General features: G+C 37.6%; 45 protein-coding genes and 1 tRNA gene. 27 read left to right on the top strand and 19 right to left on the bottom strand.

Features of this window, described 5'->3' with window-relative positions; all coding sequences use genetic code 11:
• Positions 1-111 precede the first annotated feature (111 nt).
• The 4 genes from F6K40_RS00220 to F6K40_RS00205 all read right to left on the bottom strand — a co-directional run bounded on the left by F6K40_RS00220 (position 112) and on the right by F6K40_RS00205 (position 3,028).
• Positions 112-1,005 (bottom strand): alpha/beta fold hydrolase, encoded by an 894-nt coding sequence (locus F6K40_RS00220; RefSeq protein WP_293129684.1) that lies wholly within the window; start codon positions 1,003-1,005, stop codon positions 112-114.
• Positions 1,006-1,551: 546 nt separating this feature from the next.
• Positions 1,552-1,800 (bottom strand): phosphoribosylanthranilate isomerase, encoded by a 249-nt coding sequence (gene trpF, locus F6K40_RS00215; RefSeq protein ID WP_293129682.1) that lies wholly within the window; start codon positions 1,798-1,800, stop codon positions 1,552-1,554.
• Between the two features lie 61 nt (positions 1,801-1,861).
• Positions 1,862-2,341, bottom strand: coding sequence for a phosphoribosylanthranilate isomerase (locus F6K40_RS00210; protein WP_293129680.1), 480 nt, complete (start codon positions 2,339-2,341; stop codon positions 1,862-1,864).
• A 129-nt stretch (positions 2,342-2,470) separates the two neighbouring features.
• Entirely contained in the window at positions 2,471-3,028 is a 558-nt protein-coding gene (locus F6K40_RS00205; RefSeq protein ID WP_293129678.1) for a hypothetical protein, read from the bottom strand.
• Positions 3,029-3,358: 330 nt separating this feature from the next.
• Here F6K40_RS00205 and F6K40_RS00200 point away from each other — a divergent pair, with 330 nt between their 5' ends.
• The 6 genes from F6K40_RS00200 (at position 3,359) to F6K40_RS00175 (ending at position 11,395) form a co-directional block, all read left to right on the top strand.
• Positions 3,359-3,694, top strand: coding sequence for a hypothetical protein (locus tag F6K40_RS00200; protein WP_293129676.1), 336 nt, complete (start codon positions 3,359-3,361; stop codon positions 3,692-3,694).
• A 654-nt stretch (positions 3,695-4,348) separates the two neighbouring features.
• Positions 4,349-5,545, top strand: coding sequence for a ferrochelatase (locus F6K40_RS00195; RefSeq protein ID WP_293129674.1), 1,197 nt, complete (start codon positions 4,349-4,351; stop codon positions 5,543-5,545).
• Positions 5,546-6,222: 677 nt separating this feature from the next.
• On the top strand, positions 6,223-7,713 hold the full coding sequence (locus F6K40_RS00190) for a xylulokinase (protein WP_293129672.1): 1,491 nt from the start codon (positions 6,223-6,225) through the stop codon (positions 7,711-7,713).
• A gap of 967 nt (positions 7,714-8,680) precedes the next feature.
• The gene (locus F6K40_RS00185) at positions 8,681-8,926 is read left to right on the top strand and encodes a hypothetical protein (protein ID WP_293129670.1); all 246 of its coding nucleotides are present in this window, start codon (positions 8,681-8,683) and stop codon (positions 8,924-8,926) included.
• Positions 8,927-9,546: 620 nt separating this feature from the next.
• Positions 9,547-9,888, top strand: coding sequence for a hypothetical protein (locus F6K40_RS00180; protein WP_293129668.1), 342 nt, complete (start codon positions 9,547-9,549; stop codon positions 9,886-9,888).
• An 856-nt stretch (positions 9,889-10,744) separates the two neighbouring features.
• Positions 10,745-11,395 (top strand): PEP-CTERM sorting domain-containing protein, encoded by a 651-nt coding sequence (locus tag F6K40_RS00175; protein WP_293129666.1) that lies wholly within the window; start codon positions 10,745-10,747, stop codon positions 11,393-11,395.
• Here the strand turns inward: F6K40_RS00175 and F6K40_RS00170 are convergent.
• The 6 genes from F6K40_RS00170 to F6K40_RS00145 all read right to left on the bottom strand — a co-directional run bounded on the left by F6K40_RS00170 (position 11,385) and on the right by F6K40_RS00145 (position 19,888).
• Complete coding sequence (locus tag F6K40_RS00170; RefSeq protein WP_293129662.1) at positions 11,385-11,627, bottom strand: hypothetical protein; 243 nt, start codon at positions 11,625-11,627, stop codon at positions 11,385-11,387. The two genes, F6K40_RS00175 and F6K40_RS00170, sit on opposite strands and share 11 nt — an antisense overlap.
• Before the next feature lie 1,137 nt (positions 11,628-12,764).
• Entirely contained in the window at positions 12,765-14,312 is a 1,548-nt protein-coding gene (gene guaA / locus F6K40_RS00165; protein ID WP_293129974.1) for a glutamine-hydrolyzing GMP synthase, read from the bottom strand.
• A 650-nt stretch (positions 14,313-14,962) separates the two neighbouring features.
• Positions 14,963-16,114 carry a cobalt-precorrin-5B (C(1))-methyltransferase CbiD gene (cbiD, locus tag F6K40_RS00160; protein WP_293129659.1) on the bottom strand — a complete coding sequence of 384 codons (1,152 nt, stop codon included), beginning with the start codon at positions 16,112-16,114 and terminating at the stop codon, positions 14,963-14,965.
• Between the two features lie 555 nt (positions 16,115-16,669).
• The gene (locus F6K40_RS00155; protein ID WP_293129656.1) at positions 16,670-17,095 is read right to left on the bottom strand and encodes a hypothetical protein; all 426 of its coding nucleotides are present in this window, start codon (positions 17,093-17,095) and stop codon (positions 16,670-16,672) included.
• Positions 17,096-17,769: 674 nt separating this feature from the next.
• A complete protein-coding gene (locus tag F6K40_RS00150; RefSeq protein ID WP_293129653.1) occupies positions 17,770-19,290 on the bottom strand; it encodes a SagB/ThcOx family dehydrogenase in 1,521 nt (506 codons plus the stop codon).
• Positions 19,291-19,738: 448 nt separating this feature from the next.
• Positions 19,739-19,888, bottom strand: a complete 150-nt coding sequence (locus tag F6K40_RS00145) for a hypothetical protein (RefSeq protein ID WP_293129650.1) — start codon at positions 19,886-19,888, stop codon at positions 19,739-19,741.
• 198 nt (positions 19,889-20,086) lie between these two features.
• On the opposite strand from F6K40_RS00145, the gene F6K40_RS00140 reads away from it, so the two are divergent.
• A complete protein-coding gene (locus tag F6K40_RS00140; protein WP_293129647.1) occupies positions 20,087-20,608 on the top strand; it encodes a pentapeptide repeat-containing protein in 522 nt (173 codons plus the stop codon).
• Between the two features lie 468 nt (positions 20,609-21,076).
• A complete protein-coding gene (gene ilvC / locus F6K40_RS00135) occupies positions 21,077-22,072 on the top strand; it encodes a ketol-acid reductoisomerase (protein ID WP_293129644.1) in 996 nt (331 codons plus the stop codon).
• 483 nt (positions 22,073-22,555) lie between these two features.
• Here the strand turns inward: ilvC and F6K40_RS00130 are convergent, their stop codons facing one another.
• Entirely contained in the window at positions 22,556-22,774 is a 219-nt protein-coding gene (locus F6K40_RS00130) for a hypothetical protein (RefSeq protein ID WP_293129641.1), read from the bottom strand.
• Between the two features lie 1,572 nt (positions 22,775-24,346).
• Between F6K40_RS00130 and F6K40_RS00125 the strand changes: the two genes are divergently transcribed.
• From F6K40_RS00125 to F6K40_RS00115, 4 genes are all read left to right on the top strand, one after another.
• Positions 24,347-24,880, top strand: coding sequence for a type IV pilin-like G/H family protein (locus F6K40_RS00125; RefSeq protein WP_293129638.1), 534 nt, complete (start codon positions 24,347-24,349; stop codon positions 24,878-24,880).
• Positions 24,881-25,142: 262 nt separating this feature from the next.
• Positions 25,143-27,368 (top strand): O-linked N-acetylglucosamine transferase, SPINDLY family protein, encoded by a 2,226-nt coding sequence (locus tag F6K40_RS00120; protein WP_293129635.1) that lies wholly within the window; start codon positions 25,143-25,145, stop codon positions 27,366-27,368.
• A 237-nt stretch (positions 27,369-27,605) separates the two neighbouring features.
• Positions 27,606-27,779, top strand: coding sequence for an element excision factor XisI family protein (locus F6K40_RS40575; RefSeq protein WP_365669653.1), 174 nt, complete (start codon positions 27,606-27,608; stop codon positions 27,777-27,779).
• A gap of 18 nt (positions 27,780-27,797) precedes the next feature.
• Entirely contained in the window at positions 27,798-28,352 is a 555-nt protein-coding gene (locus F6K40_RS00115; protein WP_293129632.1) for a hypothetical protein, read from the top strand.
• A 159-nt stretch (positions 28,353-28,511) separates the two neighbouring features.
• Here the strand turns inward: F6K40_RS00115 and F6K40_RS00110 are convergent, their stop codons facing one another.
• Positions 28,512-29,174 (bottom strand): Uma2 family endonuclease, encoded by a 663-nt coding sequence (locus F6K40_RS00110; protein ID WP_293129629.1) that lies wholly within the window; start codon positions 29,172-29,174, stop codon positions 28,512-28,514.
• A gap of 472 nt (positions 29,175-29,646) precedes the next feature.
• The gene (locus F6K40_RS00105) at positions 29,647-30,339 is read right to left on the bottom strand and encodes a GDSL-type esterase/lipase family protein (RefSeq protein ID WP_293129627.1); all 693 of its coding nucleotides are present in this window, start codon (positions 30,337-30,339) and stop codon (positions 29,647-29,649) included.
• Positions 30,340-30,630: 291 nt separating this feature from the next.
• Between F6K40_RS00105 and F6K40_RS00100 the strand changes: the two genes are divergently transcribed.
• The 5 genes from F6K40_RS00100 (at position 30,631) to F6K40_RS00080 (ending at position 33,079) form a co-directional block, all read left to right on the top strand.
• Positions 30,631-30,879: a DNA-directed RNA polymerase subunit omega gene (locus F6K40_RS00100; protein WP_293129625.1), complete on the top strand. Its 249-nt coding sequence runs from the start codon at positions 30,631-30,633 to the stop codon at positions 30,877-30,879.
• A gap of 32 nt (positions 30,880-30,911) precedes the next feature.
• Complete coding sequence (locus F6K40_RS00095; protein ID WP_293129623.1) at positions 30,912-31,568, top strand: hypothetical protein; 657 nt, start codon at positions 30,912-30,914, stop codon at positions 31,566-31,568.
• A gap of 253 nt (positions 31,569-31,821) precedes the next feature.
• Positions 31,822-32,040: a hypothetical protein gene (locus F6K40_RS00090; protein WP_293129620.1), complete on the top strand. Its 219-nt coding sequence runs from the start codon at positions 31,822-31,824 to the stop codon at positions 32,038-32,040.
• Positions 32,041-32,199: 159 nt separating this feature from the next.
• Positions 32,200-32,565 (top strand): DUF1818 family protein, encoded by a 366-nt coding sequence (locus tag F6K40_RS00085; protein ID WP_293129618.1) that lies wholly within the window; start codon positions 32,200-32,202, stop codon positions 32,563-32,565.
• A gap of 440 nt (positions 32,566-33,005) precedes the next feature.
• Positions 33,006-33,079 (top strand) — tRNA-Pro (locus F6K40_RS00080).
• Positions 33,080-33,679: 600 nt separating this feature from the next.
• Here F6K40_RS00080 and F6K40_RS00075 read toward each other — a convergent pair.
• The 4 genes from F6K40_RS00075 to F6K40_RS00060 form a co-directional block, all read right to left on the bottom strand.
• Entirely contained in the window at positions 33,680-35,353 is a 1,674-nt protein-coding gene (locus F6K40_RS00075; protein ID WP_293129616.1) for a mechanosensitive ion channel family protein, read from the bottom strand.
• A gap of 850 nt (positions 35,354-36,203) precedes the next feature.
• A complete protein-coding gene (locus F6K40_RS00070; protein WP_293129614.1) occupies positions 36,204-36,935 on the bottom strand; it encodes a hypothetical protein in 732 nt (243 codons plus the stop codon).
• Positions 36,936-37,171: 236 nt separating this feature from the next.
• Complete coding sequence (locus tag F6K40_RS00065; RefSeq protein ID WP_293129611.1) at positions 37,172-37,954, bottom strand: ABC transporter permease; 783 nt, start codon at positions 37,952-37,954, stop codon at positions 37,172-37,174.
• Positions 37,955-39,028: 1,074 nt separating this feature from the next.
• Positions 39,029-39,610: a hypothetical protein gene (locus F6K40_RS00060; RefSeq protein WP_293129608.1), complete on the bottom strand. Its 582-nt coding sequence runs from the start codon at positions 39,608-39,610 to the stop codon at positions 39,029-39,031.
• 1,378 nt (positions 39,611-40,988) lie between these two features.
• Between F6K40_RS00060 and F6K40_RS00055 the strand changes: the two genes are divergently transcribed.
• A complete protein-coding gene (locus F6K40_RS00055) occupies positions 40,989-41,417 on the top strand; it encodes a DUF1622 domain-containing protein (RefSeq protein ID WP_293129605.1) in 429 nt (142 codons plus the stop codon).
• 696 nt (positions 41,418-42,113) lie between these two features.
• The gene (locus tag F6K40_RS00050) at positions 42,114-44,783 is read left to right on the top strand and encodes an MGH1-like glycoside hydrolase domain-containing protein (protein ID WP_293129602.1); all 2,670 of its coding nucleotides are present in this window, start codon (positions 42,114-42,116) and stop codon (positions 44,781-44,783) included.
• Positions 44,784-45,406: 623 nt separating this feature from the next.
• On the opposite strand, the gene F6K40_RS00045 is transcribed toward F6K40_RS00050, so the two are convergent.
• On the bottom strand, positions 45,407-45,718 hold the full coding sequence (locus tag F6K40_RS00045; RefSeq protein ID WP_293129599.1) for a hypothetical protein: 312 nt from the start codon (positions 45,716-45,718) through the stop codon (positions 45,407-45,409).
• Positions 45,719-46,004: 286 nt separating this feature from the next.
• Between F6K40_RS00045 and F6K40_RS00040 the strand changes: the two genes are divergently transcribed.
• Together F6K40_RS00040 and F6K40_RS00035 are read left to right on the top strand one after the other, a co-directional pair.
• A complete protein-coding gene (locus F6K40_RS00040; protein ID WP_293129596.1) occupies positions 46,005-48,215 on the top strand; it encodes a WD40 repeat domain-containing protein in 2,211 nt (736 codons plus the stop codon).
• A 114-nt stretch (positions 48,216-48,329) separates the two neighbouring features.
• A complete protein-coding gene (locus tag F6K40_RS00035) occupies positions 48,330-49,067 on the top strand; it encodes a hypothetical protein (RefSeq protein WP_293129594.1) in 738 nt (245 codons plus the stop codon).
• A 235-nt stretch (positions 49,068-49,302) separates the two neighbouring features.
• Here the strand turns inward: F6K40_RS00035 and F6K40_RS00030 are convergent, their stop codons facing one another.
• The gene (locus F6K40_RS00030) at positions 49,303-50,349 is read right to left on the bottom strand and encodes a TauD/TfdA family dioxygenase (RefSeq protein ID WP_293129591.1); all 1,047 of its coding nucleotides are present in this window, start codon (positions 50,347-50,349) and stop codon (positions 49,303-49,305) included.
• A 125-nt stretch (positions 50,350-50,474) separates the two neighbouring features.
• Here F6K40_RS00030 and F6K40_RS00025 point away from each other — a divergent pair, with 125 nt between their 5' ends.
• The 6 genes from F6K40_RS00025 to F6K40_RS00005 all read left to right on the top strand — a co-directional run bounded on the left by F6K40_RS00025 (position 50,475) and on the right by F6K40_RS00005 (position 57,196).
• Positions 50,475-50,633 carry a hypothetical protein gene (locus F6K40_RS00025; RefSeq protein WP_293129588.1) on the top strand — a complete coding sequence of 53 codons (159 nt, stop codon included), beginning with the start codon at positions 50,475-50,477 and terminating at the stop codon, positions 50,631-50,633.
• A gap of 199 nt (positions 50,634-50,832) precedes the next feature.
• Entirely contained in the window at positions 50,833-51,750 is a 918-nt protein-coding gene (locus tag F6K40_RS00020) for a hypothetical protein (protein WP_293129585.1), read from the top strand.
• Positions 51,751-51,787: 37 nt separating this feature from the next.
• Entirely contained in the window at positions 51,788-52,003 is a 216-nt protein-coding gene (locus tag F6K40_RS00015; RefSeq protein ID WP_293129582.1) for a hypothetical protein, read from the top strand.
• Positions 51,997-52,245 (top strand): PIN domain-containing protein, encoded by a 249-nt coding sequence (locus F6K40_RS00010; protein ID WP_293129579.1) that lies wholly within the window; start codon positions 51,997-51,999, stop codon positions 52,243-52,245. The genes F6K40_RS00015 and F6K40_RS00010 overlap by 7 nt, the downstream gene beginning before the upstream one ends.
• A 21-nt stretch (positions 52,246-52,266) precedes the next feature.
• Positions 52,267-52,371, top strand: a complete 105-nt coding sequence (locus tag F6K40_RS40570) for a hypothetical protein (RefSeq protein WP_365669650.1) — start codon at positions 52,267-52,269, stop codon at positions 52,369-52,371.
• A gap of 31 nt (positions 52,372-52,402) precedes the next feature.
• Entirely contained in the window at positions 52,403-57,196 is a 4,794-nt protein-coding gene (locus tag F6K40_RS00005) for a CHAT domain-containing protein (RefSeq protein ID WP_293129576.1), read from the top strand.
• Positions 57,197-57,671 lie beyond the last annotated feature (475 nt).

The raw sequence follows: 57,671 nt of genomic DNA, 5'->3' as shown, positions 1-57,671 counted from the left end.
TTGAAAAAGATACCTTGATTTGTTATAAGCTTTAGTACCAGAAAACAAATAATTTTTAACTTCCGTGAACTTGAGCCTATAAAATCTTACTTTTAACCTTTAACTTTTAACTTATGCCACAAAATTCAGCACTCTTTCTAGATATTTTTCCCGATCTTCTAGCATGGGAAAATGAGCCGTATTTTCCATCACAATAAATTCTATATTTTCATTCAATTTTGCTGCTTGCCTACCCATCTCTGCCGGAATAATTTTGTCATATTCACCAGCTACTAATAAAGTAGGCACTGTTAATCTTTGAAATTGTTCTGGTAACCATTCTGTTGCTTCCTTACTTACAGAAGTTAAAACTGTACCATAAGCAGCATCAAAATCTGCTAATAAAAAATCCTCTAAAAAATCATTACATATACGATCTGGCAGAGATTTATATAAAAATCTTGCCATAAAAATACGACCCATAAAAGGAATTTTTATCAGCCATTTAGGGCGAAACATCACTACATAACGGCTAAATTTATGAAAAGTAGAAAAGCTTTTTTCATCATATTCAAAAATACCACTACAAGTTAGAATTGCTTTTTCTAATCTCTCTGGATACATATTCAAAAATAGAGCAGCAATAGATGCTCCCGTTGAATGAGCATTAATATAAACCTTGTCTAAATTCAAAGCATCTAACAAAACTTTTAAATCTTCTGCATAAGTTACTAATTCATAATCATCAGTAAGATTTTTTGAAGTTTGAGAAATACTTTTTTCTCCTTTAGGTTGAGATTTAGGTAAAGAGGTACGACCAAATCCTCTTAAGTCGTAAATTAAACAATCAAATTCTTCGGAAAGTTCTTTAGCAGTGCTTTCCCAATATCTGCCAGAACCTCCCCATCCATGCAGAAATACCATAACTGGTTTGGATTTTTCTGTAGAGTTTGATGTTTTTATCCACTCATAATAATGTTCAACACCATTAACATTTATATAGGATGTTTTTTCTGTTGTTTTCACTCTAATTAGCTCCTGGTTTCTTCCTTAAAACTTTGATTTACTTATAGATTATATCAAACTCTGTCATAAGCATTCAGCAGTCAGCTAACAGCTATCAGCTTCCAAGACACATCTACATTTCCTGCCATAGAATTGTATAGGTTCACAACTCAAATTCGTTGTTTTTGTGCTTCAATAATAATCTGGTTAAAAATGTAATAGAAGTTAAAATAACCCTGGTTTCATTCATTTTTATTGCTGATAGCTGACTGCTAATAGCTAAATGCTTAGATTCTGTCTAATTAATAGACCTCTTGCAAAACCTTGTCTTAAATCAATTCAAGATATGAAATAAACAATTTTTACCGAAATAATTAATAATTAAGCAATTAAATAATTAGATAATTCAGGTTTAAACCCTCCCCAATAAAGGGGAAATAAATAAATCTTTTCCTTTTAGTCAATCCTCTCCCTAAAAAGGAGAGGTAATTATTCATTATCCATTATCCATTATCCATTATCCATTATCCATTAATAAATCCCTATTCCCTGACTTCTGCAAAAAGTCTAATAAATCTGACTAAAAAATTTAGATAATTTCATCTCATCTAATTTACCATTTGTTCTGATTCCAGTACAAATATCTAAACCAAAAGGAGAAACTTGTTTAATTGCTGCTGCGACATTTTCAGGATTTAAACCACCTGCTAAATATATAGGCACATCTACTAACTCCCGGATTTTCTTACTAATATTCCAATTATGAACTTTACCGAAAAATTTTGGTTTAAAGCCTCCCCTTGGATAGGGGATCATAAATAAAAACTTTCATGATTAGTCAATCCTATCACTTTCAAGGAGAGGTAATTATTAATTATTAATTATTCATTATTAATTGTTGAACAGTACCTCCCAATTCTTTAATTGCTAGAGATTTATTGCCAGAATCTAATAATATTGCATCTACTAATGGATAAATTTCTATAGCTTCTTTTACTGATTCTTCTCCTGTGACATGAATAACTTGTACAAGAGAAATTCCAGGCATAGAATTTCGTAAGTCTTGATATGTTTCTAATCTGAGATAATCGCAGATTTGAATTGTATTTACTCGACATCTACGCTGTTGTTCAATAATTGATTTTACATCCTGTTTACTGGTTAATAAAAAAGTAGATACACCAGGTGGAACTACGGCAGAAATTTCTGCTATTAATTCCTCATAAATTACCCCTGCTCCAGAAGGCATCGCAGAAACTAAACCTAAAGCTGCTGCTCCATAAATAATTGCCATTTTTGCTTCTTCAATACTGCTAATACAGCAAATTTTTACTCGTGGTTTTCTTGTTGGTTGCATCTGATAATACTATTGATTTTGACTATACTTGATCATCTTTATCTGTCTCAATTTCTCAATTGCTTTTACCGAAAAATTAAGATTTAAAGCCTCGCTTTTCAGGGAGAAAAAGCTGAATGCTTACCTTAATTATCTATGGTTTTCTAATATTTTGATGATAAATTCTTTGGCTGTTACAGGTGTTGCTGTTTTGACTTCAACACTGTTTTGATGTAGCCACCAACCTGTAGTAATGTCGGGCGATCGCCATATTTCTAAATGTTCTACAGATGGATAGGCATAAAAGCTTTCATCACCACTTCCCAAAATTCCCCAACTCCAATAGGTAAAATAGTCGTGACTAACTTTATATATCGGAAAATTCCCAGTTAAAGGCATTCCCCATCCATCGATAGCTATAAAAGCTTTTACTTGTCCACCTTGGAGTTGCCAAGTCCAAGCTGCTCCTATTGCTCCTACCACTCCGGCACTAAAAGCAATAAATAGTAATGGCATATCTATAGTTATAGATTTTGAGCACCATAAGAATTTTGATATGTCAATGGCAGAATAGGGAGCATAGTCTTGAGTTCGGCACACCAAGAGGTCGCCGGAATCAGAGAGACTCCGCCAATTAATAAATAATCTCTCCAAGAATTGCTCGGTTAACTTTTGATCGTGTATTCCGGGGCAAATTACTATAGTCATTTTAGTTATCAGTTACAGTCGAGTAGGTCTAGTAGTAGACTGACACAGCTAAAACTGTGCGGAGTGCTTTTTTGTATAGTTCCTGTTATAGCAAGGTTTGAGCATTTTTTTCTAATGCAAAATTTTAAGGTGTGTCGGTCTAGTAGGAAAATTTGACGACCCATCTCCACGCCCTGGTGCTTCAGAAAATGCAGAGACTATTGCTCTATACGCAATAAAAGAGAAATTTGACGACTCATCCCCCCGCGCCGGGTCTGGTGCTTCAGAAAATGCGAAAACTATATAGAAGAGAAATTTGACTACCCATCCCCGGGTGCTTCAGAAAATGTAATGACTATTGCTCTATACGCAATAAAAGCAAAATTTGACGACTCATCGCCACGCCCGGGTGCTTCAGAAAATGTAGCGACTATTGCTCTATACGCAATAAAAGAGAAATTTGACTACCCATCCCCCCGCGCCGGGTCGGGTGCTTCAGAAAATGTAATGACTATTGCTCTATACGCAATAAAAGCAAAATTTGACTACTCATCGCCACGCTCGAGTGCTTCAGAAAATGCAACGACTATTGCTCTATACGCAATAAAAGAGAAATTTGACTACCCATCCCCCCGCGCCGGGTGGGTGCTTCAGAAAATGCGAAAACTATATAGAAGAGAAATTTGACTACCCATCCCCACCGCGCTGGGTGCTTCAGAAAATGTAATGACTATTGCTCTATACGCAATAAAAGCAAAATTTGACTACTCATCGCCACGGGTGCTTCAGAAAATGCAACGACTATTGCTCTATACGCAATAAAAGAGAAATTTGACTACTCATCGCCACGCTCGAGTGCTTCAGAAAATGCAACGACTATTGCTCTATACGCAATAAAAGAGAAATTTGACTACCCATCCCCACCGCGCCGGGTGCTTCAGAAAATGAAACGACTATTGCTCCATACGCAATAAAAGAGAAATTTGACTACCCATCCCCACCGCGCCGGGTGCTTCAGAAAATGAAACGACTATTGCTCCATACGCAATAAAAGCAAAATTTGACGACTCATCTCCACGCTCGGGTGCTTCAGAAAATGAAACGACTATTGCTCCATACGCAATAAAAGCAAAATTTGACGACTCATCTCCACGCTCGGGTGCTTCAGAAAATGTATTTACTTCAAAGATTACTTTTGACTTTCAACTTTCAAATCTTCATACAATCTCAATCATTCTAATACCCATCCCCCCAGTGGGCAATGCTAAACTAACGCAAGAGTCGAATTACTCATTTTCTTTAATCGAGTTAATTAATAAAAACAACTAGAGGAGCAAGCGCGTGGTTACAACTCCAGAAAAAATTCAAAACCCAACAAATTCTGCATCTCCCAGTCAAGACAGAGTAGCAGTATTATTAATGGGATATGGCGAAGTAGAAAGCTATGAAGATTTTGCCAATTATAACGAACAAGCATTAAACTTACTCACAGCAAAATTTGCTCCTGTTCCTACCTGGATATATCCTCCTTTAGCAAAATTATTAGCTATTTTTGACCTGCATGAATGGAGTCATCAACATGGAAACTTCATCTCACCTCATAACGCTATATTTGAAAATCAAAGAGCAGGAATAGAAAAAAATCTCCAAGCAAAATGGGGCGATCGCGTCAAAGTATTCAAAGCATTTAACTTTTGCGCTCCCCACTTACCAGAACAAGTATTAACGCAAATAAAATCAGAAGGATTTGATAAATTATTGATATATCCCTTGCTAGTAGTTGACTCAATTTTTACCAGTGGAATAGCCGTCGAACAAGCTAATAAAGCATTAGTAAAACTAGCAGATAAAACCGAACATTGGGTCAAAGGTCAACGTTATATTCCTTCCTTTTATAACGAACCAGATTATATTGAATTAATGGCAAAAATGGTAGAAGAACAAATTCTTAATGACTTAGCAATTGCTCATTTACCATCTCAAATTGGCATTGTTTTAACAAATCATGGTTGCCCCCACAAAGCAAAAGGTTTTACTTCTGGAATTGATGAAAGTCAAGCACTTTATGAATTAGTAAGAGAACGTTTAATCAATCGTTTTCCCTTAATTTCTGTAGGTTGGTTAAACCACGATACTCCACTAATTGAATGGACTCAACCAGATGCTAAAACTGCCGCAAAAAACCTCATAGAATTAGGTGCAACAGCTATTGTATTTATGCCCATTGGTTTTGCCACAGAAAACCACGAAACATTATTAGATGTAGAGCATATTATTGAAAGTTTGCGTCGGAAAAATCCAGAAGTAACTTATCGGCAAATGCCTTGTGTAAATGACCGCCCAGAATTTTTGCAAATGGCTGCCGAGTGGGCTAACCTTTATATTGAGGAATTGTTAAGTGAAAATGCTTTAGCTGTTAATCCTTCATTAGCAGTAGCACAGGCAAAGTCAACTCATAGTCATAGTCATCATGGTGAGCATGGACATTCTCACCACCATCATCATCATCACGACCACCACCATCATCATCATCATTAGGCCTCTCCGGAAAAGAGGAAGTAAGTCGCAGGTAGGGATGTTGTATGCAACGTCCATAGGGAGTAGGGGAAAATAATCAATTATTGTATATAATATCATGTTCGGCTGAACAGTGATAAATAAACTACTCAGGAGTCAGGAGTCAGAATTCAGAATTCAGGAGGGAAGAAAGAAGAAGAAAGTTTTTTTATCACTAATTATCCGGACATGATATAAATTATCAATTATTTCCCCTTCCATACCTATTCTCTATTCCCTATTCCCTATTCCCTCCTTTCTGGAAATGTCTATTATATCAAATCCGCTCGGGTTCGGTATAAAAAAAAATTTTCATCTTCAGCTATTAGTAAATCTTTCACAATTGCTCTTCCCTCCTGACCAAAAAATAAGGTCTCAAGCCTTCCCTTTTAAGGGGATGGAAAAATAGGGATTATGAGCGTCTGGGAAACCCTAACCGCTGCGCATGACAAAGGTAATGTCCTCCCCCTGTGTTGACATTGATAATAACAAAATGCTTCTAGCTTGTGTCTTGGGCATATGAACGTTTAGCTTATGAAGGTGTCCGAATCCTCGCCCTGGCTTTCATCCCGACGCTCCCCTCCCCCCTATGCACGGGGGGTTAGGGGGGATGGAGAGCGCGGGACTTCCCGCCAGGAAAGTTAAAAAAAAATTGGAAAATGATCTTACTGGGTTACGACATTGGAAGTTCCTTCATCAAAGTTGCATTAGTCAATAGCTTAACCAAGCAAACTATTGGGGTAGAAAAATATCCAGAAAAGGAAATGGAGATTATTGCTCAGTATCCCGACTGGGCTGAACAGAATCCTGAATATTGGTGGGAATGTGTGGTAGCATCAACTAAAAAACTGTTGAATAAGACTCATGTTAACCCTAATGAGATAGCAGGAATTGGTATTAGTTATCAAATGCATGGATTAGTATTGCTCGACAAAGACCAGCAAATATTAAGACCATCAATTATATGGTGTGACAGCCGTGCAGTTGAAATTGGTAATCAGGCATTTACTGAATTAGGAAAGGAAAAATGTCTATCGCACTTATTAAATTCTCCCGGCAATTTCACAGCGTCAAAATTAAAATGGGTCCAGGATAACGAGCCAGAATTATACGGGAAAATCGATAAATTTATGCTACCCGGTGACTTTATTGCCATGAAACTTACAGGAGAATCCACAACAACCATTTCAGGATTGTCCGAAGGTATTTTCTGGGACTTTCTCCGTGAAGAACCTGCTGGATTTCTTTTTGATCATTTTGGCATTTCAGTCGATCTGATTCCAGATATCCGGGAATCACTCGGACATCACGGTAAGCTGACTAAAACTGCAGCAGAAAAATTAGGCATACCAAAAGAAACACCTGTTACTTACAGAGCTGGCGATCAACTTAACAATGCACTCAGCTTGAACGTACTTCAACCAGGAGATATAGCAGCTACAGGAGGTACTTCCGGTGTGGTCTATGGTGTAAGTAATCAAGTAATTTTTGATCAATATTCTCGTGTAAACAGTTTCGCCCATGTCAACCATCAATCTGAACAAAAAAGGATCGGTGTTCTACTGTGCATCAATGGTGCAGGAATTCAACATAGCTGGATGCAAAGCATTTCAGGTAAAAAATATAGTTATCCTCAGATGGAATATCAAGCTTCAAAGACCTCTATCGGATCTGATGGAGTCATTATACTTCCGTTTGGCAACGGTGTGGAGCGTATGCTTAACAATCAGAATATTGGCGCCAGTATAAATTCGATCAATTTCAACCGACATCAAATTAATCATTTAATCAGAGGAGGATTAGAGGGAGTAGCATTTTCATTTATTTATGGCATAGAGATTATGAAAGAGATGGGAATGTCAATTTCTCGATTGCGTGTAGGGAATGACAATCTTTTTCAATCAGACATTTTTTCCCATACTATTTCTGCATTGGCAAATTGTGAAGTAGAGATCATTGATACCACTGGTGCAGTGGGTGCAGCAAAAGCTGCAGGTGTCACAGTTGGCGCTTTTAAATCATTAGATGAAGCTATGTCAGGGGGCGAGGTAATAAAAACTGTTGCAGAAACCAAGCATTTAGATCAATATAATGAAGCTTATCAGCGTTGGAAAAATTATTTACTCAAAAAATTAAATAACAATAGCTAATATCATGTCCGGATAACAAGATTTGGTATCATATAAATGATTATTAATTAGGCATAATAAAAATTTTCCGTAGTGGTGTACAAGTAGTGATATTCTGAAAAAATTTAAGTTGGGTAGCAAATACTATTTCTGTAAAACCATCGAATTATATCATGTCCGCTGGTATCGTTTGTGTAAATCTAACGGTGAATATCTACAGGAAATTTAAGTTTTTTTTCTAGCTCTTAAGTATTCCTCCCTGTTCCCTGCTCCCTGTTCCCTGTTCCCTGTTCCCTGTTCCCTACCTTTGCTATATAATACCGATGCTACCGGACATGATATTAGATATATTTTCTGTTGCTTATTGCCTATCACTTTAGATATATTCCAAAATCAATCATTACATCTACAAGAACTACCAAATTTTCTTTTTTTTGCAGCGATAATATTTTTTCCTGCACAATGGTATCCAAACAGATTCTCCCTTGTTCCCTACTCCCTATTAGTATAATAAAAAGAAGTAACATTCAGAAACTTAGAAAAAAACTATGCCATATAGTAAATTCACTTGAGAACAAGTTTTAACTAAGTTCAATTTAACCTTAGTCGAACACTTAGTACCCTCACCCATAAAACTTTTTCAGCAAACCCTAATTAAGATTATTTGTATAGACAATTTTTTACTATTTAGCCCCATCAGTCCAGTTATATCATGTCCGTTTATATTGGAGCGTGTAAAAGTTGGGGAAATATCTACCGCCCATATATATAACGTTTTTCTCTTAAAACTTCTTACTTCTTCCTTACCTTATCTATACAATACCAATGCTACCGGACATGATATTACTAGGTAGTAAAGTTAAAAAAACGTCAAACTTGACTATATACAAGTTAAGGTTATAGGATAATTGATATATTTACTTACTAGGTAAATTGTAGATTATTAGACTAAAAAAATAAACCTAAATAATTGTAGGAACTACCAATAATGACAGATTTTATCATAAATGAGGCTCAAAAATTTGGATTTTTTTGTAACCATGATTTACTTGGTTATTGGCAAATAATATCCCACCCGATAAAACCGAAATGGAAACTACATCAACAGGAAGAATACTGGTTACTATTCATCTCTAATGAACCTCATCTGATTTTGTTGCCAGAAGAAGTTATTGCTTTTTTAAAGTGGCGTTGGTTAACCCAGAAACAAAAGTCAGAATCTAAAAGTTATTGATAACTTCTATTACTAAATATTAGTTGCTTTATTGATTTTAAGTGCAAAACCAAGATATTTAGCAATACATATTGTTATAAATTATTCGGTAAAACAATTTTATCATCTACTCCTGACCATCAATCTAACAATATAAACCCAACAACTAATACTTCACTTCAACCATCAATAGATCGGTTTTTAGTATGTGGTTTAGGTAGTTTAAGACAACATTGCGTCACAACATTAAAACACTTTGGTGTAATTGCTAATGCTATCGACCTAATACAACCTCAATATTGGCAAGTTTCCGATTTATTTTCACAGTTAAATAAATTAATTATTGGAGATGTAAGAGAGCCTAATAGACATCTCCAAAAATAAAAAGTAAAATCAATTCTTATCCAGAAATTATCAATTGTTCTTCCCTGTTCCCTGTTCCCTGTTCCCTGTTCCCTCTTTTCTGGAGATGTCTAATATATTAACACAAGCTGAACTTAAAAAATGTCGAGCCATACTTAATTAGTAACTGAATATAATATTGAAACAGGAGAGCTTTCTGATTAATTTTAGCCGCAATAGCTTATGGTTATAGGGTAGTACCAATTTTATATCATAAATCACTGGATAACTCAAAATTAATGCCTTCAGATGATATTAGACTTGCAGTGGGCGATCGCTTAATTGTTTTGGCAACAATTAGTGGTTTAAAACGAATTGAAAATGGTGAAATTAAGGAACCTACTTGGCAAGTTATGGTTGAAACTGCTCAATCACAATATGCCATATTTCAAGGAGCAAATGAAATTTCTGGTATTGCTGGATGCAGTATGCTTACCGCAAGAGAATTAATGAATAATTTGCCAGGAAAATTACCGAAAAAACTTTATAAACATCAAGCTCAAAGATTAGTTAGAACTTTTAAAAAAGCTTTGGTTAAAGCAAGATTAATAATTAGTCCAGTAGTGGATTGTTTCACCTAAAATAGTGCATTAGCTTTTTTGATAATCGCCTTATCACACCGTCATTTCAATCCCCCACACCCCCATATTCTATTGCACCATTTAAGATGAAACAATCCACTACTAGACTACTCCCCTACTCCCCTACTCCCTAATGATGCGATCGCTATGGAACTTCCGGGAGTAATCAATTTTCACTTAAATGCTAATGGAAAAGTTATTATTAGTTAGACAAAAGTAATAACTAATATTCTTGGTTGTTGAAAAAGTAAAGTTTTCCACAATTAAAACATAGTTTTCCACAGATTTTTCCACAAAGATTAAGGTTAAGTTAAAAAGGTATTATCAACAGATTTATCTATACAAATTTATTTTAAGTTTAAATCGGCAAAAAAAGTGAGACAAGTCTGGTTAATGAGTGAAAATACCATAAATAATGTAATGTTCGATCGCTGATCACAATACATAAAGCCAGACTTTTATCTATAGGATCTACGGGAGCGATCGCTACGCCATGACAAAGCGCAAAGCCAAAAATCAGAGAATTTACAACAAAGTTTTATGAAGATTCAATTTGTTTTATGAATATTTCATTTGTTTTATAACAGGTTGATAAATGTTTGCTACAAATATCTAGGTTTTTTGAGGAGTCAGGAGTCAGGAATCAGGAGTCAGAACAAATAGCTTCGATGCCATTTTTAGTTCATAAATTCTTGAACTCGTCAAAGGAACATCTCCTGTAAAGTATTTGTATTCCCCTTATTATTCGTAACATTCTTTTTTCAAGTTGGTATTATGAACTTGGTATTATGCTCTTGACACGGGGGGCGCATTATGATTTTATTTATGAATAAATTTTTGTACTATCACATTAGAGGTGATCAAAACTCAACTTTTTGGACACCTGAAGAAGAAATGCCAACAGGGTTTAGGAATACTCTGTGGCGCTGCTAGCTTTTGTGGATTGATGCAACTGCCTGTAACTGCAGCTTCTTTCCAGACTACTTTTACCTTCTTATCCGATCCAGACTTTTCTAAAATGCTTTTGGATTGGTCAGGTTATGACTCCTCCGGGAACGGGTTAATCTCAAGTTCAGAGGGGGAGTTGGAGAGTTGGAATATTTCTTTGTTTGATAAAAATAATGTACTTAAATGGAGCGATCACGTCGTTCAGGAAGGTACAGTCCTTGATACTGCTGACGGCCTAGATCGTTCAAGCAGTGGTATACAATTTGAGTATGAGCTCGCGAATAGTAGCTTTGTAGAGTTTCAAAATGATAATAGTGGTTTGCTGGGTAACTTCACGGATGCTTTTTTGGAGGTTTATTATGAATCAGATCCGGAACCGATGATTATTATAGATAATGTTGACTTCGATCCTGCGACTCAGGTTGGAGATTCGCGAGCGATTAGATGGCCGCGTGCGAGTACGAACCCCCAGGTTGCCACGCCCGAACCTAGCCTAATATTAGGTTTGATCGGAATAGGCGGTTTAATCCTAGGCAGCAAAAGAAAAACTAAAGGCTAAAAAGTTGTAGGTTGGGTTGAGGTACGTTTGCGGAGCATTTCCAACGGAAAAACCCAACATCCCCCAAGTTGCCAGGTTGATTTGATGAAGGTAGCTTGAGAGCAAAAGTTAACCATGGTTGTGTTGGGTTGCGCTGCCGCTTAACCCAACCTACAGTACAACAAAAGCAAGATTTTAGTTGTAGGTTGGGTTGAGTGCGACTCGTTGGGTCAAAGAAGCTAAATTGCAACATGACCCTTTAACCAATGGTTAAAAACTCATAACTCATGGAGGTTCAATTCCTTCCCTCTCAGCTAGGGAGTGACTTTGTAGCTCAGGTTTAATGGGTTAACAACCATTGCTCTCCGTGCATGGGCTAAAAGCGGATAAGCCTTAAGGACTAAGTACGACGCCGCCAGAGAAGTTAGCCAAGGTGAAGAACATGAATCCTGTTAAACGTTCGTCAACCTAAATCAGGGTAATTGTCCTTGTATTCCCTGTGACCAAAACGGTATAGATGACGCCCCTTTGAGTCTTCAACCGCTCAAAGGACTAGCTGGCCAATCTCGGACGACTCAGGACACTATCAAGCTAACATGAAATGAGTTATGGGAACGAAGTAACCCCTATTAGACTCTCAATCAATGAGTAGGGAAAGTTTAACCAATGTCTATTAGGGATAAGGATTCCTCAAGAAGCAAGCCTGAAGTAATTTTCAGGATATGCAGACGTGGTCCGGTAGTTAAGGTAGGCGGTAAAAGCAGAAACTAATATAGCCGAAAACGTGATATTAGAGCCACTTCAAGAGTAGGAGACTCTGAGTGCCAAAATAAACCTCCCGGCAAAGCGCCAAAGGTAATAATATTAACGTGGCCTGACCCGACTATATATAGATATAGGCGGTAAAAGGAAGTATGTGAACCTAACCTCGAAGTCACCTTAATTATCAGGAGCCGTGTGAGCAGGAAACTCTCATGCACGGTTTTGAAGCAGAGGTGAGGGATAGCAATATCCCCATCGACTGTATCGGTACGTTTGCGGAGCATTTCCAACGGAAAAACCCAACATCCCCCAAGTTGCCAGGTTGATTTGATGAAGGTAGCTTGAGAGCAAAATTTAACCTTGGTTGTGCTGGGTTGCGCTGCCGCTTAACCCAACCTACAGTACAACAAAAGCAAGATTTTAGTTGTAGGTTGGGTTGAGGTACGTTTGCGGAGCATTTCCAACGGAAAAACCCAACATCCCCCAAGTTGCCAGTTTGGTTTGATGAAGGTAGCTTGAAAGCCAAAAATCCTGGTTGTGTTGGGTTGCGCTGCCGCTTAACCCAACCTACAGTAAACTTCAGATAGAAATTACTTCTGACTTCTGACTTCAAACTTCTGACTTCTTATCACTCCCACTCAATAGTACCAGGAGGTTTAGAAGTAATATCATACACCACCCGGTTAACACCCTTCACCTCATTCACAATCCGATTAGAAATACTTTCCAACAAATCATAAGGCGCACGAGACCAATCTGCAGTCATCCCATCCTCACTAGAAACAAACCGCAAAACAATAGGATAAGCATAAGTACGTTTGTCTCCCATTACCCCCACACTCCGAATAGGCAACAACACCGCAAACGCTTGCCAAAAATCGTGATACATTCCCTGTTGCTTAATTTCATCCCGCACCACAAAATCAGCATCCCGTAATATTTTCAACCGTTCGTCTGTAACTTCCCCTAAAATCCGAATTGCTAATCCCGGACCAGGAAAAGGATGTCGTCGCACAATTTCTTCTGGTAAACCAATGGAACGCGCTACCTTTCTGACTTCATCCTTAAAAAGTTTGCGCAGAGGTTCGACTAACTTAAATCTCAAATCTTTCGGCAAACCGCCAACATTGTGATGACTCTTAATTTTTACCGCCACCCGCTCCCCAGTTTTGGGGTCAACATTAGTGTTAGCAGATTCAATCACGTCTGGATAAAGAGTACCTTGAGCGAGATAATCAAAAGGTCCTAAACGTTTTGACTCTTCCTCAAATACCTGGATAAATTCATGTCCGATTAATTTGCGTTTCTGTTCTGGATCGGTGACTCCTTTGAGTTTATCTAAGAAGCGTTCCCGCGCATTCACATATTCAACTGAGATATGAAAAGATTCGTGAAATATTCTTACCAAGTTCTCCGGTTCATACTTCCGCATAAATCCTTGATCGATAAACATACAAGTTAATTTATCCCCGATCGCCTCATGGAGCAAAAACGCTAAGGTTGAAGAATCAACCCCTCCAGACAGAGCTAATAATACTCGTTTATCCCCTACTTTAGCTCTAATTTCTCGAATCGCTTCTTCCACAAAAGCTTCTGTCGTCCAAGTTGGTTCGCACTGACAGATATGGTAGACAAAATTCCGAATCAAAGCTTGACCCCCAATAGAATGAACTACCTCTGGGTGAAACTGAGTACCATAGAGCTTTTTGTCATGGTTAGCGATCGCTGCACAGGGAGTATTATCGGTATGAGCTAATACTTCAAAACCAGAAGGCATTTTTGTCACAGAATCTCCATGACTCATCCACATAGTTGTACCTTCTTCTACATTCGTCAGCAAATCTGTAGGATCGTCTATTGATAGAAATGCTTTACCATATTCGGCAAGTTCAGCGCGTTTGACTTCTCCACCAAGTTGTTGTACCATCAACTGCATACCGTAGCAGACTCCCAAAATGGGTATACCCAAATTCCAAATTTCCGGATCGCAATGAGGCGCCCCTTCATCGTAAACAGAATTAGGTCCGCCAGAAAGAATGATTCCCTTGGGATTAAGAGCTGCCAATTTTTCAGCAGTTGTACAATAGGAAACAACCTCTGAATATACTTGAGTTTCGCGAATTCGCCGGGCAATTAGTTCAGAATATTGAGAACCAAAGTCCATAATCACGATCATTTGACGGTTAAACTGAGTGAGAGAATCTGAACTTTCTTCTGTCTGTGTTGTTAGAGTCACGATTAATATGCTACTAGACTAGAGTAATGAGTGAATTTAGAATTTAGAATTTAGAATAATGCAGAATTAATTTTTAACTCTAACAGGACTTACACAAATTGACTTTTAAACCACCATCTGTAGGGGCGAATGGCATTCGCCCTCGCTATATTTAGAGTCTTTGCGTAAGTCCTGTCTAAGTTTTTTTATTTTGGAATTTCTAAACTTATCTTTTTATGAATTAAAATTAAGAATTGAAAACTTTAGCTATAGCAGGGAATAGGGAATAGGGAATACGAGTGAAAAACACTTCCTAGTCTAAGATTCATCATCAGTCTATGTCCTAACCAATTCTGTCTTAGCTATATTCATTAATCCATTAATTTAACTAGCTATCAGCAAGTAGGGACGAATGGCCATTCGTCCCTACTTGGGTTGAAATCGCCGGTTTCTATAAACCGGAAGGTGCGCAGAGGGTTAACAAAATCCCTTCTAAACCTTTAGTGCTGAGTGCTGATTGCTTTTTTAATAATTCTGCATTCTCAATTCTGCATTCTTAATTTAAAAAAGATTCATTAATTTAATAATTCTGCATTCTCAATTCTGCATTCTCAATTCAAAAGGGTATTCTTAATAGAATAACAAATTTGTGAAAAAACTGTATCAGCAACTTCAGTTTTACAGAAAATTTGGCGATCGCGGTTAAACAACATGGAACCTACTTGGACCTGCTTTTGACTATGATTAAAAATATAAGCTTGGCAACGTTGGTCAATTTTTGAGGCGATCGCCCCATACACCCTACCCACCCAGTCATTTTCCCCATTCATATCTAAGTTCCGCAGCAGTTTCAAAGCATTCTCGGCAGTAGTACAAGTAAAAATCTCTTGTAGCACAGAGGTAGGCAAACCTATATTTGCACAGTGAGCAGTCAAAATTTCTAATCGTCCGTCAGCTAGATGATGATGAGTATGAAAAATCCCGCCAGCTAATTTAATTAATTTGCCGTGATAACCTAATAATAAAATAGACTCTACTCCGGCAATAGCAGCAGCAACCAACATTGGGCCTAACCAGTTAGCTGTTTTGACAGTCTGTTGTGCAGGTATTCCCATTTTCTTGGCTATATCTAAACCATTTTCCCCTACACAAAACACCAAACTATTAAACTGTACTGCCTTTTGTTGTAGTTCTTCCTGGTAAACTTCAAGTTGTCCAGGCACACTCAAAGGTTGAGAAACCCCCGTAGTGCCTAATAAAGAAAGACCTTCAACTATACCAAAAGCAGAATTAGAAGTCCGAGTCGCTAATTGACGACCTTCTGGTAAAATGATACTGACTTTAACTTGTTCATTTTGGTTGAGCAAAGGTCGAAGATTTTCTTGCAACAGTCGTCGCGCATAACTATATATAGCTGTTTCCCCAGAATGAATATTATGTCCAATTCCTGCTCCACCTATAACTACAATTTGTTCGGAAGCATCAGTTGGGGAAACCGTGGCCAGTTCTACCATTGCCCAAACAGGAGTATTGCGAGTTAGATCGAGATTATTACCAGGATCGGAACGAGTAATAGCTAAAGCAGTATTACTTTTGAGCAAAGCAATCTGTTCGATAGGGATATCAACAATTTCTGCTGGTTCTAGTAAATTAATTGATACGGTAGACAAAGACGAGGTATTTTGACGTATCCAATGGAGCGCAGCTACAGCAGCAGCACAAGCAAATACAGGTAAAGTATATCCAGGGCGAGGTTCAGTCATCAGTTATCAGTTATTAGTTATCAGGAAGTTATGAAGGTAAATTACGGCATTGGTAAATTAGGGTATGATTTGTATTTTTTGGTAATTCCTAAACTATTGAATAACAAATATTTGAGATTGTTCAATTTTTATTTTCATACCTTTATTTACCAACACCCAAATTACTATAGCAATCCTAAATAGGTTGTAATATCATGTCCGGTTGAATAGTTATAAATAAGGAAGGAGGAGTCAGGAGGTAGGGACGTATTGCTGACGCTTTCGCTCCGCTAACGCTGCGCGACATGTAACGCATTAATGTTCAAGCAACGTCCGTAGGTCCTCAGGAGGGAAGAGAAGAGAGTTTGAATGTATAAGGAGGAAAAAGTTTTTTTATGACTAATTATCCGGACATGATATAACAATTCAAAAACTAGAAATAAACTCTGCAACTCTTCCCTATTGCCCATTGCTTATTCCCTATTCCCGAAAAGCGGTAAGATTTTTATACACAAATATATTAGAGGATTGCTATATTAGACATCTCCAAAAATCAAAAATAGAATCAATTCTTATCTATAAAATCATCGGTAGTCCTGCATTGTAATGGTGAAAATATATATTTTTTAATTTCTTCCCACACCTCCCACACGAACCAACCTCCCACACGAACCAACCTCCCACACTCTCTCTACCATTCCTCAGCACCACCACCAAATCATCAATTACTTCTCCCTGTTCCCAGTTCCCAGTTAAGTGTTCCCTGTTCCCTCCTTTCTGGAGATATCTATTAATTCCTAGAGATAAAATTCCTAAAATTTTCTCTAAGTTATTAACAACATATTCTGTCGCGGTTGGTAGAAATATTTGCCCGTATGGAGCTTGACTTTTTGAGATCACAGGAATTCCTTGAATTTTAATTATTTTACCTGATATTTTTTCAGACTCATTCCCACTTAATTCTCCTATCTTTTTATATTTTTCACTCGCGACCAGTATCATCTACGTGCGCGATTTATTTTTAAAGGACAGTAATAAATTTTTCCTATATTATCTATTAATCCCATTAACCTTTGTGTTGCATACCAACTATCCATTACAGCGCTTTTCAAATCAATGAACCACATCGTCACAAGTATAACCCTAGGCGAAGCGTGAACACTTAACACTTAACACTTAACAGCAGACTTTTAAAGGCTTTTTCTAGGTCATGCTGCGCAAACAGGATTTAGAAATGTCCGCGCCCTTATAGCAGTTTTCATGCTCTCTTGACCACAGTTGTAATCATCCGGGGTTTTTATGGAAGATTTGTATTCTTTTGTTACTAACCTTTGACTCATTACTCCTTACTCATTACTCCTTACTCATTACTCCTTACTCCTACAACAGTTTTGTGGTCTACTCAACTGAAAAGCGCTGTAATACAGTCTTCAATGGTAATTTTTTCTTATTTACCACACATAAAATCATTCGGACATGATATTATCTGCATAATAGAGATTAGCTGGTAAAAATTTAGAATCATTAACCAGTATGCACCATTCTCTAACTTTTGCCGGGGAATGGTTTTTTTCACTTAGAACTTTGTACTCTCCAGAATTCTATAATTACTTCAGTATTCAATCTCCCCTACTCCCCTACTCCCCTACTCCCCTATTCCCACACTTCCCCACTCCTTAAGGACTACCTAAAGTTGTAATATAAACAACTGCCTCATCGACAGGAATACCTAAAACTTCATTCACGCGATCGTCAAAGAAACCAGCAATACCACTAACACCTAAACCCAGATGAATAGCTGCTAAATTCAGTCTTTGCCCTAAATGCCCTGCATCTGCATGGAGGTAACGGTAAACCCGATCGCCATATTTGCCTACAGCTTTTTTCAGATCGGCAGTATGAAACAAGACAACAGCAGCATCCCTACCTAAGTCTTGCCCTAAGCACAAAAAATGTAACTCTTCTCGGAAATTTTTAAACCTAATTTGTCGCAACTCTTGAGCCATTGGGGCATAATAATAACAACCATCTTCTAAACCATCTACTTCAGAAACTGCAATAAACGTTTCAATCAAACTTAGGTCAAAATAATCAGGATTACCATCTAATTCTTGATTAAAGTAATGCTGGGATTGATAAGTAAAATCTAATACAGCTAATAATTCCTTTAAAGGAATAGCTTCTCCAGTATAGGCGCGAGTGGAACGTCGTTTGAGAATTGTATTTCTGAGACCTTCTAAGTCTTTACCCCAGGAAATGGAAGGAGTAACAGTGGAAACTTTTGTACAAAATGGAAAGTTATATTTATCTTCTGAATATTCTGGAGTTTCTCTTGTTTTCCAAGCAGGTACTTTTGGAGAATTTGAGTTAATGTGAGTCGCTTCATGTAAATATTTTAGCAGTTCACCATCTGGAATCATTGGATAATCTGTTTGAGTACCAGAAGGTAAAGCAGTTTGCCACTGAGGCAAATTTTGTTCGATATCTAGTAAGTCTGCTAAAGCAACAATAGCGATCGCCTGTTCTTCTGTTGTATCTAAATAAAGCATTTGATTTATTGCTTCATCATTAAACCCCCCAATTAGATGCGGTCGGTAGTTACTCAAAGCAGAAGCTAGTTCAATGTTACCTAATAAGTGACCTGTATCTAAAAATATTCGTCTATAGGCGCGGTCTTCGTAACGCCAAGCAGAACGATAAAAGATGGCAGTAATGGCGATCGCTAATTTTGTATTTTCTAGAGCTGGATGCCAAAAACAAGCATCCTGCAATTCTGGCCATACTCTATTGTCCCAAAATCTCAGTAATGAATGAGTTTTGGCCTGATAGTTATATAATCCCGCAGGTAATAGGGTTGTGCCACGGGAAATTAAATAAACCTCTGCTGGATACAACCCCCCAGCAGAAGGAGCTGCTCTTAAGTAATGATTTCCCATCATTGTTGCTATCTTAGCAGTCAAGCCATAGCTACACATAAGTAAGTTGGATAGGTTTTCTCCTTCTTTGGAGTCTTTTTCTGGATTAATTTTTTCTTGCAGATAGGGTTTCAGGTCAACAGTTGTGCCAATTTTATACTCTTTGAATGGTATTGGTTGATTTTCCCAGTCTAGTTGATGACTTTTACTCCCAATCGTTTCTGGGTCGTATTTTGTCCGCTCATGGTAATGTTGGGCAATAGATTGTCTAATTTCTGGCATTATTTTATTAGGATTCGTCTGACAATGATTCTAATAGACATTTCCAATAATAAAAAATCCAACCAATACTTCCCCCTACTCCTTACTCCCTACTCCCTACTCCCTACTCCCTCTTCCTGACAATGATTCTAATAGACATTTCCAATAATAAAAAATCGGCCTTCCTGAATGATTGTATGATTTTTAGTAGGGGCGATTCGCTTGCTCGCCCCTAAAGTAGTCAGTAGTCAAAACAGCTTTTTTCCTTACTATCAACCTTACTCTGATCCGAATTTCATACCTTATTTCACCAATGCCAAAAAATCAAACTAATTATTGCTCTGCTGATTAAATATCAAAGCATTTACAGATAAAGGTTTTAGCCATTTTAAGTCGTGAAAAAGTATCAGTTTTTCGGTAAAAAGAGCTGCATAAAGTGAGGACTTTGGGGCAGGGCGAGGCAGAAAAATCAAGGAAAAATTATTTCTCCCACACTTCCCACACCTCCCACACTTCCCACACCTCCCACACTTCCCACACCTCCCACACCTCCCACACTTCCCACACCTCCCACACCTCCCACACTTCCCACACCTCCCACACTTCCCACACCTCCCACCCTCCCACACTCCCTACTCCCTCTTTTAAGAATTATGAATGAAAATTTTACAAATCTTAAAAAAGGATTAGAATCCCAGTAATTTTTATCAGGCCATCTTAGTATAAATCTTGATAAATACAATAAGTATAAATACTCATTATTTATTTAATAAATGATGATTATCAACTGCTAACCAGTAGCTCTAAAAATATTGAAATGGAGAAGATGAGTGCAGAAGAATTACTATGGAGATATGCTGAGGGTCAAAGAGAATTTTCTGGCATTGATTTAAGTAATATTGAATTATTTGAAGCTAATTTAGAAGGAATTAATTTAGAAGGTTCTAATTTACAAAGAGCTTATATGCCTTATGCAAATTTGAATCAAGCTAACCTCCAAAGATGTAATTTGCTGGAAGTAGAAATGGGAGATATTAAACTTTATCAAGCTAACTTATCTGATAGTAATATTCAACAGGGAAATCTATCGAGAGCTAATTTACGTCATGCTAATTTTCGTGGTGCAAATTTGAGTAGAATTAATTTGCAAGGTGCAAACTTATATAAAGCAAATTTAATAGATACAGATTTAAGGTATGGAGATTTGAGAGGAGCTAACCTAGAAAAAGCAAAGTTAGATAATGCTAAATTGGGATGGTGTAATTTATTTCGAGCTAGACAAATTGATTTATCAATGGCAGAATACGATCATACTACTATCAGCCCTGATGGATATTGAATTTAGAATTTAGAATTGATTTAAGAATTTAGAATTCAGAATTCTCAATTCAGAATTGAAAGACAAAGTTTAAGAATTTAGAATTCATGGAATAGGGAATAGGTATGGAGGGAATCAGGGGGATAAAATAGTTTATTTAATGTCTTAAAATTGATTTAATTAAAACTTTTGCAAGAGGTATTCTCTATATTTAGAATTGAACTACAAAATTTAATAATTTTCAATCAGGACTTACGCAGAACCACCATCTCTTGGTGCGCGTTCCCTTGCGACTTTCGTCGTCGCGGGGTCGCACCGCTATCTAGTAGTGGCGAGTCGCGACTCGCCACTACAGATGGTGTATAATTTGATATGCATGGCTTTAGTCCTCTCAGTTCTAAATTCTAAATTCTCAAAACCTTCTGACTTCATTTGATATAATAAAAGTTTTGCATAAATAATAATAATTGCTGGCAGGAGACAAAAATAATGGCCAAAATGTACTATGATACCGATGCTAACCTGGACATCTTAAACGATAAAACGATCGCCATCATTGGCTATGGTTCTCAAGGTCATGCTCATGCCCTTAATCTCAAAGATAGTGGCTCAAAAGTAATTGTCGGTCTCTATCCAGGCAGTAAATCTACTACCAAAGCAAAAGCAGAAGGTCTAGATGTTTACCCAGTAAATGAAGCTGCCGAAAAAGCAGACCTAATAATGATTCTATTACCAGACGAAGTACAGAAAACAGTCTATAAAAATGAAATAGAACCCCATCTCAAAGAAGGAAAAATCCTAGCTTTTGCCCACGGTTTCAATATTCACTTTGGTCAAATTCTGCCCCCATCAAATGTGGACGTAGTAATGGTAGCACCAAAAGGCCCTGGACATTTAGTTAGACGGACTTATGAACAAGGAGAAGGTGTCCCCTGTCTATTTGCCATTTTCCAAGATGCTTCGGGTCTTGCCCGCGATCGCGCCATGGCTTATGCTAAAGGTATTGGTGGTACCCGCGCCGGTATTCTAGAAACTACCTTCCGGGAAGAAACCGAAACCGACCTATTTGGCGAACAAGCAGTTCTCTGTGGCGGTATCAGTGGGTTAATTAAAGCTGGATTTCAAACCCTAGTAGAAGCTGGATATCAACCAGAACTAGCTTATTTTGAATGTCTCCACGAAGTTAAACTTATAGTCGATCTAGTTGTCGAAGGTGGTCTAGCAAATATGCGCGACAGTATCTCTAATACTGCTGAGTTTGGCGACTACACTCGCGGACCTCGCATCGTTACCGATGAAACTCGCGCCGAGATGCGGAAAATCTTAAGTGAGATTCAGTCTGGTCAGTTTGCCCGCGAATTTGTCATGGAAAACCAAACAGGCAAATCTGTATTTACTGCTATACGTCGCCAAGAAGCGGAACATCCTATTGAAGAAGTTGGCAAAGATTTACGCGCCATGTTTAGCTGGTTAAAGAAACGCTAAAAATTTCCTCGTTGAAGGGGTGACAATTAATTGTAGGGGTTTGGTCTCCAAACCCCCTACTGGTGAGCGTGAGTGCGGGAAGTTTTTCTCCAAGACTCAAGCCTCAATTTAGGTCATTTGACATACTGCTGGATCACTCTTTAATTATTAATTACAGCAGATTCAGCGCGTCATGAGGTACAAATATATTATAAAATTGTAGCACAGCCTTCTAGACTGTTACAGTCGTACCTCACAGATCAAAAATACGCTGTATTAACTATTAATTAATAATCAGAAAACTATTTAATTATTAATTATTAATTATTAATTATTCAACTAGCTTTTCAAATCTCTTTGCCTGTTTAATACCGAACACTCTTAGGTCGGAACTGGCCTCGCCAATAGGACGTATTGTCACCAAAATAACATTTACTTGAAAAAAGTGGGCTGGATTAACCATTTAAACACACATAAGTGTTTTGATAATTATTTGTGGTTAGTCTATTCTGTTTTACCAGGAGTTTCCAATTTTTCTAAAGCTTCTTCTGTACGTTGATTAGTATTTTTAGGTTTTAACCACCTAGGCCATAACCCAACCACAAATTTACGACTTTCTAAACTGGCATTTTGGACAGGTTCGGGCATGAATTCCAAACTGTCTCCAATAGTTACAAAAACTATAGCCACAATGACGAATAACCATATTAAATTTTTATTCATAAGCTGATATTAATTAGATGTATTTGTTTAACTCTAGTATTCCTATTATACCAATTTTAAAAAATAATGTTACAAATAATAAGGGCAATAAAAAGACTTGACAGGAGATGTTCCTTTGACGAATTCAATAATTTATGAACTAAGAATGACTAAGAAGCTATTTATTCTGACTCCTGACTCCTTAAAAAAAACTAGATATTTGTAGCCAACATTTATCAAATTGGTATTACTGACAAAAATATCATAATTTATCTCAACGTTGGTTGAAGATCCGCGCTCTCCCTTTGGCGGAGCAAGTGCGGTAGCTATAAGGGGAGCGAAGAGATGGGAAAACCAATCAATAAGAGCGCTTTTACAGATAAGTATGTTAAAATACAAAAACTCAACTAAAAACCAAGGTTGAGATATTAATTGTTTTTTTTCAAGTCCCGTCGCCGTTCGCGTAGCGTCCCGGAGGGAAGGGGCACTGGTCGATTACTTATCGGACACGCAGGAAACGTAACCCACTCCCGCTAGAGGGATGGGTGCATTTTTCAGTGAGGTGTCAACTGGCCCCTACTGGAGACAGAATTTTAGAAGATAACCATAGCTGCCGTAATTGAGTAATCAATCAAGCAAGTATTTATGCTTAATTATTGACTCGGAATTTGATCAACGAAAAAAGTAATTGAGATGATTTGCATAGTATAAATACTTACCAAATCAAGAATTTTGATGCTACTTTTAATAATACAAATTGAAGTGCGGAATGTGGGTTAGAAGATTACGGCCAATGCTGACAAAGGCCATTTGTGCTTAAAGAGCGATCGCTACAATTTACCCAAACAAATTATAAGGTTAACTTTCCTGGCTGTTGTCCCGCGCTCTCCATCCCCCCTAACCCCCCGTGCATAGGGGGGAGGGGGAGCGTCGGGATGAAAGCCTGGGCCCGGATTCGGATACCTTCATAAGCTAAACGTTTATATGCCCAAGACACAAGCTAAGAGCATTTTGTTATTGTAAAAGTCAAAACAGGGGGAGGACATCACCTCTGTCATGCGCAGCGGTCAGGGTTTCCCAGACGCTCAGAATCCCGCTTTGTCCATCCCCCCTAACCCCCCTTTGAAAGGGGGGAATAGAAGGGCAACGTCGGGAGTATGTCAATGGCTTGTTTGTCCATTGTGAGACCTAAAAAAAGCTATAACCTTGATCTGTAAATACTTTGAGATTTAATCAGCAAGCCGTAAGTAACAATTTATCTCCTTTTTTTTTCAGAGTGAATTGAGGGGCTGAAGCCGTACTACGAAGCTAATTATTATTGCTTTGGAGCGTCATATCAAATCCTTTAACCCCTAATCTATTATCCCTGAGCTGAAGCGCAACTACAAACAAAGGCTTGTAGTTGCGCTTCAGCCCCTCATATATTTTCCTTGGGTTCAAGCCTAACTACGAGCTTAGAATTTGTTGGGTTTCTTCCCTCAACCCAACCTACTGAAAAAAAAATTTCTTGGGAGGTGATATGAAATTTTGGCAAGGTGGGTAAGTTAGATTCAGGAGAAAAAATTTATTTGTCCAATTGTTATAGGAGAAAAAATGAAAACTGAATTTAAGGCTAAGTTCTTACAGCACGTTGCTAAGAAGAGAAAAGAAGAGGGTTTCACTCTGATTGAACTGTTGGTGGTTATCATCATTATTGGAATTTTGTCTGCTATTGCCTTGCCTTCTTTCTTAAACCAAGCTAATAAAGCAAAGCAGTCTGAAGCAAAGCAGTATTTGGCTTCTATTAATAAAGGTCAACAAGCTTATTATGCAGAGAACGGTGGTTTTATCACAGATAGAGCTCAGATCGGAAAATTAGGTCTAGGCATTAAAACTGCAACAGGTAATTACACTTATGACATAGGTGCGAATACATCTGCCGAAGGTGGAGCAAATGCTTGGACAGCACAAGCTGTTTTTGGTGTTAAATTTTATGCAGGTTTAGTATATTTGACTGATGCCTCTGGAGCCCTGACTTCCCAAAGTGCTCTTTGTGAGAGTACAGACGCATCAGCACAAGGTGCTAACACATCAGGTGATCCACTAGCTTTGACTGAGTGTGGCGGTGATTACCCAGAAGATGTATAGTCTACCGTTTAGTATTTAGCTTTATGGGTATAACTAGCCCATTTATATAATAGTTGACATAATTAACAAAACTTTGAAGCTAGAAATAGGTAGTACGCTAAGTGCTACCTATTTTGTAGTTTTTATGGCGTTGGTGAGTTGTAATGATTTTTAGATTAAGTATCAACAGCTAAACATAAGTTTTTCAATTTTACCTTCAGCTACTTACTATTATATTTGAGCAACGCCGTTTTTATTAATACTCATTAAATTACTCTTAACTATGCACTCCAACCATACTTCTGGTAATCTCACAGATTGGCAACAAGAAGCTGACGTTTATTTGAGAAAAGGAAATTATATAAAAGCAGCCAGTTTATATGAACAAGCAATAAATATCGAACCAGATCGCAAGTCATACTATTGGCAGTTAGGCTTAATTTTATTGCTACAAGGAAAAGAAGAGGAAGCACAAACAACTTGGTGGCTTGGTATGGCAGATGGAGAAGTAGAAGAGGTTGAACTGTGGATAGAAGAATTAGTAGATTTATTAGCAACCGAAGCAAATAAACAAGCAGCTACAGAAAATTATTCTGTAGCTTGGGCTATCAGACAACATATTCGGGAAATTCACCCCACCGATCTTAATAACTTATTACATTTAATTGATTTGTATATTGCTCTGGAAAACTATACAGCAGATCAATTGAACGAATATGAAATTATTACACAACTAGAAAACACCGCGCCCAAAGAACTTGACCAAAATTTATTACTACATCTACTGAGGAAACTTTTAGTATATGACCCGATAAATTTATTATCTATAGAGTTTGTATCAGTTGCTGCTGAAAAAATAGAAGATAAACCTGCACTTGTTAGTTGTTTAATACCACCTATATATCAAATTGCTTACTCCTTTGCAGAATTAGGAGTTGCCAGAAAATATACAGAAATATTGTTGAATGTTGTGCCAGAAAATCAAGAAGTATTGAGAACTATGGCGCAATTTAGCACGGAGCTAACTGATTATTCCCTGGGTCTTGAATATGCACAAAAGACTTATGCTTTATCAAAAAAAATCTTTGAAAAAGTTATAGATTATCATTTAGTTTGTCGCTCTCTTATAGCCTTGAAAGGATGCGATTTAACTGTTAAAGAAGCAGTAGAACACCAAGAAAATCTCTTAAAATCTCTAGTAGTAGAAGCTCCAGAACAACTTGCCGGATCAGCAATACGTTTGTATAGTTCTAGTTTTTTCTTCCCCTATGCCAGAGATTGCCCTGAAAAAAATGTTGAAATTCGCAGTCAGGTAGCAGAGCTTTGTCAACTGAATTTAGAAACAACTTATGCTGAACAAATTAATAAATATCGTCAGAAGTTATCTGCACAAAAACAGATAAAATCAACAAAAAAAATTCTGAAAATCGGGTATTTATCCCATTGTTTCAGAAGACATTCTGTCGGGTGGATTACCCGTTGGCTATTTAAGCATCATAATAGAGATAAGTATGAAATTTATGCCTATTTACAAGGGGCAGAAAACCGCAATGATTCTCTGCAAGAATGGTATATTCATCAAGCTACAAAAGCTCATGTTTATGGCATTGTCAATACAGAAGTAGCAGAAGATATTTATGAAGATGGAATTGATATTTTAATTGATTTAGATAGTACAACATTAACTAATAGTTGTTCGATTATGGCAATGAAAGCAGCACCTATTCAAGCAACATGGTTAGGGTGGGATGCTTCAGGAATACCAACTATTGATTACTATATTGCCGATCCCTATGTTTTGCCAGAAAATGCTCAAGACTATTACCCCCATAAAATTTGGCGACTACCTCAAACTTATGTTGCGGTGGATGGTTTTGAGGTAAACATACCCAGTATTAAACGAGAAGATTTAGGGATTCCCAGTGATGCAGTGGTTTATTTTACTGCTCAGAGAGGTTATAAATGCAATCCCGATACTGCTAGACTGCAAATGAAAATCCTTAAGGAAGTTCCCAATAGTTACTTCTTGTTTAAAAAATTTGGTGAGTCAGACGTTTTATCTGAATTGCTGATAGATATTGCTGAGTCAGAGGATATTAGTAGCGATCGCCTCATTCCTATAGAAGAAGTTGCTTTAGAAGAAGTTCATCGAGCAAATCTAGCAATAGCAGATGTCGTTCTAGATACTTATCCCTATAATGGAGCAACAACTACTTTAGAAACTCTTTGGATGTGCATTCCAATGGTAACACGGGTTGGTCAACAATTTGCAGCACGCAACAGCTACACCATGATGATGAATGCTGGTATCAGCGAAGGTATTGCTTGGACTGATGAGGAATATGTAGAGTGGGGAATTAAATTAGGAAAAGATGAAAAGTTACGTCAGGAAATATCCTGGAAGTTGAGAAAGTCGAGACAAACTGCTCCCTTGTGGAATGCGAAACAGTTTACTCGCGAAATGGAAAAAGCTTATGAGCAAATGTGGCAGAGGTATGTTGATAATTAATAATTAATAATTAATAATTAATAATTAACAAGAAGTTTCGTTTAAAATTAATTTTTTCTATTTTTCTGAGGAGGATTTGTTATGGATACTGCCATAAAATTTTATCAGGAATGTGTGCAAAAATTGCTCTGTGAATACGAATTTATCCAAGACGGGGATTCTCAAATAGAGCTAATTTTTGACGATAAACGAATGCGCTATATGGATTTATGCTTAGGATGACATAAATATAAACCCATCCATCAATGTATTATACATATTGATATTGTTGAAAATTGCATTTTAATTCAGTGTAATGATACAGAAGAATCAATAGTTGCAAAGCTAACAAAAATGGGAATTGATGAAGATAGAATTAGATTAGGTTTCATACATCCTCAACATCAAGAATATATAGGAAAAGAAATCTAATAATTACAGAATAAATAAATGGCTAAAACAGTTGAATTGAATCACTATGGGGTATGGCAGTCTGGTTATATTGTACTAGCAGAAAATAATAAACAGTGTTTGTTAACTAGACACTCTCTAGATAGTTGTGGCAGAAGCAATTTATCACAACCTTTGATAGCAGAAATTACAAATACTAGACCAGATGAAGATATTAAGCTGAAAGGTTTTTTTACAACCATTGAACAATTAATTGATAATCACATAAAATCATGGCATACGGATACACTAAAGATGGTCGTCGAGTTTACCAAGACGACAGAGGAGAATGGTTTATTGAAGAGTGCGACGGTACAGTTAGACAAGCAACACCAGAAGAAATTGAGGAAGCATACGGAGATTCAAGCTAATGATATTGTAACTGTGGTTGGATGGCCAGGCAAATATCGCGTTGTCTACAACACGAGAGAATTTGCACTTGTTGAAGGTATTGATCCCAATTGTGTGCAGTCAGGGTGGAGTCATGCTCCTAACTATGGTTGGTGCAGAGACTTTAAACATTATGTAAATTTATCAAGTCTTCAATTAGTGTAGTTCGATGCCTGCCTCCCAATGACACGGAGGTCTGAACCGTATTAGCAAAAACTCCCAGTAGGGTTTAGGTTGGGATAAACAACTCCTACGAGACATGAATTTTACTGATACTACCGGATTTGCCATAACATAATTTCGTCGATCTTTGTATTGGATGTGCTACTCTTGCCTTGATTTAATTCCAGTTTGCAAAACTGCCAAAACTTGCTGCATATTTCCTGCCAACATAGCAGACACATCTAACCACAATCCCGGAAATACTACAGAACAAATTACCCCTCGTTGCTCAGGAATCAAGGAAATATAATCCCCATCGTCTAAACGAAACCAATCAATTTTTGCCTCGAACACCTGCCAGACAATGTATTCCCGTACTCCACTACGCTGATAAGCAAGTTTTTTATTCCCTAAATCTATGGTTGCACTGCTAGCAGCAATTTCCACAACCAGTTCCGGTGCCCCTTCTATATACCCTTCATCACTGAGTCTAGACTGTCCGCCACTTTCTGGGTTAATTAGTAAGACACCATCTGGTTGTAGTTCATTATCAAGATCCAAGCGAACTGTTGGTTCAATTCCCATTTGCACTTGAGGTGTGAGTGCTTGATATACTCCTAACCAAGTAATTAAACGCCCATGGGGTTCAGCGTGAGGTTGAAAACGTAACGGGGATGCCATATAAACGACTCCTTGAATTAATTCAGCTTTTTTGATTTCTGGCATCGCTTGATAACGACGCTCAAATTCTTGTCTGGTTAAGCGATCGCCATTTTCTAATGGTGGTAATTGATAATTTAAGGTATTAGGTGATGAAGATGTCATTTCAGTTATTAGTTATTAGTTATAGCGCTAGGCGCTAGGCGCTAGGGAATAGTAAAGTGTCAAAGGGTTCCAGGATTTATAAATGTCCTAATCTTTGCTTCGACTGCTATCAAAATACCTCCTACTGAACTAGGAAGGTGAAAATACTGAATTTTCTGTTTGATAAAACAGGATTGGGTTGCGCCACCCCGCCTTGATCGGCGAAATGTTTTTGGAGCATTGCTCAAATCCCCGTTAGATGCGTCAACTTCTGTACGTCGCCAATCCGACTGCTTCCCTATCTTACTTCTGAGTTCGTTAACCTCTGTAAAGGAGAAGCTTTGAGACCTGATTTTTTCGTCATAGATTGAATTAAATTTTTGAATATTGTTTAATTGTCTATTTTTGGTAATCCTAGTTTATTTATACCTGTTTGAAAACAGGAAAATTAAATAAAGAGCAAAGGTTTTCCCCTATTCCCTATTCCCTTCTTTTAGCTAGTTAATAAATTCAAAGATTCCCAGTTTAGTACATCCTCTAAAAGAGCTTGATAACCTCTGACATTAGGATGAATCCCATCATTACAAAGACGCGATCGCCACCAACTTTCCCCCCGACTTAACCATTTTTCAAACACATCTAAATAAGGTATTTGTCGCTTCAAACAAGCTAACCGAGTCGCCTCTTTATATATGTACTGGTCATCGTGACTATAATATAAACAATCCTGGAAAGGCATTTTAGCTTGGTCAACAGGAACCATTCCTACAAATATTACAGGACAAAGTTCTTTTGATGTATCTAATAACTTATCTAAAATTGTTTGAAATTTGTAAAAATCTGTATAATAACGTCCATCTGGTCTTTGGACTCTAGCAGAATCATTTACCCCAACAGAGAGAACAATAATATCTGGCTGACGATTTCTTAATTCTCCCCGATGGCGAAACTCATCTTCTAGGCGTTGTTCCACTTGTAAAACGCGGTTTCCCCGGACTCCCAAATTATATAGTACATGGCCATAACTGTCCGGTAACATCCAATGTCGTCGTAGTCTTTCTACCCATCCACCACCTTCATAATCTCCAAAACCATAAACTAAACTATCTCCTAATGCAACTATTTTTAGAGGATGATGACGGGTCTGAGAAAAGTGCTTTGAAGTCAAAGCAGGTGATATTAACATAACTAATATAAGTAATAAAAGTAAGTATAGCAGGGAACAGGGAACAGGGAACAGGGAACAGTTAGAAAAACATTTCCCAGTCTAAGGTTCATCATCAGTCCATGTCCTAAGCAACTCTTTCTCAGCTATACAAAAAATTTAGATTAATTTTAATATAATTTATTATAATTCGTTAATATTTATTAAAATATAATTCAAAATACTACATTAATCTAGATACAACAATTTTTTGACTAATGTAGTATGATCAATTAGGTAAATAGCGTGTGCTTGTTCTCTATTCTATTCCCTATGCAAAAGCAATCTAATATTAATTCGGCAGAACTAAGTCGTAGGTCTGAGGAGCTAATCAAAGCATCTTCTAATCGTTATCGAGCAGTAGTGCAAGTAGCTAATCGTGCCAAGCGTCGTCGTTATGAAGATTTTGATAATTTCGATGAGCAAGCAGTCAAACCAGTCATCCGCGCTGTATTGGAAATGTCAGATGAGTTGATGCAGCCAGAAATAATTAGTGACGTCGGGACAAATATAGACAGGTAAATTGTATAGCTAGTAGTTAGTTGAGGATAGCCATGAGCAAAAAGCAATGGCTCAAATATTTCAAGATTACTTTAATAACAGCGGTGGTTTGGGCTGGTATAGAATTTTTGTGGACTTCTTTACCAAGTACAGCACATCCTTCCACTCATTTATTAGAACATCAGTTGAAAAAAATTACAAACCAAGACAATTCTGAGTATCCAATCAAAATTGTCCAACGGCGGGTGCGACCTACGGAAGTATGGCCATTTGTATATGAAAAAATACCAGATTTGCCATTGGAAAATAATTATATATCTCAGGAAACAGGAGAAGTAAATACTGAGGATACCTTGGTATCGCGTCTAATTAGATACCATTTTTATGTCAAAGGTCGTGCCCCAAATTATCGGTTTGATTGGAAATTAACACTAGCAGATTATTTGGGAGCCAATGATTATCTACAATCATCTGTATATCCAGGGAATGATTCTTTGACAGAAAATCCAATGAATGGCGATCGCCAAGCGATTCAAAATTTAACTCGTTCCCAGAGAAATGCTTTAGTTAATAGGTTAGTAGATATTTTTGGAGGAGACCCCAACCCTCCATCTATACCAGAAGTACAACAGAGAGATAATTCTGGTCGGTCAGTTCCAAGAGCACCAGCGATTATCCAACAAGGAGGTGCAGATTTACTTAAACCTTGACTAGCTATCAGGTTTTAGCATTTAGGCATCAGCTAAAAATTAATTCCCCCGGCGGGAAGTCCCGCGCTGTAATTTTCAATTCAGCGCCGGGATGAAAGCCGGGTCTTATTTATGTGTGCTATAATTCAGCATTTCTGATACAAAAAATAGGATTGCTCTCAAAACAGGGGGAGGGCATCACCTCTGTTAAAACTGCGGTTAGGGACACCCTGACTGAAGAATCCCGCGTTGTCCATGCCCCCTAACCCCACGAGTGAAAGCTATCCCTGATCAGGAACTCCTGAAACCCTTGTGGGAGGGTGGGGAGGATGGGGAGGTGTGGGAGGAGGGGGAGGAAGAATCCCGCCTACAATCATCAAAAAAATGTCTAATTCAATACACTTTTCTGCTGAAAAAGCCGTTTATGAAGCATGAACATAACTTGTCATTAATGCCCAAGTTTTATGTTAAGAAAGATGTTTATAAAGCATAGGAGTGAAAGGGGGGAATAGAAGGGCAACGTCGGGAGTATGTCAAAGGAACAGTCCCACACTATATTTGAAAAAGCTGGTGGGGCATATCAATTGAGTTTATATCCTCTATTACATATTTAGATTAGCTGATTGCTGAGTGCTTAGTGCTACTTCAAGTTATGGAACGAATAGTTAAAAGTGGAGTTGGTTGGCGCTTAGGTTGGAACCCTCAAGCAGTAAAGTTTAAGGGTTTAGTAGGTGGGGATGATTGGTCAATAGAACTGACAGAAAGGGAACTTGATGATTTTTGTCGATTATTGGACCAGTTAACCAAAACTATTAGCAAGATGGCGGATGAGTTGATGGATGGCGAAAGAATAGTCTGTGAAGCTGAAAGTGATTTGCTATGGATGCAGGTCGAAGGTTTTCCTGAAAGTTATACTGTTCAGTTTATATTAAATGAGGAGCGTAGGGGCGAGGGAAAATGGCCTGTAGATGCTGTACCTAGTTTAGTCCAAGCAGCAGAAATGTTGAAAATTTTTTGATTAATATCATATTAGGGAGTAGGGAGTAGGCAGTAGGCAGTAGTTAGGAGAAATGGGAATTATAGAGTAGGGACGTTTTGCTGACGCTTTCGCTCCGCTAACGCTGCGCGACATGTTTGCGGAGCATTCCGTAAGGAAAACGCATTAATGCTCAAGCAACGTCCCTACAGGAAGAATTGTCCCTTGATTTTTGCCCTTATCTGCCTAAAACGTTAACTTTTTGTAGCTTTGAGTCACTCAAAAGCTGGGAATTTTTTGACGAAAAAAAGGCTAAATGCTTTATATGTCAATCCTTTGAGAGTAGAACTGCCTGCCATGATCAAAGAAACTTGATACAATATTTATGGCAATATGGTATTATTAAAAGATATGCCTTAAAATATTTTGAGCCAAATTAGTTGCTAAAATGTGATATGGCGTGATATATTAGTTAAGGTTAACGGGGCGTAGCGCAGCTTGGTAGCGCACCACTTTGGGGTAGTGGGGGTCGTGGGTTCAAATCCCGCCGCTCCGATTTAACTTTCCTAGCGGGAAGTCCCGCGCTCTCCATCCCCCCTAACCCCCCTTTCCAAGGGGGGAGGGGGAGCGTCGGGATGAAAGCCAGGGCCAGGATTCGGATACCTTCATAAGCTAAACGTTCATATGCCCAAGACACAAGCTAAGAGCATTTTGTTATTGTAAAAGTCAAAACAGGGGGAGGACATCACCTCTGTCATGCGCAGCGGTCAGGGTTTCCCAGACTGAAGAATCCCGCTTTGTCCATCCCCCCTAACCCCCCTTTGAAAGGGGGGAATAGAAGGGCAACGTCGGGAGTATGTCAATGTCTTACTTATATTCCTAGTGGACTCTTTCAGCTAAAACTGTGCAATAGATTTTTGTTTTTAGGTGTCTTTTTCTCCCCACCCGGACCACACTTCCCACCCGGACCACACTCCCTATCTAACGCACCATTTAAGATGAAACAATCCACTAGGTTTGCGGGGGGAGCTTATGTTATACCAAGGTTCTACCAAAATACGCAACAAAATCTTCAATAATGGATAATGGATAATGGATAATGGATAATTACCTCTCCCTTATTTCCCCCTACTTCCCTTTTTTCTGGAGAAGTCTATTACTCATCTTCATCCTCTTCATCATCCTCTTCATCATCCTCTTCATCCTCTTCATCCTCTTCTTCTTTATCCTCCAACTCTTCCTCTTCTAACTTGTTCATACCTTTCCAAGGAACGCGATGTGGCATTTTAATCCCTTCTTTTTCAAAGGCTTCAAATATCATTCTACGCAGATATAATTCCACATCTTCATTTTTTCCTGGCTTAACTTCTGTAGTGGTTTGAATGATTAACTGATATCTATCGAAATCCTCAACCCCATTGACTTCAGTTGCTTCGATCACATCCTCATTCTCTAGCTTTAATTGTTGCCCCACTGCTTCTATAACTTGGTAAACGTGTTCAAGATTAGTATCGTAAGCAACATTAACTGTCACTACTGCTTCACTATATCTCGAATAATTAACAATACTACCAATTTCGCCATTCCGAATAATATAGTCTTTATCGTCAAGGTGAATGCGAGTAGTTTTAAGTTCAATTGCAGTCACATAACCTTTGATATCATCTATCTCAACAAAGTCACCTACCAAGTAGTAACCTTCAAACAAATTGAATAAACCAGCTACCACATCTTCAACAATACTCTGCGCCCCCATACTCACACCTAAACCAAGAATACCAGCACCTGCAAGTATAGGAGTAGGATCGATGCCGACGACATGGAGAATAGCCATGATTGCACCAAAGTAGAGTATATATTTGAGGGTACTATCAAACAATGGCAAGAGAGTCTCTCTTCTCTTTCTGTCAATTTCATTTAACTCTTCGTCCTCACTAAGTAGGAATTTTCTAGCCAAAAGTTTGCCGACTTCTTCAATTACACGACTGGTATAAAATATGCCGACAATTTGTATAATTTTAGGGCTAATAGTTGCTAGATAGGCAATAAACTCAAGTTGCTTAAATACTAGACTTGCCATGGACAAATATATTACATATTCCAGACATCGCCTTGACAACGGGATGAGATGACTCAGACTATTATATAAATTCAGCAGTCTGCTAGGGGTAGAATATTTTTGGCTAACGGCCTCTAATGTGTCGATAATTATGATATTGGCTTTAACCAGAAGTATGCCAACTGTGATAATGACATATATTCTGACAGCAATATACATATATTGCGTAATTACTTCTGGTAGTTGGATAAATTGAGTGCATAAAGTTAGACTCAATAGCCATAGAATATTAATTAGATTAAGACTGAGAAAGTCAAAGAAGGATTCTATACTTTCATCGTTTGCTGTAACATATTCAAATTTTTTGCCGCGATCGCAAAGATTATCTATTAAACGTTGAATGTAAGGTTGGGTTGCAGCGAGTAAGAATAATAAGAACAGACTTCTGCCTGCTCCCATACCTAAATTCACCCAAAATTCTCCAGGAATATTATTAATAAATGACTTTGTGTATTCTAATAAGTTTTCTCCCTGATATATCAGCCAACTATTCAGTCCTAAGATCAGTATACCCAGTAATCCACCACCTATGGTTAATGCAGTCCGAGTATTCTTTTGGATATTCTCCATTGTGATTTTAATTTTCTTGCTGGAAACAGCCTTGATTAGTTGTTTTAAAATTTGTTGAACTAACCAATTAACGGCAAGAAAAATCAAGAGTAGTAGACCAATTTCTGCGATAATAACTAAAAAGTTTTGTACTGCCAGCATTTTCTCAATTTCCTATCATAATCATACGCTTTTTCATTCCTTGAAAATCAGAGGTTATTGAACTGATTTTTGGGTCACAAATAAAATAAATCAAATAATAATTTTACACTGCTGAAATTGTTATTTATTCAAATTTTGCTCCTCATATATTTTTAACTTTTACTTTTAAACTATGTTCAATAATTAATAATTAACAATTAATAATTAATAATTACCTCTTCTGTAATAGAAGGATTGGTCAAAAGGAATTTTTTCGTTTTTTCCCCTTGAAAAGATAGGCTTTAGACCTTAATTTTTCGGTAAATATTCAGCTATCAGCTATTAGCTATTGCTGAAAAAAACTGTAGGGGTTTGGTCTCCAAACCCATTAATGCTGAACGCTTACTAATGTTTAGGAAAAATTATATTCTACTATCAATGATAAATTATATAGTCATCCTAAATGATTTGTGAAAAAAACTGTAGGGGTTTGGTCTCCAAACCTATTGGTACTGATAACTGATAAGTGAAAAAGTAAGCTCCTTTAACCGAATAAAGAACTATTCATTATTTGCGCTCTAACTGACAATTTTTTGAATTCAAAATTCAAAATTCAAAGTTCAAAAATTTTGGTTTATTCCTTAATTTCAATAATTGTTTCTGTTTAATTAAGAGTTCAAGCCTCGTTCTTTAGAACGAAAAAATTAAAAATATTCTCCTTATTTAAAATTATTTCAAACTTTTGACTTTAGGCAGAGGTTATAATGCAAGAATTCATAATTTTTAATTTTGAATTGATTTGACTGCTAAGAGCTGAATGGTTATAAGCTATATGAAATAGCATAGTTTAATACTGATTATTAATTCTCAATTAATTTGACTCTTTTTGTCTTTCTAATCTAGTAGTAACTGCCTGATAGTTAATTCGGTAGAGGTCTAATTTTTCCACTGCTTCGGGAGCTACAAAAGCATCTTGAGGTATTTCTTGAAGTAAACTAATAGCTTCTTGCCATTTACCTTGAGCTTCTTGCCAAACCTCTGTGGGATGAGGTGGATTTTGCACAATTACACTTGCTTCTATGGCTAACTTTTGAGCAGCAACTAACTTGGAAGTAGCAGTTTTTTCCAGGATTAGTTGTTCTCGAAGATTCTGATAATCTTGACGGTAAGTTTGCAGGAGTTTATTAGCTTCTTTTTTAACAGTAGTACCTTTAGGAATTTCTTCTAATAATTTAATTGATTCTAATAACTCTGTTTCTGCTTCTTCCCAAGTAGCTAAAGATAGTGGGGGATATTTAATTGTTCTCTTAGATTCCAAAGATAGTCTTTTTGCTTCTTTGATATCTGCTTCTGCTTGTTGTTGTTCCAAAAGAGCTTTTTCTTCTGGAGAAACAATAACTATGTTTTGACTTGCTTGTAAGGCATATACTACTATTCCTACCTCTACCATGAGAATAGATATTAACAAGATAATTAAGGATTTCTGGGAAAATATATTTTTTTCAGAAACCTGTTCTTCTTTTTGTTCTGTATTTATTTGGTTGAGTAATTCTTGAGAATCTAAACTTTTCTCAAGTTCACTTAAAAGTCGATCTGGTTCCATAGCTAAATGGTAATCAGTTATTAGTTATCAGTTATTAATTATTAGTACCTTCTACTTAGTTAGGAGGTAATAAATTCAGTTATCAGTTATCAGTTATCAGTACCTTCTACTGAATTAGGAGGCAAGAAAATCCGAAACTTCCTTCCATCTGGTTTCTCCCCACACTTCCCACACTTCCCACCCTTCCCACCCTTCCCACATTTCCCACCCTCCCCACTTCCCCATCTCCCTATTCCCTAACTAGAAGCACTTGTATAATAGCGCAAAGCCAGTCGCCAAAATTGAATAGAAGCAAAAAATAATCCACCTGCTAAAATCAAAGAACCCAATATCCAACTACCTCCAACTCTACCTAATATGGCTTGAGCTGGTACAGTAGTCAAAAATGCCACTGGTACAAGAAAAGTAAAAAAGAAACGATAAGCAGTAGGGTAAGCTACCATTGGATATCGTCCTGCTTCTAATAAACTTCTGAGGACTTCTGTTACATTGTAAATCTTGACAAACCAAATACTGGTAGATCCCAACATAAACCAGAGACTATAAAGAATAATTATCCCACAGACCAGTGGTACTATACTAAATAAATAATCGACAAATCCTAAACCTAGTTTACTACCAGCATATCCTAACAGCAATCCACCAAAAATTACATCTGGTATTCCCCAGGGAGATACTGTACGAGTAGAAAGCCAAAATTGACTACTAATAGGTTTGAGGAGGACAAAATCTAGAGTACCTTGTTGTACTTGTTCCACAATTCGATTCAAATTAGGAATCAAAAAAATTGCTGAAAGACCCTGTAAAATAGTAAAAATTGCTAGGATAATTAAAGCTTCTTCCCAATTCCAACCTTCAAATTTGTAGCCTGTTCTATAAAATAGAAATAAACCAAATAAGCTACCAAATAAACTTCCTATACTACTAATAGCTGCAATAATAAAATTGAAACGGTATTCCAATTCAGCAGCGATCGCTGCACTCCAAAACAATTTTAGTGTTTGTAGGTATCGTTCCATTTTGATTTAATTTCACTCTTTAATTTACCGAAAAATTGGTCTAAAGCTTTGTATTTCTAGGGCAACTTTTTGATTGATTAGGTAGTGCCGTCTCAAGCTTGAAAATGTGGGTTAAAAAACCTAACCCCCCAACCCCCTTCCCTGCAAGGGAAGGGGGAGTTTTCTCCCCTCTCCTGCGAGGAGAGGAGTGGGGGGAGAGGTTTTCGCTCGTTGCTTGCTTCTAAACCACAATTTTAGTCTTGACACGCTAGTAGGAGGGAATAGGAAAATAAATGTCGGGTTTGAAGACCAAACCCCTACAAATTCACCTTTTAATAAATGTCATTAGATATCTCCAGAAAAGAGGGAGCACTTAACACTTAATTGGGGAGAGTAATTGATAACTTATGGATAATAATTGATTTTATTTTGTATTTTTGGAGAAGTCTATTAGAACTATTTAAGTAATATTATGTCTGGATCAGAGCGTCATAAACAAAGTTTTTGTTTGTAGTTTTGATTGAGCAATAACTATAGAAGTAGCTAGAGAAAAACTAAGCGCTCTAATTACCGCACATGATATAAGTAGGTAAAATTCAACGTCAAATAATTGCAGCGAGTAAGTTTTCCTCACTCATGGCAGAATTCTGTAGAGGAAATTAACAAATTTCTCCTACACTTAATTTTTTTTATGACTTGAAAAGTAAAATTGTTAAGTGGAAAAAGAAGAAAGAATTTTGATGAGAAGCTTGTTCAACAATTAATAATGAATAATGAATAATGAATAATTACCTCTCCTTGAAAAGAAGAGGATTGACTAATCATGAAAATTTTTATTTATTATCCCCTATCCAAGGGGAGGCTTTAAACCAAAATTTTTCGGTAATTAGATAAAATAGTTATTCACAATAAATACCATCAATATATTTGTGTGCTTCCTTTCTTACCAAATAATTAATAATTAAATCATTAAATAATTCAGCTTTGTTAACCTCCCCTTTTAAGCGTCAATCCTCTCCCTAAAAGGGAGAGGTAATTATCAATTATCAATTATCCATTATCCATTAATGAATTCTTCCTCCTTCCTTTTAATTACTAACTTGAAGTTAAAAGTACAAAATCAGTTACTTTACCTCCGCTATAGCTCCGCCAATGTTCTGATACTTGAAAAAAAGCTTCATTATACTGAGTTTGATTCATAATTCTGAAAGTTTCTGAAGGATAATTTTTCTCTTGGGGAGGTTGATTTTTTCTGATATTAGCAACTAAGTTTTCCATAAATTGATACCCATCACAAAAAGCATTTGGTGGCTCACCCATTTCTCCGTGACTATAAGCTTTTCCAGCAAGATAAATTATATTGTGATAAAAAGAATGTGAGTCCATTTTATCTATATGCCTGCGTAATTTTAAAGGTGATGGGGCGATTAAATAGACATCTTCACAATCAGGTTCAGCATACATTAATTCATCCCAATTTCTATAAGATTGTAGTGTTTCTCCTGACTCTAATTCATAACCTAAAGCAAACTGCATTTCATCTAACAAATCTGGCTCCCAAGAATTTTGAGATATTCGTTCGAGCCAATAGTGAATAATATTATAAAATTCCATGTCTGGCAAGGAAAGTAATGCGTCTTTGACGGCATCAGTGTGTAATTTTGTTTTGATTTTCATGGTTTTACCTCCTTTTTTTGTTTGTTTGATAGACTTTGATTTAGTTTAGTTAGTTAGCTTTTCTAAAGGAAATCTCCTTCAGGATTAAGTATAAATATTTGGCAATATTCTACTTGTATAGGAAGTAGAAAATGATGATTTTACTTCCTTCTATAAGACTGAGTTATGCTTTGGATATCCCGTCTCTAATACTGAGGAACGTCCTTTTAGTCCGGCCTCTTATTTTTCTTAGTCTTTTGGTTTTAGACAATGACTATTTATTTTGTCGATCCCTATCAATAATGATATGGTTTAGATATAATTCTCTAGTAGGTGGGTAAATTGTATAAGCAATTATACTTTTGCTACAATTTTCAATACTCCTCCGGTTGGTAGTCCATCAACATATTTTGTGTTTAGGGTCGGACTTCAGAGAAGATTATTTATATGCCAAAACTATTAATATAGTATATAAACAAATTTTTGTAAATCCAAGTTTTGGCTATTTATATCAGTTTTTAATTTTTAATTATAAGATTATAGAATGACTGGGATATCAAGAGCGATCGCCTACTATGTAAACAAACAAAGATTTTGGGACAAGACAGGATAGATATAGAATCCACCTTGGTAGTCCTGCTCGTGTAATGGTATACACCGAATGCCGAATACCTGTAACGAATAATTAATAATTAATAATTAATAATTAAATAATTAACCTTTAAAGTCTCCCCAATAAAGGGGAAAAAGCGGTGGAGGGATGGATGGGTTACCGGCGCCAGATCCAATCACCAAATTGAGAAATAAATTTTCTCCGTAAAAGGGAGAAGTAATTATCCATTATCCATGAATGAAGATGCACCACCACCTGTATCTTTAAGGAAGTCAGAAGTTATAAATCAGAATTAAATCGTTCAGTAAAATACTTATAATTAGTTTTGTTGTTGTGCTTTAGCGCTTCAAATATGTCTAGTAGACTGACACACCTTAAACGGTGCAATAAGTGTAGGTTGGGTTGAGGAACCCGTTAGCGGAGCTGATCCGCAGGATAAACCCAACAACAATCTTCCCCTCCTGGGAGGGGTTATATCATGTCCGGTTGAATAGTTATAAATAAAAATGGAGGAGTAATGAGTAATGAGTAATGAGTAATGAGTCAGGAGGGAAGAAGAGGGAAATTTAAGCTATAAAGAAGAGAAAGTTTTTTTATCACTAATTATCCGGACATGATATTAGGGGTGGATGCCGTACGGACGTTTAGCGTTCCGCATAACTCCGTTAACGCTCAGCGACATGGAATAGGAGCATGACCTTAGGAAAACGCATTAATGCTCAAGCAAAGTCCCTACCCTATTACTATTTCCTATTCCCTATTCCCTAGTGCTATAAAGAAATAATAATGGTTTCTATTTATTTAATATCTATGATCATCAAACAGGATTTTATCTATTTTCATCTAGCCACAAATTTCATAGAATTAACTGAATATTTTCTAGATAAATTTGTGTTAATCCTGAAGATTTTTATTGAAGCAATTGCTGTTTTTCTTATTGCTTTTGCGGTGCTAAAAGCACTAGCACAAATGTGGAAAAGGCGAAAAAATAGGAAACTTTTTGCATCCGAAGGAACAGTCAGACTTGAATTAGGTATTTCCTTAGTTTTAGCTTTAGAATTTCTGTTAGCTGCTGATATAGTAGGCACTGCTATATCTCCTAGTTGGAGTGATATTGGAAAGTTAGCTGCAATTTCTGGAATTCGTACTTTTCTTAACTTTTTTCTCGAAAAGGAAGTAAAAGAGTTACAACAAAACAATCACTCTGATGAATAATATTTAATATCATCTCAAAATATTAGTTCAGCAATTAATAATTAGCAAATATCTGTCCTGTAATATACCAATTTTATAAATGTTTGCTATATTGTCTTGAGTAGGGGAGTAGGTAGTTGCATACAACGTCCGTACGAGAAAAGCAAACATAAAAATAATTAACAATAACTGATTAATAGGGTGCATCTCATTATATGCAAAAATACTTTTTTCCTATTCCCAATTAAGTGTTCCCAGTTAAGTGTTCCCTAGTAGGGGAGTGGGGGAGTAGGGGAGAAGTAAACATAAAAATAATTAACAATAACTGATTAATAGGGTGCATCTCACTATATGCAAAAATACTTTTTTCTTATTCCAAATTAAGTGTTCCCAGTTAAGTGTTTCCTAAAACCGATAAAAGATTTTGTAGGAAATTTATATTTAAGTAAAAAGATAAATTACGATACAAAAAAGTATACTAAATATATTCATTCTGACTCCTGACTACTGACTCCTGACTCCTAAAAAAACCTTAGCTATTTGTAGCAAAAATTTATCAAAATAGTATAATTTTGCGATTCGATTATTGTATAACCGGATTTTATTACTTAATTTTTTGGAGACAACATAAGGACAAAAAGGATTATTCTGTTACAGATATTTGAGGACAGTTCTAGTAATATTGAGATTGCCAACTATTCCAAGGTCTCAATTATTATGAATACTCAAAACAACAATATATTTACTCAAGAAGAACAAAGACTAGAAGCAAACCTCAACCATAAAGCATACTGGCGACGTTGGGGACCTTATTTGAGTGAGAGACAATGGGGAACAGTACGCGAAGACTATAGCGCAGATGGTTCCGCTTGGGATTATTTTTCCCACGAACAATCTCATTATCGTGCTTATAGATGGGGAGAAGATGGGATTTGTGGTATTTCGGATAATCATCAACGATTGTGTTTCGCGATCGCTCTCTGGAATGGCGAAGACTCTATGTTAAAGGAACGACTTTTTGGTGTAACAGGTAGTCAAGGAAATCATGGTGAAGATGTTAAAGAGTATTATTTCTATTTAGATAATACTCCGAGTCATAGTTACATGAAAGCACTTTATAAATATCCGCAAAAAGCTTTTCCTTATGCTGAATTATTAACAGAAAATCAACAGCGCGATCGTAAGTCTTTAGAATACGAATTGCTGGAAACTGGAATATTTGCCGAAAATCGTTATTTTGATGTTTTTGTTGAATATGCTAAAGCTACAGCAGAAGATATTCTAATTAAAATTACAGTAAATAATTTAGCTCCAGAAACTAAGACGTTACACTTATTACCGACTCTTTGGTTTAGAAATACTTGGTCTTGGAATGACAACTCAAAGAAACCTATTCTCAAAAAAATTAATCCTGGTCTCATTGAAGCAGATCACCCTGCTTTAGGCAAAAGGTGGCTGTATTTTCCTGAAACTATGGAACTATTTTTTACCGAAAACGAAACAAATAGACAACGCTTATCTGGAGAAGAAAATACTTCCCCTTATGTCAAAGACGGCATCAATAATTATTTAGTAAACGGTCAAAAAGATGCCATTAATCCAAATATGTATGGAACAAAATTTTCCCCATATTACACCTTAGAAATAGGAGCTGGTGAAACTCAAACTATTAAATTGAGACTTGCTAACTCTCCAGAAATTAGACAACCATTAGATACCGAATTTGACGAGATTTTTCAAACCAGAATTAAAGAAGCAGATGAATTTTATCAGCGTCTTTATCCCTGTAAAATGAAGGATGAATGGCAAAATATTCAGCGTCAAGCTTTTGCCGGATTATTGTGGACAAAACAATATTATCATTATGTTATAGAAGATTGGCTAAAAGGCGATTTAACTCAACCAAAAGTATCAGAAAATCGGAAAAATATTAGAAATTATGGATGGGTTCATCTGTTTAATGATGACATAATTTCTATGCCCGATAAATGGGAATATCCCTGGTATGCCGTTTGGGATTTAGCCTTTCATACCATACCTTTAGCAATCATTGATCCTGATTTTGCTAAACGTCAATTAGACCTAATTACTAGGGAATGGTATATGCACCCCAACGGTCAATTACCAGCTTATGAATGGAATTTTAGTGATGTAAATCCTCCCGTTCATGCTTGGGGAACTTGGCGAGTTTATCAGATAGAAAAAGAAGTTTATGGTCGTCAGGATAGAAAGTTTCTCGAAAGAGTATTTCAAAAACTTTTACTCAATTTTACTTGGTGGGTAAATCAGAAAGATGTTGAAGGAAATAATATTTTTGAAGGAGGCTTTTTAGGATTAGATAATATTGGAGTATTTGACCGGAGTTCTGAACTACCAACAGGAGGACATATTGAACAATCAGACGGTACAAGTTGGATGGCAATGTTCTGTTTGGATATGTTAAGAATAGCTCTCGAACTTGCTCTCGAAAATGATGTTTATGAAGATATTGCCAGTAAGTTTTTTGAGCATTTCTTATATATTGTTGATGCGATGAATCATTTAGGTCCTGATGAAACTCAACTTTGGGATGAAACGGATAATTTTTATTATGATGTTTTGCATCAACCAAACAAAGAAGATGTACATCTAAAAGTTCGTTCTATCGTAGGATTAATTCCATTATTTGCCGTAGCAATTATTGACTCAGAAACTTTGAAAAAATTACCGAAATTCCAGAAACGAGTCAACTGGTTTATGACAAATCGAATCGACCTTAGTGCCAATATTGCTTGTATGGAAACTTGCGGAATTGACTCAGAACGTTTACTAGCAATTGTTAGTCCGGAAAGGTTGAAAATTATCCTAGAAAAAATGTTAGATGAAAATGAATTTTTCAGCGATTATGGCATTCGTTCTTTATCTCGTTGCCACGCCGAAAATCCCTATATTTTTAATGCTAATGGTGAAGAATATAGAGTTGATTATGAACCTGCCGAATCTACCAGTGCAATGTTTGGAGGAAACTCTAATTGGCGCGGTCCGATCTGGTTTCCAATTAATTATTTAATGATCGAATCTCTGCAAAGATTTCATAACTATTTAGGTGATGATTTCCAGATAGAATGTCCGACAGGTTCGGGTCAGATGATGAATTTGTTGGAAGTATCATTAGAAATTCAAGCGAGACTAATTAAAATTTTCCTCAAGGATAAAAATGGAAAACGTCCGGTTTATGGAGATACGAAAATATTCCAAAATGACCCTCATTGGCAAGATTTAATTCTGTTTTATGAATATTTTCATGGTGATAATGGTGCCGGTTTAGGTGCGAGTCATCAGACTGGTTGGACTGGTTTAGTGGCGAAATTGATTCAGCAACGGAGTCAGTATAGTTGTGAAATTTAGTTTTGTTGGGGTTTGATATTAAATCCCTGTAGGGGTTTGGTCTCCAAACCCCTAATATTCAAGTTTAGGGCGTTGCATAAATACGCTGTGAAATGGGCATCTTGCCCGTTCCTGATTGATTCAGCAACGAAGTGAGTATAGTTGTGAAATTTAGTTTTGTTGGGGTTTGATATTAAATCCCTGTAGGGGTTTGGTCTCCAAACCCCCAAGATTCAAGTTGAGTAGTATTCGATCGCTGCTGCAATGCCCAAAACAATTTCGAGCATCTGTGTCTTGAGAAATAGTTCCTAGCTTCCGGACAAACTTCTGGTCTGCAATTCAAGTCGCTCCACCTTAACGCGCCTTGTGCCAGGCATTACAGCGGTTTTCATTTGGCTACTGTAGGGGCGATTTCCTAGGTCATGCTCCGCAAACGCGAATCGCCCCTACAGGGTTTTTGTGATGACGATGTGGTTTATCAATTTGAAAAGCACTGTAAACGCCATATCCAATCTCCCCTTGAGAAAAGAAGATTCCGTGTTTCAATCAAGATGCTTTCCTACGGAATGCTGCGCAAACAACTAGAGGTACTGATAACTGATAACTGATAACTGATAACTGAAATCCCCCGTCGAGGTTGCTCCTTAATATTCAATGATGCCACCTGCCAGAAATTCTTGCCATTCAGTATTTTCTTGGTAATGCTCTACCATATTTTCCGCTTGTTGTGCTAGGAGACGACGACGTTCTTCCAGAGTTAGTTGTAGAAAAGCACGTCGTTGTTCTAAAGTAAGAGATGGTTGGGGTGTTTCTTCTAACCGATCTAGACTAACCTTGCCTTGGTAATTATTAGTTTGAGAAACAGCTTTTAAAGCAGCAACAATTTCTTCTAACATAGCAATTTGATCGGAGCTTAAACCTGTGACATCTATCACCTTTTTTTCTATGTTAGTCACTCTATTTTCTGAAGTTTTCATAATACCTAAATTTGATTTTTTTTGATTATATCAAATCCGGTAGTACCGTAGGTTGGCAAGTGAGACACAATCCAACAAATCCAATCTTGTTGTTGGGTTTCCGACCTCAACCAAACCTAGGATAACATTAACAGGACTTACGCAGTACCGCTATATATGGCGTATAGTTTGGTCAATATTCCCGATGTTTAAACTATCATTAGTGCCGTTGCGTAAGTCCTGAAAATGTTACTATAGTCTAGAATACTCTAACTCTCAAAAGACTATGGTTTGTTGTTTAAATGGCCAATGCAATAATCCTCAACTGCCTAACAATACTAAACATTCCAGTCAAGGTGGTTTTGGTAAAACTTACTTAGCTAAGGATAAGAAAAATTTTGACAAATCCTATGTCATCTCATCTGTACCGAAAACTCAAGCTTCTCTATTACTCTCTATTCTGAAAGCAGCAGTTGTATCCGTTCGGACTAAAACTAAATCTTTGTCTACTTCATTCTGGGGTAGTTTGGGGTTGGTGCTGATAATTTTGTTTAGTAGCGGATGTTCCTTAGTTGAGCAGAGTCAACTAGAAGAAGATAAAACTACTTTGCCTCCAAGAGAAAATGTTTCTACACGCACCAAAGCTAGACCGCAAATTATCAACATGATACCATTTCTCCAGAAAATCATCACTGGTAGCGATAATATCGAACAGATAGCTATTAGTCCTGATGGCAAAACTCTGATTAGCAGTAATTTCCAGGGGCAAATTAAAATTTGGAACCTAGTCAGTGGTGAACTAGAAACAACTATTATAGCTCATGTTGGTAGTGTGAATTCAGTAGCCATCAGTCCTGATGGTCGTACTTTTGCCACCGGGAGTGATGACTCTACAATCAAACTGTGGAATATCGCTGATAAGTCATTGTTATCTACTCTTGAAGCTCATTCTGGTAGTAGGGTTTCTTCCGTAGTTTTTAGTCCTGATGGTCGCATTATTGCCAGTGGGGGTGAAGACGGAACCATCAAACTATGGAATGTAACTGATGGCAAGTTATTATCTACCATTGATGATTATTATGGTATTGAATCAATAGCTTTGAGCAACGATGGTCGCATTATTGCTAGCGGACATTATGACGGAACCACCAAACTGTGGAATGTAACTGATGGCAAGTTGTTATCTACTTTGGGTAATTCTCATTTAGATGATTCTGAATCAGTTCAATCAGTAACTTTTAGTCCTGACAGTCGCATTATTGCCAGTGGTAGTTATGACAGAACTATCAAACTCTGGAATGTCGCTGATGGCAAGTTGTTATCTACTCTTAAAAGTCATTCTAATGTTATTTCTGCCCTAAGCTTTAGCCTTGACAGTCGCATTATTGCCAGTGGTAGTTATGACAGAACTATCAAACTCTGGAATGTGACTGATAGCAAGTTGTTATCTACTCTGAAAGGTCATTCTAACGGGGTAAATTCATTAGTTTTTACCCCCGATGGTCTCACTCTTGCTAGTGGGAGTCATGACGGAACTATCAAACTCTGGAATTTCAGGGATAGCAATCTCCAAAAAACTCTAGTTGATGGTTCTATTGAAAATCCTACCAATACCAATACTAATACTTTTGAAGCAGTAACCTTTAGTTCTGATGGCAGAACTATTGCCAGTGGAAGTTTTAAGGATATTCAACTGTGGAATGCAGTTGATGGCTCCTTGTTATCTACTTTCAAAGGTCATTCTAATACAGTGAAATCAGTAGCCATTAGTCCTGATGGTCGTACTGTTGCCAGCGGGAGTGATGACAGAACTATCAAACTGTGGAATATAGCTAATGGCAGATTATTATCTACTCTCAAGGGTCATTCCGATATTGTTACATCAGTAACCTTTAGTCCCGATGGTCGCACTCTTGCTAGTGGAAATGGGGATGATAGCATCAAACTGTGGAATGTGGCTAACGGCAGGTTATTATCTACTCTGAAAGGTCATTCTAATGATATAAAATCAGTAGCTTTCAGTCCTGATGGTCGTATTCTTGCCAGTGGAAGTAAAGACTCTACAATCAGACTCTGGAATGTGATTGATAGCTCATTGTTGTCTAGTCTTGATGCTCATTCTGGTGGAGTTAATTCAGTAGTCTTTGTTCCGCAACCCGACGGGAAGAAGTCCGATAGTCTCATTCTTGTTAGTGGGGGTGGTTTTATAGAACCGACTATTAAACTGTGGAATGTTGCTGATGGCTCCTTGTTATTAACTATTGAAACTGAGCGTCAAGCTTATCCAGTAGCCTTAGCTGTAAGCAACGATAGCCGGATTATTGCCAGTGGTGGTGAAGACTCTACAATCAAACTGTGGAATATCGCTGACGGTTCTTTGCTATCAACTCTTAAAGGTCATTCTAGCAGGGTGAATTCAGTAGCCTTTAGTCCTGATGGCAAGACCATCATTAGTTGCAGCGAGGATCGTACAATCAGATTTTGGCAAGTACCATAATTTTGCAGTCTACCGAAAATTCAGTCAGAGATTACTTTTAAGTTGATAATTTGCTTCCCTACTACGATATGCTAAAATAAAAACGCCTACAACCAATACCACAAAAACAACCCAATGACACAATCAAATTTACCAAAACAACCAAATTCTCGCGCGATCGCTATTTTCCTCTGGCTCCTGTCAGCAATATATATCTACATCCTCCTACTCTCCCCACCAGATCAACTGCTTCCCAACGGACCAATTTGGGCAGTCGATCCCGAAACTATTAAAGAAGCGATCGACGACTCTATCAATTTTTTCTTTATCCTCCCAATTTTTAATGCTGTTGGCATCAAATATATGGAAGCGCGAACCATACACCCTTGGTTAGAAAGTTTATTCAACTTTGCCGAAGCATGGATATTTATGTTTCTGCCACTGCTGGTAGTCGATCGCCGTGGTGGAGAACTCCAAAAAATCCTAATTTGGAGTATGGCAATGTTCCTTACCAATACCTTTCTCCTACCATACATGGCTTGGCGCACCACTGCAACCGAGCTTCCCACAGAAGAACAAATGAGTAAAGGTTTACTGGCAAAAATATTTGGTGTTGTAGGATTAATTATAGGCAGCATCGCCGTAGTTTGGGGAATTTTCGCCAGACCAGAATTTGGCGATATCGCTGCTAGAGCAGAATTTTTCGTACAAAATTTTCAGAGCGATCGCCTCACTATTGCCTTCTGTGTAGATGTAATTTTATTTGCCATTTTCCAAGCAGTATTAATCGGAGATATTGAACCGCCAGAAAGTGGGAAACGTTGGTTAAGATTTGTGCCATTTTGGGGATTAGCTGTTTGGCTAATTTTGTAGAAGTTGTGCTTCTATTTTTTGCCTTCTATACTTCTTGAGTGTTTAAGAAACCGGGTTTATGGGAGGTAGATTTTAGTATGGTGGTGAATTTCATATAAACAGGACTTACGAAAATTACAAATCATACACCTTGTGTAGGGGCGAATGGTATTCGCCCTCTAGTAGATATGGTGCTTCTGCATGTAGGGGCGAATGGCATTCGCCCTCTTGTAGATATGGTAGTTCTGCTTTGATATTACTCTAATACTAGAAACTTGATATCAAAAACGAAGCCATTATTGGAGTCTGTAGCTCGACGTATATCCATTAAGGAACGACGGCAAAACAGACGTTGCAACCAGCGATCGCCATTCTGAGAAATAGCCGCACGTCCGTGGAGACATTTACTATTGTCAAATAAAAGCATATCTCCTCCCTGCAATGTTACTGCTTGACTAACGTAGGGCAAGACATTGCTCAAAGCATCGACTGCTGTTTTTGCTTCCTTAGTTATACTCTTGACTGCATAGAGATTTGCTGCTATTTCTAATTCGCCATTCTGATTTTCAGTAACTAGAGGACGCAACTCACTTTGAATTACTTTTCCATTCCACACCTTAAAAGACTCTGGTAGTTCAACTCGAAACAGAGGTTGCTGTAAGAGGTATCGGTGACGCGGACTAATTTCTGCGAATGCTTTGTTGAGTTCCGCGATATAGGTAGGTGTATTTGAATCATTGATTAATCCTAGTAAAAATAGAAACTCTGGACGATAACACCGCGTCAATATGGACTCATCTGTGTGATAACCTAATGAGATGGAACCCTCATTTGAGAGCGATCGCTCTTTACCGGGGACTGGAGTAATTTCTTGCACTAGCACTCCTTTTTCTTGTTTGTAAGCTAGTGGTAGTAAATCACTGGCAGCGCTAATGCCGAGCAAAATTTTCTCGCTAATGTCAGTAGTTTTGTGCTGAGGACGCTTGCCATCGACTGGTGGTTTACCTAGTTTTTCGTCTATTGGTAAATTATGAATGACTAAAAAAGGTAAACCGTGAGGTTGGGTTAGTTGCTGTAAGCTTTGCAAAATCTGTTCTGGCAGTTGTTGTTGAATAACTTTACCTAGTTGCCGGAGCTTTTCTTCTGTAATATTTTCCAAGTCTAGGGGAATTTTTGACAATTCTGCTTGCAAGACTTGGTTTGTTTCTGCGGGTATTTGATGCTGTAAAAAATCTTTCATATTAATTAGCGATCGTGTGTTTTCTGTGTTGGAAAAGTTTTTGGCAACTTGATGTTTGTTCATTGATTTATTCCTTGACTCAACTGATACTAATTTAGCCTGGTTTGCAGAGGAATGTCATTAGTGTGAAATAGCTATTTTGGGCTTTAAATTAAATCAAATTGAATCAAATTAAATCAATTTAATTTATGTTAAATTACACAAAATTACGGGAAATTACAGGAAATGGCAGTAAATGGCTAATCTGCTTTCTGGAGCTTTTTTATGGAAATTATATTGATATAATTGTTATTAGTTATGTAGGTTATTTCAGTTATCAGTACCTCTGGCTTAAACTGGAGCTTTGAGACGTTAACTGCTATTCCATACCGACCAACTTTTAATCTGTAGCGGTTCTTTAATTTGTGAAGTACAGTTTTATATCCCCCCGCCGTCCTGAGAAAGGGGGAAGTCAACAAAAAGTCCCCCTTTCCAAGGGGGATTTAGGGGGATTGTAAATCTACCTCATAACTTTAGGAATTGCTATATCTATTCTTTGGAGCTAATATGCAGATTACTAAATTACACTCAGGGTTTATTAGTGAAATTGCTGATGGTTTATTTCCGATGGAAAATGGTAATCCCACAGTTAAAGGGGAATTTTTCAAGTTAAGATATCATCCAGATAACTATTATTTTGAAAATAAGAATAGCAATGATAATGGAGAAGCAGAGAAAACCAGTATTTGTCAAATTTTGAAAAAGGAAGGACGGGGAGATTTAACAAATACGATTCAAACAATTTCTAGGAAAGTTAGAGATTGTCTCTTGACTGAATATTCAGAAGAAATTATGGCAGATATAGGAGAAGAAAAGGTGAATTTCATCAAATCTCCAGGCCGAGGTAGAGACTTTTGGAAAAATCTTTATCAATGGTTATGGGATTATCAATTTCCTCGGTGGGTTGAGGCGAATTTTTTGCCATCTTTAGAAAAGCAGGCAGATAAAAATAGGGATTGGATTAATTTTGCAGATAATATGGTAGAAGTAGATAAATTACATATTCCTCAAATGGCAGATCATCAACCTCTAAAGCTGAGTTTAGAAAAGCCTTATTGGGCATTTATTAATTTGCCTGAATCTGATGGTTATTTACTGTTGTTAAATCAGGGAGTTGTAAGTCGGTGTGTGGTTTGCCCTTCTCAAGCTTTTGCTATTGATTATGAGTTGGAAAAAATTCGGCTTTTGCCACAAAAAGAAACTTTGACTTATGAGCTAGGATGTCGGTTTACTTTTAACGAAGTAGGAGTAGAAAAATTTGTAGCGATCGCTCTGGAAAAACCTCTAGATTTAGAATGGTTAAAACCTAATGAGGAAGAGGTAGCACCAGATTTGAATTCGGAAAGAATGCAGGAGTTATGGCAAGAATTGGAAAAGCAAAATAACTGGCGGGTTTATGCTCAGGAAGTTGAAGTAGTGGGATAATATATTTGAACAGTTTATTAATAGATAGGAGAAAATTATGCGGGATTTTAAGAAGAAAATAGTTACTGATGAAACTATGCGGCCTGTAGCGGTTTTAATTGATTATGAAGACTGGCAAGAAATTGAAAAATTGTTAGCTATTGCTCAGTTAAAAACTCAAACAAAAAGTGTGGATTTATCTAAGTATGCAGGTACTATAAAACTTAGTATAGATCCTTTGGAATATCAACAACAAATTCGGGATGAATGGTAGTTATGGAAAGTTTAATTGTTCTAGATACAAATGTGGCTTTGTATTATTTAGGTGGGCGGTTAGTGAACCCTCTACCTAATGCTAGATATTTTATTTCTATAATTACAGAAATAGAGTTACTGTCTTATCCCAGTCTGACTCCAGTTGAGGAAGTACAAATTCGTAATTTTTTGGCTCAGATAACAATAGTTGGTATCGAGAGTCAGATTAAAGATTTAGCGATCGCTTTACGGAAAAGTTAAAGGTGAAAACTTCCTGATGCTATTGTGGCAGCAACAGCACAGTTATTGAATGCCAAGTTATTGACAAATGATGCCAGACTAATAAATTTGTCAGAAATTAAAACTGAGTCTGTACAAATTTTGTGATAGGAATCCTAGCACATATTAGTTACTAACAATGGATGCAACATATACTCAAAAAATAGAAGAACTTTTACAAATAGGAACGAACCAATATAACCAGGGTGAGTTTGCAAATTCTCTCGCTACTTTTTGGGAATTTTATCAACTAGCAAATCAGGCAAAAGATTGGGTTAATCTTAGTTTTGCTGTGGCTTGGTTGGGCTGTATTTATCGGGAACAAGGAGATTTTGATTCGGCTCAAAAGTATTTTCAAGAGCGTTTAAACTGGGCGCAAGTTTTGGATGATTTTTCGGCAAAATGGGAAGTGTTGAACTGGATGACGGAGGTGGCGGAAAGAGAAGGAAAACTTGCTGATGCTATTGGTTATTCTGAAGCCCAATTAATTCTGGTGCGATTACATAATATTGAGGCAAGTTTTGAAATAGAAATAGTCGATAGAATTGGTTATTTATATTTTGCAATGACAAATTATGCGATAGCTATTGATTATCTGAAACATTCTGCTATTTTAGCTGAGAAATTATCTAGGGATAAATGGCGGGCAAATAATTATTATACTTTGGCTGGTTGTTATCAGGTTTTGGGGAATTTGGGGAGAGCTGGAGATTATTATCGGGAAGCTGGGAGTCTGTATATAAAGATAGAAGCAATGGAGTTTTCAGCACTCAATTGTTGGGAAAATTTAAGGGTTGTTTGTCGGCAAATAGGGGATTTTGCCGGGGCGATCGCTGCTGAGGAAAAGAGGTTAGAAGTTTTTCGTCAGAGGGAAGATCGAGCGCAGGAGTTTTTTAGTGATTATAGTTTGGGGAGTTTGTTTTGGGAGAGTGGGGAGCATTCTCGCGCCAGGGAGTATTTTTTGTTGGCGTTGCAGATGGGGAAAAAGTTGGAGGAAGAGGCGACGGAAGAAGCGCAACGGTTAGCATGGGCAAACCAAGTGGGAAATGCTGGGTATATGTTGGGTATGGTTGAGGAGGCAACGGGGCGAGTTAAGCAGGCGGTTGCTTTTTATGGGTGGGCGATCGAGCTTTATGAGCAGGTGAGAAATGAACAGTGGGTGAGGTTTAGTCGCCAGAAGTGGGAATGGTTAAGGGGGAGGTTGCTTGGTTCTCAACAGCAAGGTTATTTAGACTTTTTGGTGGAGGTGTTGGAAGCAGTTCGGGATAGTAAAGGCAATGCTAAAACGGTTTACTCTCTACTGGAAGGCAATTTAGATAAGCTTGATGATGGCTTTATCCAAGCTTTACGGACTTACATTGAAGGAACGCTTTCTAAACTGAAATCAGCAGAAAGGGGGTTTATTTCCCAAGTAATTGTTGATTTTATTGACCTCATTCAAGAGTTTTCGCAAGGTAGTAAGGCAACTAATATAGAAATAGCGATCGCTGGTTACGAGGCGATGGAAACAATTTTTACTCGCGAGTCCGATCCGGAAAATTGGGCAGCAATTCAAAACAATCTGGGTTTGGCTTACCGTAACAGGATCTGTGACGACAAAGCTGATAATTTGGAAAAAGCCATAGCAGCTTACAATTTAGCATTGGAAGTTTACACCCAAAAAGACTTCCCCATCAATTGTGCAACAACTCAACACAACCTGGGGAATGTCTACCTTAATAGAATCAGTGGCGATAAAGCTGAGAATATAGAAAAAGCTATTGCAACTTACAATTTAGCATTGGAAGTTTACACCAAAAAAGACTTTCCTATTGAGTGTGCAATGGTTCAAAATAACCTTGGTATTGCTTACAGTGATAGAATCCTTGGTGACAAAGCTGAGAATATAGAAAAAGCTATTGCAACTTACAATTTAGCATTGGAAGTTTACACCAAAAAAGACTTTCCTATTGAGTGTGCAATGGTTCAAAATAACCTTGGTATTGCTTACAGTAATAGAATCCTTGGTGACAAAGCCGAGAATATAGAAAAAGCTATTGCAGTTTATGAACTAGCATTCTCCGTTCGCACTCGTGAAGCACTCCCCATAGATTGGGCAACAACTCAAAACAACCTGGGTACTGCTTACCGCAATAGAATCCTTGGTGACAAAGCTAAGAATATAGAAAAAGCTATTGTCGCACATAATCTGGCGTTGAAAGTTCACATTAAAAAAGATTTCCCCATCGATTGGGCAAGGACTCAAAACAATCTCGGCAGTGCTTACAGTGATAGAATCCTTGGTGACAAAGCTGAGAATGTAGAAAAAGCTATTGGTGCATATAACCTGGCGTTGGAAGTTCACACCAAAAAAGATTTCCCCGTCGATTGGGCAGGAACTCAAAACAATCTTGGCCTGGCTTACAGTGATAGAATCTTTGGTAACAAAGCTGAAAATGTAGAAAAAGCTATTGGTGCATATAACCTGGCATTGGAAATTCACACCAAAAAAGATTTCCCCATCGGGTGGGCAGGAACTCAAAACAATCTCGGCAGTGCTTACCGCAATAGAATCCTTGGTGACAAAGCTGAGAATGTAGAAAAAGCCATTGCTTCATACCAACTAGCATTGGAAATTTACACCAAAAATGGCTTTCCCTTCCAGTGGGCAATGGTTCAAAATAACCTCGGCATTGCTTACCTCTACAGAATCCGTGACGACAAAGCAGAAAATATAGAACTAGCCATTGTAGCCTTTCAACTCACTTTAGAAGTTTGCACTAAAAATGACTTTCCTATTGAGTGGGCAACAACTCAAAACAACTTGGGTAATGCTTACCTTGATAGAATCCGTGACGACAAAGCTGAGAATCTAGAAAATGCAACAATAGCATTTAATCTGGCGTTATCAGTTCATACTTTAGAAGCAAATCCCATTAGACATCTCGAAACTACCAACAACTTAGGGAACCTCCATTTCAAAGAAGGCAACTGGCAACCCGCCATAAATGCCTACCAAAAAGCCATAACCGCAGTCGAACTAAGTCGTAGTTGGTTGCAAGATGACTATATCCGCTCACAAATCTTCGTAGAAGCCATCGGAGTCTACCAAAACATCGTTCAATGCTACGTCAACCTTCAGCAATACGACAAAGCGGTAGAATATGCCGAGCGTGCCCGTTCCCGCACGGTAGCAGAATTAATGGCAAGTAAAGAACTCTACCCAAATGCCGAAATACCACTCGAACTCCTAGAAGAATATTATCGCCTGCAACAACTTTTGTCTGACCTCCGTCGCCCCACCTCCGTAGGGACGTTCCATGGAACGTCCCTACCGGATGCCAAGAGTCGGTTTGACCGTCGCGACAGTGGGAAACAGACAGAGCAAAGATTGGCAGAAATTGAAAAAATAGAAGCACAACGGCAACAGGTTTGGCGAGAGATTCGTAAGTCTGATCCAGTATTGGCGGGTCAGTTACAGGTAGATCCCCTGAGTATTGAGCAGATGCGGGCATTAATTAAGGATGAGGAGACGGCAATATTGAGTTTTTACACTACTAATGATGATACCTATATATTTATAGTTGGTCGGCAGAATGTTCAACTTTTCACTTGCGGAGGTCAGGGTATTGAGAGGTTGCAAAATTGGATAGGTCAAAACTGGTTAAAACCCTACGTTGACTACAGAAATAATAAAAATCAAGAATGGCGTAAAAATATGGGAGCATTTCTGAAAGAACTTGCCGAACGTTTGCAACTGAATCAACTTATTGCCCAACATCTGAGCGGTATTAAAGAATTAATTATTGTGCCTCACATATATCTGCATCAAATTCCGTTTGCTGCTTTGCCTGTGGATGTCTCCCTGACTTCCGGTGGAGGAGAAATCCCCCCAACCCCCCTTGGTAAGGGGGGCTATGAAGATTCGATTCTTGGTAAGGGAAGCGACGAAGATTCAGTCCTTGGTAAGGAGGGCTGCAGAGAAATCCCCCCAACCCCCCTTGGTAAGGGGGGCTATTTAGATCCGGCTTCCCCCTTTCAAAGGGGGACGGGAGGGGGATTTTACCGGGAATTTGCAGACACTCGCCTCTCTATTCCCACTGCCAAAAAACCTACCCCACAATCTACCAACAAACCAAAAACACCTGAAACTCGACCCACCTATCTCAGCGATATATTCCGCCTGCGAGTTATACCCAGTTGCCAAATACTCAGCTATTGCGACAACCGCAAGAAAAGCACCAACTCCCAAAAAATGGGAATTGTCGAAAACGCCACAGGCGACCTCATTTTCACCGGATACGAATGTGAAAACCTCGCCCAAATGTTCCAAGTCTCCAAACACCACCGCCTCCAATACCAACAAGCAACAGTCAACAACTACCGCCAACTCGCAAAACAAGTACAGTTTCTCCATTCCAGTCATCACGCTAGCGCCAACCTCAAAAACCCCCTAGATTCAAAATTATATTTATTCGATGGAGAAGTCACCCTTGGAGATGTATTTACCTGGCGTTTACCAGAATTAACCGATGTCTTCCTCTCCTGTTGCGAAACTAATCTCACAGTCAGCAAACTTAACGATGACATTCTAACTATTGCAGCAGGTTTCCTGAGTGCCGGCGCTCAGAGTGTAGTCAGTACATTATGGGCGGTGGATGATTCTGCGACGGCACTATTTTGTTTGTTTTATTATCAACATCGGCAAAACCCAGAATACACCCGCCCGCAAGCGTTACACCAAGCTCAAATCGATCTGCGCAACTTGACAGGAAAACAACTTAATGATAAATATCGACCACAGTTAGACGCACATTTGGGGGATATTGAGACGGAGGAGAATAAAAAACAGGTTGGGAAAATGAAATTTAACCTGGCGTTATTATGTCAGGAAGAATATCCGTTTATTAACCCCTATTATTGGGCAGGTTTTGTTTCCGGTGGTTTACAGTGAGTATTTAACCTCAAAAATTCTATAAGGTAGTGAATGCACAACTAAAGATTAAGACGGCCATAATGCTTAATTTTCCGTGGGTTACGGCGGAAAGTTAAATTTTGGTTACGATTCATAGTTATTGTCGCCTTTTCATGTCGGCGACAACTGAAACCTACTTGCCCTACTAGCGTGTCAAGCTTAAAATGGTGTGTTAGGAGCGAGCAACAAACGAAGACCTCTCCCCCCAATCACAAGCTATCCCTTATAAGGAACTCTTGAAACCCTTGTGGGAGGGTGGGGAGGATGGGGAGGACGGCGGGTTGGAGGAAGAATTCTGTCTACAGTATTCACTTCTTTGTGTCTAATTGAATACATTTTTCTCCCGAAAAAGCCAAACCCAGACCTACTCATAACGTGTCTATAATGCCCAAGTTTTATGAAAAGAGAAAGATGTTTATAAAGCATAACAGTTTGCAAGCCTCGGACTCACGGT

This window comes from Okeania sp. SIO3I5, from assembly GCF_010672085.1.
Classification (GTDB): Bacteria; Cyanobacteriota; Cyanobacteriia; order Cyanobacteriales; family Microcoleaceae; genus Trichodesmium.
Note: the sequence above shows the minus strand (reverse complement) of the source record. Positions and strands in the feature narration are given on the sequence as shown.

Excerpts from the sequence above, each read along its gene's own strand:
- trpF (WP_293129682.1), bottom strand. The coding sequence starts at position 1,800 with ATGATCCCCTATCCAAGGGGAGGCTTTAAACCAAAATTTTTCGGTAAA.
- F6K40_RS00210 (WP_293129680.1), bottom strand. The coding sequence starts at position 2,341 with ATGCAACCAACAAGAAAACCACGAGTAAAAATTTGCTGTATTAGCAGT.
- F6K40_RS00205 (WP_293129678.1), bottom strand. The coding sequence starts at position 3,028 with ATGACTATAGTAATTTGCCCCGGAATACACGATCAAAAGTTAACCGAG.
- F6K40_RS00200 (WP_293129676.1), top strand. The coding sequence starts at position 3,359 with ATGACTATTGCTCTATACGCAATAAAAGCAAAATTTGACGACTCATCG.
- F6K40_RS00190 (WP_293129672.1), top strand. The coding sequence starts at position 6,223 with ATGATCTTACTGGGTTACGACATTGGAAGTTCCTTCATCAAAGTTGCA.
- F6K40_RS00185 (WP_293129670.1), top strand. The coding sequence starts at position 8,681 with ATGACAGATTTTATCATAAATGAGGCTCAAAAATTTGGATTTTTTTGT.
- F6K40_RS00180 (WP_293129668.1), top strand. The coding sequence starts at position 9,547 with ATGCCTTCAGATGATATTAGACTTGCAGTGGGCGATCGCTTAATTGTT.
- F6K40_RS00170 (WP_293129662.1), bottom strand. The coding sequence starts at position 11,627 with ATGTTGCAATTTAGCTTCTTTGACCCAACGAGTCGCACTCAACCCAAC.
- guaA (WP_293129974.1), bottom strand. The coding sequence starts at position 14,312 with ATGATCGTGATTATGGACTTTGGTTCTCAATATTCTGAACTAATTGCC.
- cbiD (WP_293129659.1), bottom strand. The coding sequence starts at position 16,114 with ATGACTGAACCTCGCCCTGGATATACTTTACCTGTATTTGCTTGTGCT.
- F6K40_RS00155 (WP_293129656.1), bottom strand. The coding sequence starts at position 17,095 with ATGATACTGGTCGCGAGTGAAAAATATAAAAAGATAGGAGAATTAAGT.
- F6K40_RS00150 (WP_293129653.1), bottom strand. The coding sequence starts at position 19,290 with ATGCCAGAAATTAGACAATCTATTGCCCAACATTACCATGAGCGGACA.
- F6K40_RS00140 (WP_293129647.1), top strand. The coding sequence starts at position 20,087 with ATGGAGAAGATGAGTGCAGAAGAATTACTATGGAGATATGCTGAGGGT.
- ilvC (WP_293129644.1), top strand. The coding sequence starts at position 21,077 with ATGGCCAAAATGTACTATGATACCGATGCTAACCTGGACATCTTAAAC.
- F6K40_RS00130 (WP_293129641.1), bottom strand. The coding sequence starts at position 22,774 with ATGAATAAAAATTTAATATGGTTATTCGTCATTGTGGCTATAGTTTTT.
- F6K40_RS00125 (WP_293129638.1), top strand. The coding sequence starts at position 24,347 with ATGAAAACTGAATTTAAGGCTAAGTTCTTACAGCACGTTGCTAAGAAG.
- F6K40_RS00120 (WP_293129635.1), top strand. The coding sequence starts at position 25,143 with ATGCACTCCAACCATACTTCTGGTAATCTCACAGATTGGCAACAAGAA.
- F6K40_RS00115 (WP_293129632.1), top strand. The coding sequence starts at position 27,798 with ATGGCTAAAACAGTTGAATTGAATCACTATGGGGTATGGCAGTCTGGT.
- F6K40_RS00110 (WP_293129629.1), bottom strand. The coding sequence starts at position 29,174 with ATGACATCTTCATCACCTAATACCTTAAATTATCAATTACCACCATTA.
- F6K40_RS00105 (WP_293129627.1), bottom strand. The coding sequence starts at position 30,339 with ATGTTAATATCACCTGCTTTGACTTCAAAGCACTTTTCTCAGACCCGT.
- F6K40_RS00100 (WP_293129625.1), top strand. The coding sequence starts at position 30,631 with ATGCAAAAGCAATCTAATATTAATTCGGCAGAACTAAGTCGTAGGTCT.
- F6K40_RS00095 (WP_293129623.1), top strand. The coding sequence starts at position 30,912 with ATGAGCAAAAAGCAATGGCTCAAATATTTCAAGATTACTTTAATAACA.
- F6K40_RS00085 (WP_293129618.1), top strand. The coding sequence starts at position 32,200 with ATGGAACGAATAGTTAAAAGTGGAGTTGGTTGGCGCTTAGGTTGGAAC.
- F6K40_RS00075 (WP_293129616.1), bottom strand. The coding sequence starts at position 35,353 with ATGCTGGCAGTACAAAACTTTTTAGTTATTATCGCAGAAATTGGTCTA.
- F6K40_RS00070 (WP_293129614.1), bottom strand. The coding sequence starts at position 36,935 with ATGGAACCAGATCGACTTTTAAGTGAACTTGAGAAAAGTTTAGATTCT.
- F6K40_RS00065 (WP_293129611.1), bottom strand. The coding sequence starts at position 37,954 with ATGGAACGATACCTACAAACACTAAAATTGTTTTGGAGTGCAGCGATC.
- F6K40_RS00060 (WP_293129608.1), bottom strand. The coding sequence starts at position 39,610 with ATGAAAATCAAAACAAAATTACACACTGATGCCGTCAAAGACGCATTA.
- F6K40_RS00055 (WP_293129605.1), top strand. The coding sequence starts at position 40,989 with ATGGTTTCTATTTATTTAATATCTATGATCATCAAACAGGATTTTATC.
- F6K40_RS00050 (WP_293129602.1), top strand. The coding sequence starts at position 42,114 with ATGAATACTCAAAACAACAATATATTTACTCAAGAAGAACAAAGACTA.
- F6K40_RS00040 (WP_293129596.1), top strand. The coding sequence starts at position 46,005 with ATGGTTTGTTGTTTAAATGGCCAATGCAATAATCCTCAACTGCCTAAC.
- F6K40_RS00035 (WP_293129594.1), top strand. The coding sequence starts at position 48,330 with ATGACACAATCAAATTTACCAAAACAACCAAATTCTCGCGCGATCGCT.
- F6K40_RS00030 (WP_293129591.1), bottom strand. The coding sequence starts at position 50,349 with ATGAACAAACATCAAGTTGCCAAAAACTTTTCCAACACAGAAAACACA.
- F6K40_RS00025 (WP_293129588.1), top strand. The coding sequence starts at position 50,475 with ATGTTAAATTACACAAAATTACGGGAAATTACAGGAAATGGCAGTAAA.
- F6K40_RS00020 (WP_293129585.1), top strand. The coding sequence starts at position 50,833 with ATGCAGATTACTAAATTACACTCAGGGTTTATTAGTGAAATTGCTGAT.
- F6K40_RS00015 (WP_293129582.1), top strand. The coding sequence starts at position 51,788 with ATGCGGGATTTTAAGAAGAAAATAGTTACTGATGAAACTATGCGGCCT.
- F6K40_RS00010 (WP_293129579.1), top strand. The coding sequence starts at position 51,997 with ATGGTAGTTATGGAAAGTTTAATTGTTCTAGATACAAATGTGGCTTTG.
- F6K40_RS00005 (WP_293129576.1), top strand. The coding sequence starts at position 52,403 with ATGGATGCAACATATACTCAAAAAATAGAAGAACTTTTACAAATAGGA.